At 53.5% G+C, this 57,671-nt stretch carries 56 protein-coding genes and 1 riboswitch (2 of these 57 only partly in view); of the genes, 13 read left to right on the forward strand and 43 right to left on the reverse strand.

Translation table 11 applies throughout. The annotated features are described in order from the left end of the window. Both NYE74_RS19940 and NYE74_RS19945 read right to left on the reverse strand, forming a co-directional pair. Positions 1-31: the start of an AI-2E family transporter gene (locus tag NYE74_RS19940; RefSeq protein WP_036623011.1), read on the reverse strand. 1,058 nt of this gene lie to the left of the window's left edge; the window shows 31 of its 1,089 coding nt (coding positions 1-31); it begins with the start codon at positions 29-31; its stop codon lies off the left edge, out of view. Positions 32-82: 51 nt separating this feature from the next. Then, the gene (locus tag NYE74_RS19945) at positions 83-355 is read right to left on the reverse strand and encodes a hypothetical protein (protein ID WP_341005138.1); all 273 of its coding nucleotides are present in this window, start codon (positions 353-355) and stop codon (positions 83-85) included. Positions 356-489: 134 nt separating this feature from the next. Here NYE74_RS19945 and NYE74_RS19950 point away from each other — a divergent pair, with 134 nt between their 5' ends. Both NYE74_RS19950 and NYE74_RS19955 read left to right on the forward strand, forming a co-directional pair. Beyond that, positions 490-1,839, forward strand: coding sequence for a TrkH family potassium uptake protein (locus tag NYE74_RS19950; RefSeq protein ID WP_036623013.1), 1,350 nt, complete (start codon positions 490-492; stop codon positions 1,837-1,839). 89 nt (positions 1,840-1,928) lie between these two features. Then, positions 1,929-3,161 carry an aminopeptidase gene (locus tag NYE74_RS19955; RefSeq protein ID WP_036623015.1) on the forward strand — a complete coding sequence of 411 codons (1,233 nt, stop codon included), beginning with the start codon at positions 1,929-1,931 and terminating at the stop codon, positions 3,159-3,161. Positions 3,162-3,242: 81 nt separating this feature from the next. Here the strand turns inward: NYE74_RS19955 and NYE74_RS19960 are convergent, their stop codons facing one another. Further along, positions 3,243-4,454: an MFS transporter gene (locus tag NYE74_RS19960; RefSeq protein WP_036623017.1), complete on the reverse strand. Its 1,212-nt coding sequence runs from the start codon at positions 4,452-4,454 to the stop codon at positions 3,243-3,245. A 262-nt stretch (positions 4,455-4,716) separates the two neighbouring features. Between NYE74_RS19960 and NYE74_RS19965 the strand changes: the two genes are divergently transcribed. Beyond that, complete coding sequence (locus tag NYE74_RS19965) at positions 4,717-5,295, forward strand: RNA polymerase sigma factor (protein WP_036623019.1); 579 nt, start codon at positions 4,717-4,719, stop codon at positions 5,293-5,295. A 62-nt stretch (positions 5,296-5,357) separates the two neighbouring features. On the opposite strand, the gene NYE74_RS19970 is transcribed toward NYE74_RS19965, so the two are convergent. From NYE74_RS19970 to NYE74_RS19980, 3 genes are all read right to left on the reverse strand, one after another. Further along, a complete protein-coding gene (locus tag NYE74_RS19970; RefSeq protein WP_036623021.1) occupies positions 5,358-6,677 on the reverse strand; it encodes a hemolysin family protein in 1,320 nt (439 codons plus the stop codon). A 269-nt stretch (positions 6,678-6,946) separates the two neighbouring features. Next, entirely contained in the window at positions 6,947-7,396 is a 450-nt protein-coding gene (gene gerQ, locus NYE74_RS19975) for a spore coat protein GerQ (RefSeq protein ID WP_036623022.1), read from the reverse strand. 62 nt (positions 7,397-7,458) lie between these two features. Further along, positions 7,459-7,881, reverse strand: a complete 423-nt coding sequence (locus tag NYE74_RS19980; RefSeq protein WP_341005139.1) for a cell wall hydrolase — start codon at positions 7,879-7,881, stop codon at positions 7,459-7,461. 269 nt (positions 7,882-8,150) lie between these two features. On the opposite strand from NYE74_RS19980, the gene NYE74_RS19985 reads away from it, so the two are divergent. After that, positions 8,151-9,476, forward strand: a complete 1,326-nt coding sequence (locus NYE74_RS19985) for a phytoene desaturase family protein (protein WP_341005140.1) — start codon at positions 8,151-8,153, stop codon at positions 9,474-9,476. Positions 9,477-9,604: 128 nt separating this feature from the next. Here NYE74_RS19985 and NYE74_RS19990 read toward each other — a convergent pair whose 3' ends face one another. From NYE74_RS19990 to NYE74_RS20005, 4 genes are all read right to left on the reverse strand, one after another. Continuing rightward, entirely contained in the window at positions 9,605-10,024 is a 420-nt protein-coding gene (locus NYE74_RS19990; protein ID WP_036623027.1) for a DUF2500 domain-containing protein, read from the reverse strand. Between the two features lie 202 nt (positions 10,025-10,226). After that, complete coding sequence (locus NYE74_RS19995) at positions 10,227-10,418, reverse strand: hypothetical protein (protein ID WP_036623029.1); 192 nt, start codon at positions 10,416-10,418, stop codon at positions 10,227-10,229. A 192-nt stretch (positions 10,419-10,610) separates the two neighbouring features. Further along, complete coding sequence (locus NYE74_RS20000) at positions 10,611-11,906, reverse strand: hypothetical protein (RefSeq protein WP_036623031.1); 1,296 nt, start codon at positions 11,904-11,906, stop codon at positions 10,611-10,613. Between the two features lie 75 nt (positions 11,907-11,981). Continuing rightward, positions 11,982-12,950: a polysaccharide deacetylase family protein gene (locus NYE74_RS20005; RefSeq protein WP_036623032.1), complete on the reverse strand. Its 969-nt coding sequence runs from the start codon at positions 12,948-12,950 to the stop codon at positions 11,982-11,984. 359 nt (positions 12,951-13,309) lie between these two features. Between NYE74_RS20005 and NYE74_RS20010 the strand changes: the two genes are divergently transcribed. Beyond that, positions 13,310-14,236: an L-lactate dehydrogenase gene (locus tag NYE74_RS20010; protein ID WP_115311186.1), complete on the forward strand. Its 927-nt coding sequence runs from the start codon at positions 13,310-13,312 to the stop codon at positions 14,234-14,236. Positions 14,237-14,778: 542 nt separating this feature from the next. On the opposite strand, the gene NYE74_RS20015 is transcribed toward NYE74_RS20010, so the two are convergent. Both NYE74_RS20015 and NYE74_RS20020 read right to left on the reverse strand, forming a co-directional pair. Beyond that, positions 14,779-16,029 carry an MFS transporter gene (locus NYE74_RS20015; protein WP_036623036.1) on the reverse strand — a complete coding sequence of 417 codons (1,251 nt, stop codon included), beginning with the start codon at positions 16,027-16,029 and terminating at the stop codon, positions 14,779-14,781. Positions 16,030-16,046: 17 nt separating this feature from the next. Continuing rightward, positions 16,047-16,502: a CBS domain-containing protein gene (locus NYE74_RS20020; protein ID WP_036623038.1), complete on the reverse strand. Its 456-nt coding sequence runs from the start codon at positions 16,500-16,502 to the stop codon at positions 16,047-16,049. Between the two features lie 172 nt (positions 16,503-16,674). Here NYE74_RS20020 and NYE74_RS20025 point away from each other — a divergent pair, with 172 nt between their 5' ends. The 3 genes from NYE74_RS20025 to xerS all read left to right on the forward strand — a co-directional run bounded on the left by NYE74_RS20025 (position 16,675) and on the right by xerS (position 18,959). Next, entirely contained in the window at positions 16,675-17,121 is a 447-nt protein-coding gene (locus NYE74_RS20025) for a MarR family winged helix-turn-helix transcriptional regulator (RefSeq protein WP_036623039.1), read from the forward strand. 78 nt (positions 17,122-17,199) lie between these two features. Continuing rightward, complete coding sequence (locus NYE74_RS20030; RefSeq protein WP_036623040.1) at positions 17,200-17,874, forward strand: spermine/spermidine synthase domain-containing protein; 675 nt, start codon at positions 17,200-17,202, stop codon at positions 17,872-17,874. After that, positions 17,871-18,959, forward strand: coding sequence for a tyrosine recombinase XerS (gene xerS, locus NYE74_RS20035; protein ID WP_124332135.1), 1,089 nt, complete (start codon positions 17,871-17,873; stop codon positions 18,957-18,959). Before NYE74_RS20030 ends, xerS begins: the two co-directional genes overlap by 4 nt. A gap of 71 nt (positions 18,960-19,030) precedes the next feature. On the opposite strand, the gene mobB is transcribed toward xerS, so the two are convergent. Genes mobB through NYE74_RS20060 form a run of 5 tightly spaced genes read right to left on the reverse strand, consistent with a single transcriptional unit; the run spans position 19,031 to position 22,824 of the window. Further along, positions 19,031-19,534, reverse strand: coding sequence for a molybdopterin-guanine dinucleotide biosynthesis protein B (mobB, locus tag NYE74_RS20040; RefSeq protein ID WP_036623044.1), 504 nt, complete (start codon positions 19,532-19,534; stop codon positions 19,031-19,033). A gap of 26 nt (positions 19,535-19,560) precedes the next feature. Beyond that, positions 19,561-20,832, reverse strand: coding sequence for a molybdopterin molybdotransferase MoeA (locus NYE74_RS20045; RefSeq protein WP_036623045.1), 1,272 nt, complete (start codon positions 20,830-20,832; stop codon positions 19,561-19,563). Then, positions 20,829-21,158 carry a prenylated flavin chaperone LpdD gene (gene lpdD / locus NYE74_RS20050; RefSeq protein ID WP_036623046.1) on the reverse strand — a complete coding sequence of 110 codons (330 nt, stop codon included), beginning with the start codon at positions 21,156-21,158 and terminating at the stop codon, positions 20,829-20,831. Before lpdD ends, NYE74_RS20045 begins: the two co-directional genes overlap by 4 nt. 35 nt (positions 21,159-21,193) lie before the next feature. Continuing rightward, the gene (locus tag NYE74_RS20055; protein ID WP_036623048.1) at positions 21,194-22,132 is read right to left on the reverse strand and encodes a dihydroorotate dehydrogenase; all 939 of its coding nucleotides are present in this window, start codon (positions 22,130-22,132) and stop codon (positions 21,194-21,196) included. Beyond that, positions 22,129-22,824, reverse strand: a complete 696-nt coding sequence (locus tag NYE74_RS20060) for a dihydroorotate dehydrogenase electron transfer subunit (RefSeq protein ID WP_036623050.1) — start codon at positions 22,822-22,824, stop codon at positions 22,129-22,131. The genes NYE74_RS20055 and NYE74_RS20060 overlap by 4 nt, the downstream gene beginning before the upstream one ends. Positions 22,825-22,975: 151 nt before the next feature. On the opposite strand from NYE74_RS20060, the gene NYE74_RS20065 reads away from it, so the two are divergent. Continuing rightward, positions 22,976-23,806, forward strand: coding sequence for a polysaccharide deacetylase family protein (locus NYE74_RS20065; RefSeq protein ID WP_227872758.1), 831 nt, complete (start codon positions 22,976-22,978; stop codon positions 23,804-23,806). Positions 23,807-23,885: 79 nt separating this feature from the next. Here the strand turns inward: NYE74_RS20065 and NYE74_RS20070 are convergent, their stop codons facing one another. The 7 genes from NYE74_RS20070 to NYE74_RS33355 form a co-directional block, all read right to left on the reverse strand. Then, entirely contained in the window at positions 23,886-24,581 is a 696-nt protein-coding gene (locus NYE74_RS20070; RefSeq protein WP_036623051.1) for a 3D domain-containing protein, read from the reverse strand. 5 nt (positions 24,582-24,586) lie between these two features. Continuing rightward, positions 24,587-24,762, reverse strand: a riboswitch (cyclic di-AMP (ydaO/yuaA leader). Positions 24,763-25,235: 473 nt separating this feature from the next. Then, positions 25,236-26,150 (reverse strand): transposase, encoded by a 915-nt coding sequence (locus tag NYE74_RS20075; RefSeq protein ID WP_051985447.1) that lies wholly within the window; start codon positions 26,148-26,150, stop codon positions 25,236-25,238. A gap of 583 nt (positions 26,151-26,733) precedes the next feature. Beyond that, a complete protein-coding gene (locus NYE74_RS20080) occupies positions 26,734-27,456 on the reverse strand; it encodes an amino acid ABC transporter ATP-binding protein (RefSeq protein ID WP_036623053.1) in 723 nt (240 codons plus the stop codon). After that, complete coding sequence (locus NYE74_RS20085; RefSeq protein ID WP_036623054.1) at positions 27,443-28,105, reverse strand: amino acid ABC transporter permease; 663 nt, start codon at positions 28,103-28,105, stop codon at positions 27,443-27,445. Before NYE74_RS20085 ends, NYE74_RS20080 begins: the two co-directional genes overlap by 14 nt. A 98-nt stretch (positions 28,106-28,203) precedes the next feature. After that, positions 28,204-29,058 carry a transporter substrate-binding domain-containing protein gene (locus NYE74_RS20090; protein WP_036623055.1) on the reverse strand — a complete coding sequence of 285 codons (855 nt, stop codon included), beginning with the start codon at positions 29,056-29,058 and terminating at the stop codon, positions 28,204-28,206. A 173-nt stretch (positions 29,059-29,231) separates the two neighbouring features. Beyond that, positions 29,232-30,077, reverse strand: a complete 846-nt coding sequence (gene erm, locus NYE74_RS20095; protein WP_036623056.1) for a 23S ribosomal RNA methyltransferase Erm — start codon at positions 30,075-30,077, stop codon at positions 29,232-29,234. 257 nt (positions 30,078-30,334) lie between these two features. Beyond that, positions 30,335-30,379 carry an erythromycin resistance leader peptide gene (locus NYE74_RS33355; RefSeq protein WP_115311283.1) on the reverse strand — a complete coding sequence of 15 codons (45 nt, stop codon included), beginning with the start codon at positions 30,377-30,379 and terminating at the stop codon, positions 30,335-30,337. A 188-nt stretch (positions 30,380-30,567) separates the two neighbouring features. Here NYE74_RS33355 and NYE74_RS20100 point away from each other — a divergent pair, with 188 nt between their 5' ends. Then, complete coding sequence (locus NYE74_RS20100) at positions 30,568-32,313, forward strand: alpha-glycosidase (RefSeq protein WP_115311187.1); 1,746 nt, start codon at positions 30,568-30,570, stop codon at positions 32,311-32,313. A gap of 16 nt (positions 32,314-32,329) precedes the next feature. Here the strand turns inward: NYE74_RS20100 and glgA are convergent, their stop codons facing one another. Together glgA and glgB are read right to left on the reverse strand one after the other, a co-directional pair. After that, positions 32,330-33,766, reverse strand: a complete 1,437-nt coding sequence (glgA, locus tag NYE74_RS20105; RefSeq protein ID WP_213510367.1) for a glycogen synthase GlgA — start codon at positions 33,764-33,766, stop codon at positions 32,330-32,332. After that, on the reverse strand, positions 33,763-35,685 hold the full coding sequence (gene glgB / locus NYE74_RS20110) for a 1,4-alpha-glucan branching protein GlgB (protein WP_341005141.1): 1,923 nt from the start codon (positions 35,683-35,685) through the stop codon (positions 33,763-33,765). The genes glgA and glgB overlap by 4 nt, the downstream gene beginning before the upstream one ends. 182 nt (positions 35,686-35,867) lie before the next feature. Here glgB and NYE74_RS20115 point away from each other — a divergent pair, with 182 nt between their 5' ends. Then, the gene (locus NYE74_RS20115; protein WP_213510365.1) at positions 35,868-37,085 is read left to right on the forward strand and encodes a glucose-1-phosphate adenylyltransferase; all 1,218 of its coding nucleotides are present in this window, start codon (positions 35,868-35,870) and stop codon (positions 37,083-37,085) included. A gap of 95 nt (positions 37,086-37,180) precedes the next feature. Here the strand turns inward: NYE74_RS20115 and NYE74_RS20120 are convergent, their stop codons facing one another. The 5 genes from NYE74_RS20120 to NYE74_RS20140 are packed head-to-tail and all read right to left on the reverse strand — an operon-like array spanning position 37,181 to position 41,987. Then, complete coding sequence (locus NYE74_RS20120; protein WP_051985448.1) at positions 37,181-37,726, reverse strand: GNAT family N-acetyltransferase; 546 nt, start codon at positions 37,724-37,726, stop codon at positions 37,181-37,183. A gap of 20 nt (positions 37,727-37,746) precedes the next feature. Next, positions 37,747-39,252, reverse strand: coding sequence for a sensor histidine kinase (locus NYE74_RS20125; RefSeq protein WP_051985449.1), 1,506 nt, complete (start codon positions 39,250-39,252; stop codon positions 37,747-37,749). Beyond that, on the reverse strand, positions 39,249-39,947 hold the full coding sequence (locus NYE74_RS20130; RefSeq protein WP_036623064.1) for a response regulator transcription factor: 699 nt from the start codon (positions 39,945-39,947) through the stop codon (positions 39,249-39,251). Before NYE74_RS20130 ends, NYE74_RS20125 begins: the two co-directional genes overlap by 4 nt. Positions 39,948-39,979: 32 nt before the next feature. Next, positions 39,980-41,236, reverse strand: a complete 1,257-nt coding sequence (locus NYE74_RS20135) for a hypothetical protein (protein ID WP_227872759.1) — start codon at positions 41,234-41,236, stop codon at positions 39,980-39,982. Between the two features lie 16 nt (positions 41,237-41,252). Beyond that, positions 41,253-41,987: a phosphonate ABC transporter ATP-binding protein gene (locus NYE74_RS20140; protein WP_036623067.1), complete on the reverse strand. Its 735-nt coding sequence runs from the start codon at positions 41,985-41,987 to the stop codon at positions 41,253-41,255. Positions 41,988-42,282: 295 nt separating this feature from the next. Between NYE74_RS20140 and NYE74_RS20145 the strand changes: the two genes are divergently transcribed. Together NYE74_RS20145 and NYE74_RS20150 are read left to right on the forward strand one after the other, a co-directional pair. Beyond that, complete coding sequence (locus tag NYE74_RS20145; RefSeq protein WP_036623070.1) at positions 42,283-43,200, forward strand: ArsR family transcriptional regulator; 918 nt, start codon at positions 42,283-42,285, stop codon at positions 43,198-43,200. 49 nt (positions 43,201-43,249) lie between these two features. Next, positions 43,250-44,020, forward strand: a complete 771-nt coding sequence (locus NYE74_RS20150) for an HAD family hydrolase (RefSeq protein ID WP_036623071.1) — start codon at positions 43,250-43,252, stop codon at positions 44,018-44,020. Positions 44,021-44,321: 301 nt separating this feature from the next. Here the strand turns inward: NYE74_RS20150 and NYE74_RS20155 are convergent, their stop codons facing one another. The 12 genes from NYE74_RS20155 to NYE74_RS20210 all read right to left on the reverse strand — a co-directional run. Continuing rightward, entirely contained in the window at positions 44,322-44,825 is a 504-nt protein-coding gene (locus tag NYE74_RS20155) for a DUF4358 domain-containing protein (RefSeq protein ID WP_249732568.1), read from the reverse strand. Next, complete coding sequence (locus NYE74_RS20160) at positions 44,822-45,940, reverse strand: DHHW family protein (protein ID WP_341005142.1); 1,119 nt, start codon at positions 45,938-45,940, stop codon at positions 44,822-44,824. Before NYE74_RS20160 ends, NYE74_RS20155 begins: the two co-directional genes overlap by 4 nt. Before the next feature lie 45 nt (positions 45,941-45,985). Further along, positions 45,986-47,392 (reverse strand): MBOAT family O-acyltransferase, encoded by a 1,407-nt coding sequence (locus tag NYE74_RS20165; RefSeq protein ID WP_341005143.1) that lies wholly within the window; start codon positions 47,390-47,392, stop codon positions 45,986-45,988. A gap of 54 nt (positions 47,393-47,446) precedes the next feature. Next, positions 47,447-48,127, reverse strand: coding sequence for a GDSL-type esterase/lipase family protein (locus tag NYE74_RS20170; RefSeq protein ID WP_036623075.1), 681 nt, complete (start codon positions 48,125-48,127; stop codon positions 47,447-47,449). Positions 48,128-48,245: 118 nt separating this feature from the next. Further along, a complete protein-coding gene (locus NYE74_RS20175) occupies positions 48,246-50,075 on the reverse strand; it encodes a sensor histidine kinase (protein WP_124332143.1) in 1,830 nt (609 codons plus the stop codon). Further along, on the reverse strand, positions 50,069-50,749 hold the full coding sequence (locus tag NYE74_RS20180; RefSeq protein WP_036623079.1) for a response regulator transcription factor: 681 nt from the start codon (positions 50,747-50,749) through the stop codon (positions 50,069-50,071). Before NYE74_RS20180 ends, NYE74_RS20175 begins: the two co-directional genes overlap by 7 nt. Before the next feature lie 4 nt (positions 50,750-50,753). Beyond that, on the reverse strand, positions 50,754-51,071 hold the full coding sequence (locus tag NYE74_RS33360) for a helix-turn-helix transcriptional regulator (protein WP_051985450.1): 318 nt from the start codon (positions 51,069-51,071) through the stop codon (positions 50,754-50,756). Between the two features lie 408 nt (positions 51,072-51,479). Further along, positions 51,480-53,771, reverse strand: a complete 2,292-nt coding sequence (locus NYE74_RS20190) for a type IA DNA topoisomerase (RefSeq protein ID WP_341005144.1) — start codon at positions 53,769-53,771, stop codon at positions 51,480-51,482. A 451-nt stretch (positions 53,772-54,222) separates the two neighbouring features. After that, entirely contained in the window at positions 54,223-55,710 is a 1,488-nt protein-coding gene (locus NYE74_RS20195) for a glutamate synthase subunit beta (protein WP_036623082.1), read from the reverse strand. Between the two features lie 184 nt (positions 55,711-55,894). Then, complete coding sequence (locus tag NYE74_RS20200; RefSeq protein ID WP_036623084.1) at positions 55,895-56,386, reverse strand: dihydrofolate reductase; 492 nt, start codon at positions 56,384-56,386, stop codon at positions 55,895-55,897. A gap of 19 nt (positions 56,387-56,405) precedes the next feature. Then, entirely contained in the window at positions 56,406-57,200 is a 795-nt protein-coding gene (gene thyA / locus NYE74_RS20205; RefSeq protein WP_036623085.1) for a thymidylate synthase, read from the reverse strand. 114 nt (positions 57,201-57,314) lie between these two features. Beyond that, positions 57,315-57,671: the end of an alkaline phosphatase family protein gene (locus NYE74_RS20210; RefSeq protein WP_341005145.1), read on the reverse strand. It continues 1,275 nt past the right edge of the window; 357 of the gene's 1,632 nt are visible here — the last part of the coding sequence; its start codon lies off the right edge, out of view — the gene reads right to left on this strand; it ends in the stop codon at positions 57,315-57,317.

Below are 57,671 nucleotides of genomic sequence, written 5' to 3' on the forward strand. Positions count from 1 at the left end.
GCGAAGTGCGATAAAAAGGATGTTGCATCATAGAAGTTGTCCCCTCCTCTCTTGTGGGAAGATCGTGCGTACACGGCCAATCTCATTCCTCCGCCAACGTATCCCATGCGGCATCGAGAAGCGAATCAAACCATTCGTCATCCTCTTCGATTCTTGTGTCTACAGCCATGAACTGCTCTTCAATGCCGGGTTCGCTCGCATAATGCAGGCTGTAATCCCAATCTCCCCCGTCCTTGCTGTAAAAGGCGATTTCATATCCCGCTTTATGGGAGCTTACTTGAAAGACGGTTTTGCCGATGTAGGATCCGTCCTCCTGTTTCTTCATTTGGGCTTCCACAATCGTTAATTCTTCCATCATTTGTACTCCTTTACCCGGATTCGCATTTTTTGTCTTGTGTAATGCCTGTACAACCTTACTGCAATATCGTACCATGTTTTATGGCAAGATCAATATCGGTATTCGGTACAACAAGAGTAAAGGTGGATTCCATGTCTAAACGCAAAAAAAACATGCTGTCTCCCGCAAAAGTGCTGACCTTCGGATTTGCGCTCACGATCACGATCGGCGCTTTTCTCCTTTCGCTGGGACCGGCTTCGGCCGGAGGCAAAAAACTGGGGCTGACGGACGCCTTTTTTACGGCGACCTCGGCCACCTGTGTAACCGGACTGGCCGTTGTGGATACGGGAACGCAGTTTTCGCTGTTCGGTCAAATCGTGATCCTGCTGCTGGTCCAGATCGGAGGTTTAGGTTTTACGACCATCGGCACGCTGATCTCGCTCGCTTTTAATCGCCGCATTTCCTTGCGCGACCGTCTCGTTCTGCAGGAAACGCTGAACTACAATGCGATCGGAGGACTGCTGCAGTTAATCATTAAAATTTGCGTCTATACCTTCAGCATCGAGTTCGTCGGCGCGCTGCTCCTGGCCGCGAGATTTTTTCGGGACATGCCTTTGGGCCAGGCCCTCTACTTTGGCGTGTTTCACAGTGTGTCGATCTTTAACAACGCCGGGTTTGATTTGTTCGGAAAAATCCACGGCCCGTTCAGCGGGCTGGCGGAATACGCCGGCGATCCGTTTGTCAATATCGTCGTTATGGCGCTCATTGTTCTTGGCGGAATCGGCTTTATCGTCATTTCCGACTTGGTCAGCTACCGCCGTACGCGCCGGCTGACCCTGCATTCCAAGGTCGTGCTGACCATGACTCTGATCCTGACGGTGGTCGGGGCGCTGACTATGCTCGCCATCGAATCCTCCAATCCGCATACGCTGCAGCCGATGAGCTGGACGAACCGGACCATGGCCGCCTTTTTTCATTCCGTCAGTGCGAGATCCGGGGGGCTCAGCACCGTCAGCGTGTCGGATATGGAGCAGTCCAGCCAATTTTTGCTTATTCTGCTGATGTTCATCGGCGCGGCGCCGGGTTCTACGGGCGGCGGAATCAAGGTGACGGTATTCGCCATTTTGCTGGGAGCCATTTACGCCATGATTCGCGGCAAGGAAGATATCGTCTTTTTCCGCGAGCGTTTATCCAAAGAATCGATCATCAAAGCGATCACCCAAACCTGGCTGGCCATGTTTCTCGTCGTTTTTGTGGGGATGGCGCTCTCCGCGCTGGAAGACCATGCCTTTTTGCCGCTGCTGTTCGAGGCGACGTCCGCATTTGCGACCGCCGGCTTAAGCCTGGACTTAACCCCCGAGCTCAGAAACATCAGCAAATGGATTCTTTGCGCCGTTATGTTCCTGGGACGGATCGGGCCGCTTACGCTCGCATATGCGTTCACGTCGAAATCGAAAAAAGAGCTGCTGCGTTACCCCGAAGGGAAAATAATTATCGGCTAAAGCGGCCTGGGACCCGGTTTATTACTAAAATCTTGAAGAATGATGTATGATAAAACAATAACCAAATTGTAAAAAACGGAGGCTAATCCATGTCAGATTTTCAAACAAAATTGGAAAAATACGCTGAGCTGGCCGTAAAGGTCGGCGTAAACATTCAACAAGGCCAAACTTTGATCATCAACTGTGCGATCGATTCCGCCGAGCTGGTGCGGCTGATCGTGAAGAAAGCCTATGAAACCGGGGCCCGGTTCGTCAAAGTCAACTGGAGTGACGACACGGTTACCCGCCTGAGATACGATATGGCTGCTGAGGAATCTTTCCTGGACGAACCGAAATGGTATGCGGGAGAGATGCTCGAGTACGTGGAAAACGGCGCTGCCGTCCTGCATGTCATGTCCTCGGACCCCGATTTGCTCAGCGGCGTGTCCACACAGCGGTTAACCAATCACCAGAAAACTTACGGCAAGGCGATGAGCAAATATCGGGAAATGCAAATGTCCGATAAATTCAGCTGGTCGATCGTTGCCGTCCCTTCCAAGGCCTGGGCGGCCAAAGTGTTCCCGGATCTTCCCGCGGAGCAGCAGATCGACGCGCTTTGGGAAGCCATTTTCCGCACCGTCCGTCTGGACCGTCTTGATCCGATCGCGGCCTGGGAAGAGCATATCGCCAATCTGAAGCAGAAGTCCAATTATTTAAACGCCAAAAAATATAAGAAGCTTCATTACATAGCTCCCGGGACCGATCTGACGATCGAGCTGCCGGAAGGCCATCTCTGGGTTGCCGCCGAAAGCATTAACGCCAAAGGGCATACGTTTTTGGCCAACCTGCCCACCGAGGAAGTGTTCACCGCTCCGCTGAAAACCGGCGTCAACGGAACCGTGTCCAGCACCAAGCCGTTAAGCTATCGCGGCACGATCGTGGACCGCTTTTCGCTGACGTTCGAAAACGGCCGGATCGTCGATTACAAGGCGGAAGTCGGCCAGGACGTATTGAAGCAGCTGGTCGAACTGGACGAAGGCTCCCATTATCTGGGCGAGGTGGCCTTGGTGCCGCACAGCTCCCCGATTTCTCAGTCCGGCATTCTGTTTTACAACACGCTGTTCGACGAAAATGCCTCCAATCATTTGGCGATCGGCAACGCGTATGCCTTCAATCTGGAGGGCGGAAAATCGATGTCCAAGGAAGAGCTGGAGCAGCGCGGCCTGAATTCCAGCTTGGCGCACGAAGACTTTATGGTCGGCTCGGCCGAGATGGACATTTTCGGGATTGCGGAGGACGGCAAGGAAGAACCGATTTTCGCCAAAGGCAACTGGGCTTTTTGATTGATCACCGCCAATAAGTACAAAGCAGCCGCCACCTGGAATCGGATTCCGGATGACGGCTGCTTTTTTTTGTGCGAAACGCTACCCGTTGCTTTCGGCCGATACGGCGGCGGCCAGCGCGCTGCCCCGGCTTCGCTGAATGAACACGGCGAAGATGCTCAGCAGCGCGAGCAGCATCAGAAAGCCGGCCAGCAGCCAGGACGAGGCGTAAGCACCGCCCAGATCCATCGTTTTCCCCATGATCAACGGCAGAACGGCTCCCCCTACTCCCCCGGATGCGATCAGCAGGCTTGGCGTCGACTCCTCGGCTCCGACCAGCAGCTTATTGGCAAATACGAGCGCGATCGAAAACAGCCCGGACATAAACAGACCAAACAGCAATATGAGGATATATGTAACGACCTTCCCCCCGGTCAAGGAAAACAGCGCAATCAGCGCAAAGCTGACGATGCAGCTCCAGAGCACATAACGGCTGTAGGAGATTTTTTCTGCAATGATGCCGGCGACCAGACGGCCGCAGGTCATCGCGATCCAAAACAGCGTGACGCTGAACGCCGCAGTTGGTTTATCAAGCCCCAGCTTCTCGATCAGCAGCGACGGCAGGAAGTTGACGAAGCTCATTTCGGTGCCGACGTAAAAAAAGAAAAACACGATAAATACGGCGAGCAGCAGTCCCCGGGCCCCCTGGTACTGCTTCAGCCATCCTCCCTTCTTATCCTGCCGCTTCCCTTTGGCATACAGCGCGCCGCGGAATTCGCCGAAGTTTCCCCTGCCCCAGGCAAACAGCATGATAAACGCCAAACCGGCCACGACCAGGAACGAAAACCGCCACGCCTCCGCGCGGATGAAAAATCCCGCGGCCACCGGCATCAACAGCGCGCCCAGCCCGAAAAACACCTCCAGCCGGCTCATGGCGACCGCAGTGCCTTCCGTCACCGCAACGAGAATGATCGTGCCGATCACCGCCTCGATCATCCCGAATCCAAACCCCGCCACGGCCCCGATGGCGTACATCCATTCCCAAGGCGGCAGCAGCGAATAGCAAACCTCCGCAGTGCAAAGCATCCCCGTGGCAATCAACAGTCCGTAAATTTTACCGAATTTGGCCAGCAGCAGCGGCGAAACCAGCACGCCGACCAAAAATCCGGCGAATTGAGCAAAAATAAGGCTGCCTCCCGCGCTGTAATCTTTGCCGTATTGTTCCAGCAGATTAGGCATCAAAGAGCCGACGACGACATGAGCTAGGCCGATCAGCAGGTATGACCAGCATCCCAGCCAGATTAATCTTTTCATGTTCTCTCCCTCCGTGCATTACGATGCTCTCCCCGCCCCGAACCTTACGGAGCAGGTTATATTTTTGACACACCCTTTCTATTGTAATCGATTCCCTTAGGCAGCGTCATCCGTATCACGAACAAATGACAAGTTTGTTTTATTTATGGAAAATAGTACCTAATCATTGGTTGATAGAGTAAAATGAATAGAGCATCCGAATGACTAGAGCATCCGATAGAGTTACCATAGAATCGTTTTTAGCGGAGATGAGAGGGAACGCATGCCAAACCGGTTGCAGTGCCTGCTGTCCGCCAATTATTCGGAGTTGGACGAGGACGAGCAAAAACAAGTGTACGAAGCATTTTATGAATGGGTATACGGCACCATCTATCTTATTGTCAAGGATCATCAGGCCACGGAGGACATCATCCAGGAGGCCTTCCTGAAGGTTATGCTGAAGAAGCCCGTCTTTAAGGCGGAAGCGAGCTTGCGGGCTTGGCTAAGGACAGTATCCCGCAATATGGCGATCACCTATCTGCGCAAGAACAAAAAGTATATGCAAAATTTGGAGCAGACATCCGCCATCGGCGAGTTGGCTGCCGCCTCCTGGAAAGACGGCTCCGTCGAGGACTCGGTAGAGACGAAGCTGATGGAAGAAGCGATCGTTACGTATTTGCGCCGCTTGAAGCCGGAGTACCGCATCATGGTCGAATACCGCTGGCGGCTGGGGTTAAGCTACAGGGAAATCGCCGATAAGCTGGGCGTTTGCGAAAATATCGTCCGGCAGCGGCTGTTCCGCACCCGGGAAGGCATCAAGAAAAAGCTATATAACGAATGGGAAAGAAGCCGGCATACGTAAACGGAACCAAAACGAGGCTGCCCCTTTAGGTCAAGTTGACCTAAGGGGCAGCCTTCTGTATGTTATGCGCCGGCCTCTTCCAGCGGCTGAAGCTGCTGCCGGATTAATTTGACGCGTGAAATTCTCTTGTTGTCGGTTTCTTCCACCACATAAACAAATTCGCCGTATTCCACGGTTTGGCCCACCTGCGGCGGCAAAATCTCGATCCGGGAATAAAGCCACCCGCCAATCGTATCGTAATCGTCGGAGTCGAGTTCCAGACCAAACCGGTCATTGATCGATTCGATCAGCATGAGTCCGTCCACGGAATAGACGCCCGGTTCAACCTGCTCGATTCCGGGACGTTCCTCGTCGAACTCATCTTGAATTTCGCCGACGATTTCTTCGACGATATCTTCAAGCGTCACCATGCCGGAGGTTCCCCCGTATTCGTCGATCAAGATGGCGATCTGCGTTCTTCCCCGCTGCATCCGTTTCATCAAATCGCTGATCTGGATGGATTCCGGGACCGCCATGATCGGCCGGATCAGGTCGCGCAAATTCCGGGTATTCGAGCGGATCAAATCTTTAATATGGATAAATCCGATAATATGGTCCTTATCCCGATGACATACGGGATATCGGGTTCTTGTGCCTTCCAAGGCGATTTCCAGGTTTTCCTCCAGCGAATGCTGGGTATAAAGGCAAATCATTTCGGTCCGGGGAATCATAATTTCCCGCGCCGTCGTATCGGCGAATTCAAAAATGTTGTCTACAAGCGACATCTCCGTGCTGTCGATCAAGCCGCTTTCGCTGCTTTCCTTCATCATGACCCGGATTTCTTCCTCCGTATGCACGGAGTCCTGCCCCGAAACCGGCGAAATCTTAAACAGACGCAAGAGGCCGGACGACAGATGGTTCAGAATCCAAATGAACGGATACATGATACGGTAAAACAGCAGCATCGGCCAGGCAAACCATAATGTGATGGTTTCCGCCTTGCGGACGGCGATCGTTTTCGGGGAGAGCTCTCCCAGAACGATGTGCAAGACGGCGATGAGAATAAAAGCAACCGTTAACGAGATGAGATAAACCGGCCTTTCGCCCAGACCCGTCAGTTCAAACAGCGGGCTTAGCAGCCGGGCCACAACCGGCTCGCCCAGCCACCCCAGCCCCAGCGAGCTGAGCGTGATGCCCACCTGGCACGCCGATAAGTAACCGTCCAGATGATCCAAATGCCTTTTTACGATCGCGGCTCTCCTTCGCCCTTCCTCCACCATCGCGTCAATGCGGGAGCTTCGGACCTTGACGATCGCAAATTCGGCGGACACGAAAAATCCGTTCAGCAATACCAGCAGCACCATCAGTCCTACATGCAGAAGACTCGGTAAAGGGTCACTCAATACGTTTCCTATTCCCGCCTATCCAGCGGTGAATAGGTGCACCTCCTTCGCGGTATGGAATTGTACATCATTTTGTATTTTTCATCTATATGGAGCAGCGTCAACTTCCCAATGGATTCATCTCCCTTTCAGCATATTTCGGCATAAACCATGATTACTATTAATTATATTATTATACACTACACAGTCAAACGCTTCGGTATGACACCGCTACCGGCGCGCCGGCCGCAAAAATGAAAAGAACCCCCTTTCGCGAGGGGGCCCTAATCTCATCTTGTAGGCGGCGGGGCGCCGATGGTGCCGGGATATTGATAATACAAAGGTTCATCAAACGTGGCAAAGTCAAGGTTGACCATGAGCAAAATGATCCGCCGGCCGGTGGCCGGTTCGCTGATAATGATATGGTCGCGGCCGGCGGCTTCGAGAACGCCTTTAAATATTTTGGCATTCCATTCCCGGTTGTTTTCGTATGTCATATAAAAGGTGCCGACTTTCCCCAGATTCAGGCGTAAAATATTTTCAATGTAGGATTGCTCAAACGTCGGAATGGCCGAAGGCACTACCGTGCCGCCGGGCGTCATCGGACTGCCGCTCGGCACTTGCGGCGGGACGACTGCCCCGCCTCCCATCGGAGCCGCAAAACCCGCCCCCCCGGTTTGGGCCGGAGCGGTGTTGTAGCCGGCGGGATAGGCAGCCGGCCGGTAAGACTGGGTAAACATGTATCGATTCCTCCTCAATTTACTTGCTTAGGTTTCACTTTCTTAGCCGTGCCTAAGTACGCTTAATAAACGCCCGGGCAATTTTGCGCGCTGGGGGCAAAGAAGCAATGCGATTTGAAACGCCCGGTATTCTGCTGATTGTACCAGGTCCCCGGGCAATTGCCGGCGGGCCTGAAGAACCACAGCGCATTGGACGCTGGCCGTATCCGCTCTCCGCCTATCACCCTCCGGGCTAAACGGATATCCCGATCGCGGGCCCTTTGGTAGAAGTATCCTTTTTGCGTCGCTTCAAAGCCGCCCGGGGATTGAAACACCATTTGCTTCATTAGGCGTATATTCTGAAAATCAAGGCAATTGCCCAGTATCCGGTTAACGCCTACGTTCCCAACCATCAGCATCCCTTGCTCCCCCTCGCCTTCCGCTTCCGCGCGCATAAGGCGCGCCAGCAGCTTGACGTCTTCCGAGTTTGTTTTAATGACCGCCAATCCCGTCCCTCCTTCCTCCCTACTTGACGCTATATTGTATGTGCGAATGCCTATCCGGGTGTCTAATCCCCTAAAAACAGCCTTGTCAATAGCTGCAAGCGGATTCATCTTGTGAATACGATTACAATATTGAACATTTTGTGGCTATTTCTATGGACGCGCTTACACGAATAGCATATACTGTTAAGTAAATAAATGTTTTTTATATGGTTTTGGTGATTACTTTATAAAGCGTTTTGCTTCACAACACCTTTTAGGAGGTTCCCCACATGAGAATCGCGATTATTGGCGGCGGCTTGGCCGGGTTGACGGCGGCGGCATACTTATCGGGCAACGAGGAGACGGCAGGCACGGTGTTTGAACGGAGTCCGCAGCTTGGCGGCCGGGCATTTACTTATGAGAAATCGGGATTTACGCTGAATTACGGAGCGCATGCGGTATACGGAATCGACAGACACACGCTCCATCATATGGAAGAAGAGCTGGACCTTAAATTTCAAAGCAAGCAGGTCGATAAACGCAAAGTAATGTACGCCAAGCACGGGCAGTTGACCGCCGCCCCGCTCGATTTTGTCAACATCGTCAAGACGGAGGTTTTGACGCCGATGGAGAAGGTGCGATTCGTCAGCGAGGTCGCCGCGGTCATCGGCAACATCCACCAATTGAAGCATCATCGTACGTTGGGCGACTATCTGGAGCATTCTCACGCCTCAGCTGATGTCAAAGAACTGTGGGCGCATCTGGTCTGCTCCAATTTCTTCATAACGCCGGAGGAAGCCAGGAAAGTGCCCGGCGAAGTCATCGCCGAATACTATCATAACCTGTTCCTTTCCCAGCGGCCGGTAAGCTATATTCTCGGCAGTTGGGCGACGATCACAGGCCAGTTGGTCGACAAGATCCGCGGCAACGAAAACTGGGAAATCTCCGTGAAGGAGCCGGTCGAGTCGATTGTCATGGAAGACGGAAAGTTTGTGCTGCGCACCAAAACGCGGGAGCGTTTAGAATACGATCAGGTTGTTTTTGCGATGCCGGTACAGCAGGTCGCCAAACTGCTGGAAAACTCGCCATGGTCCGCTTCGCTTGAGCCGTACAAAGATTGCACCCCTACCGAGGTGCTGGTGTATGACGTCGGCTTCTCAAAAGTCGTAGCCCGTCCATTCCATTACATTAGCGACATGGATCACAAAATATTCATCAGCGACGTTTCCGCGACCGACTTCACGGTTGCGCCGGTGCACGGCCAGCTGCTTCAGGGCATCGCCTACTTGAATGACGACTTTGCGGATGAGGAACAAAAGAAACAGTATCTGGAGCAAAAAAACGCGCAGATGGAGGCCTTGTTCGATACGTATTACCCGGATTGGCGGGATTTTGTCGAAGTCAAACGCGTTTCCAAAAAAGCGATGGTTGCCAGCGTCAAAAACATCTGCACAAACAAGCTGCTTCCCAACCGCTTGGCCGGCGTCCCGTTTTACTTCTGCGGCGACGGCTGCACAGGCAAAGGCGAACTCGCCGAACGCGCATTTTCCAGCGCGCGGACGGTAGCCCAGGCGCTTTTGGCGGATAACGTGCGAATCAAAGCTTATACCCATTAATCGGGATTTAAAAACAAAAACAGAAGCGAACGCGAGTACCTAAGTTAAAGGCGCTCCGTTTGCTTCTGTTTTTATTTAACGTATTTCCGTTCAACCTGGCGACTTCCTTTCCTCGTCTGATTTAAAGGCTAAAGCGTACTGCGGTATTTCCGGAACCCCTCCACTTCCGTCCGCTGCGTTTTCCGCACCCGTTCAAAGCTTTGGTAACGGCGGCCTTGAAACGTCAGCTTCCCTTCGTCCCCTTCCGCGCATTGGCCGTATTCCAAGCCACTGACGGCAAATTCCAGCCGATCGCCGCTCTCGACCTCAAACGTAACATAATATTTCGTGTCCGAACGGTTGACCGCTGTCTCGGTATCATGGCGGTGGGAAACCTCCGTCCGCTTCCCGACGATCACCGAATTTACGCTGAGTACGGGCTGCCTGCTGCCGGCGAAAAAGCGCCATGCCCCTCCCGCCGATGAAATTACAACAATCGCCGTGAGCACAACGAGCAGGATCGGCAGCGCGGTTTCCATCATCTCAAACATTTCCACCCATGACTGCATGGTTCGCCCTCCTTCCATAGAGGCAATGGCCTGCTTCTTTTGTCCCTCCCCTTTCTTTCCTAAGTATATGCCGCTTAATTTAAAACTTGTTATTCACCTGCAGCGTAAATTATGACACCCTTGTCCCACAAAATCATAAAAAATCTCCGGCTCTTAAATCGAACCGGAGGTTTAGTCATACTTGCCTGCTGGCGAAAATGAATCAAGCATAATATTCAAACAGCAATTGGCGGGTTTCTTCGACGCCGTCGGCTTCAGGTTCGTTATCCAAAAGCCCCTTTTCCGCCCAGCAAGCCCGGCACACATCTTCGGTCGTGCATAAATGAGCGTCTTCGCAGGTGTAGCAAAATTGGAGATAATTGCGGGTTACCGTGTCTTGCGTCGTCGTTTTCATCACTATTCACTCCTGCCATCAAATTTGGAGCACCGCTCCAGTTTGCTGCTGTTTCTCTTACAAGTTAAATATATCACAATGTCGGATTTTATTATGTGATTATTTTCACAAACTCTGTAAAATAAAAAAGCATGGCCGGGCCGCCATACTTTTTCCTATTGAATATTCGCGTTGCCCCAGGCGCGGACAGACTTACAGCACATGCCAGCTCGTCCCCCCGTCTCTGGTCTGCAGCAGCAGCGAACGTTTCTGATCTTCTTTGGCCACGAGCAGCCAGCCTACTCTGGAGGAAAAGAACTGCAGCTTCACCACTTCCGGATAATCGGCCATAATATCAACCAGTTTCGGGCTTCGCGGCAATGGCGTCCAATGATTTCCTTGATCCGAAGTATAGTAAGCGGTCGAGCCCATAATCGTCCAGCCTTCGTTGCGCGTCAAAAAGGTAGGGGTCAATTCCTCATTAAACCCGGTCTGCCAAAATAAATTGAAAGGAACCATCGTCCAGGTGGCTCCGGCATCTTGGGTAAAGTAGCCGTTAAACTTGGTGGCTTCATCGCGAGTGCAGCCGACTGGGACCCAGGCTGAACTGCCGTCTTCGAAAAGAGAGACATTGCCGATGCTAAACCGCTCGCAAGTCTTGAACTTTGACGGATCAAAAAAGCCTTTCTTTTTCGCCCAGGTTTCGCCCCCGTTCCCGGTCGTGTACAGGGCGGGTTGTCCTGCTTCAATCTCGCTGACGAGGCCTCTAAACCGATCAATGAACGCCATCGATACCGGGGTCCCCTTCCCCAGACCGGCGCTCGCCGGCCGCTCCAGCGTAAAGCTGTTCGGGTCCGGAGCTCCCATAATCGGATCAAATGTAGCTCCCCCGTCGTCCGTCGCGTATAGCACGATTTCAATACTTCCCGTTTCGCTCGTTTTGCTGGCCAATATCCAACCTGCGGACTCGTTCGAAAAATAAATCCCCTCGACCTGGTCCGCTCCCGGAAATGAAGAGACTTTCCAAGTGACGCCGCCGTCATCCGTTCTTAAGACGATCGCGTCATCCAGACCGGAGGCATTAAGTACAATCCAGCCATGCATCGGATCGATAAAAAAAATGTCTTTGCCGAAACGCGGCGTGCTTGGAAACTGCACCGAAGCGGCCGGGGAAATATTCGTCCAGGTCTGCCCGTTGTCTCGAGTAAGATAAAGTCTCAGCTCGCTTTGAGTACGCCCCCAGGCCAACCCGGTAGTCGTGCTTAGCAACTGAAAATCGGTTAGTCGCGTTTGAATTTGATATTGGTTGTTCTTATCCTCCGAGGGCACGGCGGCTTCCGCTCTCAGACTCTCGGAGGAAGAGGGATTAATGACGGTGAGCGTCTGCCCTTTTTCTTCCGGCGGCTCCGGCTGCGCCTGATTCGCTTCCGGCGGCCGCTCGGACGTACAAGCCGTCAGCAGTAGACAAACGGATAGCGAAACCGCGATAACATTACGCCATAATTTCAAAAAGACAACCTCACTTTCAACCACATGCTGATAACTATTATATCATAAACGTGGCCGAAGCCTTCAGGGGCCGGATTACAGCCGCTTATCTTTGGCAAAATTTACGCTGACATGGTGATTGGGCTTGTAAACGGCAAAGGCGTACCCTTTTTTCTGCAAATATTCGATAACCTCCGGAAGGATTTCCACGGTTTGCGCCTTTTCGTGCATTAAAATCACTTCGGTATCCCGGTGCACCTGGCGCTTGACCTCCTTCAAAATACGCTTGGGGTTGCCCGAATACCGCCAATCCTGGGAATCGACCGTCCAATCCCACATTTTAAAGCCCGCGTCGGCGATTTCGCCGCGGAATTGCTCGCCGATCTCCGGTTTGCTGCCGTACGGCGCCCGGATGAGCGTTGGCGAAACTCCGGTGATCTTAGCCATCAGCTTTTGTTCCTGCTTGAATTCTTTGATGAAGTTATCCGAATTTCCGCTCTCATAAATTTTTTTCTTGTTGTGGCTCATACTGTGCAGTCCGACATAGTTGCCGGCTTCAACCGCATCCTTCACGGTTTGCTCATGGCCGGATAGCTGATTTCCGATCATAAAGAAGGTGCCGTGAATTTGATATCTGGCTAAAATGTCCATGATTTCCTGTGTATGTTTGCTAGGGCCATCGTCGAAAGTCAAATAGATCACCTTCGGCTGCTTAACGGCGGACTGTTTTACAGGCTCAGAGTTCGCAGCTTTTGAGTCGGTTGGAGTGGCGGCAGGCGGAGTTGTTTCAGCCGGTGTCGACGGCTCCGGTTTTGTCGACGGCTGGACGACAGTGCCTTCATTTTTGCCGGCCAGATTAGCGGACACGACAGCCGTTGTGGAGTGTTTGACGATTGAGCTTGCCGTATGCTGCTTCAAATACGAATATACGGCAAATCCCGACAAGGTTAATGATACGACGGAAAGCGCCACGGCGGTAACCGCAACCCCTTTTGCTTTCCGCTTGGACTTCGCGCGTGCGGTGCGGGTGGAATGCTTCTGTGTGCTTCTGTTGATGTACGACATATGAATAATTCCTCTCTCATTTCATTATTACTAGCATAATACAAAATGAGAAATTCGTCCTTACAGAATCGTTAATCCAAGGTTACAAAGTCATTACAGATTTTATAAATTAATGTCATTAGTTAACACAATAATTATTACGTTAATTTTTGTTCAGCAAATGCATAGAAACAGATCAACTTTCAATAATCCTGCAGATTTTTCTTCAAATTTAAGATATTTCATGTACAATGAGGATGGATACATACGGTTTAGGGCGATATGTCGCAATTTTTCGATTGTTGGAAGGAAAGGTTAAGTAGCCTGGCTTCGGTGCAATCTATCCTAAACGGGAATCTACATTTTAAGGAGATGATTTGATGAAAACCCAACTGCGCTCCAGCCGGGTCGTGATTATCGGTACCGGTGCCGTGGGGGCGACGACGGCGTACACGCTGCTGTTAAGAGAACGGATTTCCGAGCTCGTCCTGATCGATGCGAATAAGGAAAAAGCGCTTGGCGAAGCGCTCGACATGAATCACGGCCTGCCGTTTACCGGCGGGGTCAAGTTATGGGCAGGCGACTACAGCGATTGCGCGGACGCCGATATTATCGTCATTGCCGCCGGGGCTTCCCAGCGTCCCGGCGAAACCCGGATCGACCTGCTTAAGCGCAATGCCGGCATTTTTGACAGCATTATTCAAAACATCGTGAAGTACAACAATCATGGCATTATTCTGGTAGCTACCAACCCGGTCGATATCCTCGCTTACGTAACCTTGAAGAAGAGCGGATTTCCGTCGAACCGTGTCATCGGCTCCGGTACGCTGCTCGACAGCGCCCGTTTCCGCTATTTGATCGGACAGAACAAAAAAATCAACCCGCGCAGCATTCACGCGCATATCATCGGGGAGCACGGCGATTCCGAGGTGCCGCTGTGGAGCTTGGCGAACGTGGCCGGCATCGGCCTGGAGTTCAACGAACAAGAGCGCGAGGAGATATTTAACAGCACCAAAAACGCCGCTTATGAAATCATTAACGCCAAAGGAGCCACCTCCTACGCGATCGCGCTGGCTTTGGACCGGATTATCGTGTCGATTTTGCAAAACGAAGGTTCCGTGCTGAACGTCTCCACCCTGCTGACCGATTACAACGGAGTTTCGGACGTCTATCTCGGCGCACCGAGCATCGTGGATCGCACCGGTGTACGCCAAGTGCTCGATTTGCAGCTAGGCGACGCGGAATTGACGCAGTTCCAAGCTTCGGCCAACAAGCTGAAATCGGAAATCGCCAAGCTGGAGCTGTAATTACGGTAACTCCGCACCAACAGTAAAAAACGCCCAGACGCTGAAATGAACACAGCGGGCTGGGCTTTTATTTTGCATTACATTTGTTTAAAGTAACTTCCCTCCTTCTGCCGCGTTTTATTAACTGAGACGGTAATCATGAAGGAGATGGTTCTATTGACACAATCAAAGCTTATTCTGAACACAATTCTTACTACAGCCCTGCTCGCTTCGGGTCTTGGACTTCCGACGCTTCTTTAGACGCTGTCCAGGCAGCCCCAACGACAGCCGCTTCCACCAAAAACAATGCGGCGGAAAGCGTCTCCGTCCCGCTGCTTTCGCCGAAATGGCAGGCCCAAACGGATAAACGATTATTGGCGGTAGCACTGCCGAAGGAACTGCAATAATGGACTGATCACTGATTATAAGCAAACAAAAGCCCCGCTAGAGGGCGGCGTGATAAACCGTAAGGTCTAATCGCTGCCCGCAAGCGGGCCTCAGTACAGTTAATCTAGTGAAGTAAATTAATTCATGCCATTAATCTCAAGGTGCTAATACGGCGGTTAATGCGCCGATTCCACCTGGTCGACGTGCTGCACATGTTTGCGGTTTAATGCAATGAACACGACCGCCAGCATGACGAACCCGGCTCCGACGATGAACGGCACGTGCGGGTTGTACCATTCGGCGAGCTTCCCGGCCAAAAACGGAGCAACCGCGCCTCCCAAAAAGCGGAGAAAGCTGTAGGAGGCGGACGCGGTGGACCGCTCTATCGGCGCTGCGTTCATGACCGCCGTCGTGATCAGCGTATTGTTGTTGCCGAGCAGCGCTCCGGCAAAAATAACGGCGGCGATGATCACCCAAGGTGAATTCGTCCAAATGCCCATCGCCAGCAGCACTAAAGAGAACAGGAACAGCATCGCGCACATCGATTTGAGGGTGCCGAATTTTTCCTGCAGTTTCGGCGCGGTGCCGACCGAAGTGATGGCCAGCAAAATCCCCCAAGCCAGGAAGACGTAACCCAGCCCGTGCTCATCGAGTCCCATGACAAACGGAGCGTAAGCCATCAGCGTGAAAAAGCCAAAGTTGTAAAAGCAAGCGGTCAGCCCCAATACGACCAGGGGGCGGTGTTTCATCGCCTTAAACGGGGCCAGGATCGAGGTGCGGGAGCGTGTGACCTCCCCTTTGTTCTCCTTGGGCATCAGCAAAATGAGTCCAATGAATGCGATGACCATCAGCGAGGCGACGCCGAGAAACGGGCCTCTCCAGGAAATGGCGCCAAGCCAGCCCCCGAGCAGCGGTCCGACTGAAATGCCCAGACCAACCGCCGCTTCATATAGGATGACCGCTTTGCCCGTGCCGCTGCTTGACAGCGTAACGATAGCCGATAACGCGGTGGCCACGAACAAAGCGTTGCCGAGGCCCCAGCCGCCGCGCAGCCCGATGATCGTCCACACGTCGCCGGCCATGCCCCCAAGCGCCGAAAAGACGGCGATGACGACGATGCCGGCCAGTAGCGTCCATTTGATGCCGATGCGGGACGAAATCGCCCCCGTAATCAGCATGGCCACCGCCATGACGGCGTTATAGCTCGTAAACAGTAGGGTAACCTGGCTGGGCGTAGCGTTCAGGCTTGCGGAAATCGCCGGAAGGATCGGATCGACGAGACCAAGACCCATAAAGGCGATGATCGAGGCAAAAAAAACAGCCCATACGGACTTAGGTTGTTTCAGCAAGCTTGGTTCCCCAAGCTCCAAATGGCTTGATGTACCGCTTAGCGGCGCGGTTTTGGCCGATGATGTAGATGATGACATATAATCTTCCTTTCGTCTTACATTAAAGATTTGAAGGAATGCCGGATGACATCCCCGCGGCTGATGATGCCCACGAGCACCCCATTACGCTCGACGGGAAGCTTTTTGATTTGCTTTTTCCCCAATATCGCCGCAATGTTCTCAATTTCTTCATCCCATGAAACTTTAATGACTTTCTTTTTGCCGATTTCCATCACGTTGAGATCCAGCAATCTTCGCGCTCTTTCCTCGTAAGCTTCCTGATCCCCTTTGAAGACGGCCACATAATAGATCGAGTCAACGACAACGTCGCGATGTTTGCCGATGTAGCGCATGATGTCCCCGTCGCTGATATATGAAACGATTTCGTTTCGTTCGTTCACGACGGGCAGCCCGCTGATCCGATGCTCGATGAACCTTTCAATCACCGAACGGACCGTATCGCTTTCCTTCACTTTGTAGACCTGCTTGATCATCATTTCATGCGCTTGCATGCCAATCCCCCTAATCCATATAATTGTATTATACAACTACTTGTTGTTTTGTCAAGGTTACGGGCGGGCTTCCGCCTCCCTCCCAAGTCTTGCCCCGCCTGGTTTCATTTCAAATTCTCTAGTCGATATGTTACGATAAAATTATATTAAAAAGCTGTGAGGTATTCATGATATGGATCAAACTTCCCTGGAAACCATCGAGTTGGAAATCGCCATCTTATACCGCCGGATGACCTTCGTGACCGCGGCGAAAAAAAACGGCAACCTCGATCGTTCCGCCTATTTGCTGCTGCATCACATCCGCTCCTTCGGCTCCATCGGCGTCAAGGCGTTGGCCGACGAATTTCAGCTGGATATCTCCACCGTTAGCCGGCAGACCGCCGCCCTGGAGCAGAAAGGCTACGTCAAGCGCACGCCCGATCCCGAAGACCGCCGGGCCTATTTTTTGGAAATCACGGAGCTTGGAACCACGGAATATCTTGCTTACAAGCTGGGCCGGTTAAACCGGATCAGCGAACTGCTCAAAGACTGGTCCGACGAGGATGCCCGGCACTTCGGGCGGTATTTGGAAAGATTCAACCAAGCCCTGCTCGATCATTCCAAATCGAATGAGAGCTAAAGAGTCCAATCGAACCACAGCAAACGCAAAAACTGTACATAATTATTGTTATGTTAACTAAATGGGAGGTAGTTATTGATGAACGATACCCATCATCCCGCCGAAATCATCGAACGCGCCTCTACTCCGCGCGGGGAAATCCAACTGCAACGGCGCGGCGAATTTTATGAAATCATCAGCAACGGCACGTTTCTGATGGCCACCTATAACGGAGAATCGGAACGTCTGCTGGTGCGCCGCGCCCTGGAGCAAGCGAAGGCTCCCGGCAAAGTGCTGATCGGCGGTTTGGGCGTCGGCTTTTCGCTGCAGGAAGCGCTCTCGGACCCGCGGGTACGGGAGGTTACGGTCGTCGAAATCGAGACGAAGGTAATCGAATGGAACCGCACCGTCCTGGCCCCCGTTTCCGATTATGCCTTACGTCATCCGAAAACCAGGCTGGTGCACGCCGATCTGATCGCCTGGATTCGGGAGACCGACGAAACGTTTGACCTGATTTGCCTCGATATCGATAACGGCCCGGACTGGAAAGTGTTCGACGGCAACGCGTCGCTGTACGATAACCGGGGACTGCAAGCTTTGGGCGCGCGGATCAACCCGGACGGCTGCATTACTTTTTGGAGCGCCACCCCCTCTCCGGAGTTCGCCGGGCGGCTGAACGCTTTTTTCGGGAATGTGGAAATCCGCAAAGTCCCGCAAAGCCACCGCGATCCGGATTATGTGTTTCTGGTGCGGGCTGGAGGTGCCGGCCAGTGAATGTTCAGAAAACGATCGACCGTAAAAAGCTGGACGAAAAAACGCCGCTTATGCCCTGGTTTGTACAGCAGTTTATCGATTATAAGCTGCCCGACCTGTCTCCTTCCACGCTCCTGGAATACGTTCGGGACTATGAGCAGTTTTTCGGCTGGCTGCGGGCCGAAGGGTTGACGAAGGCCGAAACCAACAAGGAAATTTCGCTGACCGATCTGGAGACGCTGCGCATGGAAGATGTGGTCGGCTACCGCTTGCACTTGACGACCCGGACCGATGGGATGAATTCGAAAATCACGGTATCGCGCAAGATGTCGTCCCTTCGCTCCCTGTTCCATTATTTAAGCCAGATCGCCGAGGATGAAAATTTTTACCCGCTGCTGAAACGCAACATTATGGCCAAGGTAGAGATCAAACGCATCCACAAGCCGAAGGATACGGCGGCCAAGCTGAAGGGGAAAATCCTTGAGGAGGACGAGCTGCTCGAATTTATCGGCTACATCGCCGAAGGCTACGGTCACGATATCGAAGGAAATAAGCAGGCGCTTTACGCTTACGAGCAAAATAAAGAACGCGACGCCTGCATCGCCAGCCTGATCCTGAATTCGGGGCTGCGGGTGTCCGAGGTCGTGAACCTGAACGTCGACGACCTGGACTTGAACAACAAGCTCGTTTATGTGTACCGCAAAGGGAACAATGACGAAACGTTCAAAACGCCGGTCTATTTCCGCGAGCAATCCAAAGACGATCTCGCTCATTATTTAACGCTGCGGCAAACGCGTTACCGCACGCCGAAACGGGAAAAAGCGCTGTTCGTCGCCGTCCCCAACGGGCAAAAGGAAGGCAAGCGGATGACAAAGCGGGCCATCCAGGCGATGATCATCAAATACGCCAAGCGGTTCGGCAAACCTTATCTGACCGTGCACAAGCTCCGCCACTCCTTTGCGACGGACTATTATTTGCAAAACGACATCTATAAAACGAAAGAGCAGCTCGGACACGCCTCGACGGAAACGACTGAGGTTTACGCCCATCTCACCGACAAAACGATGTCCGAAGCAATCGAGCGCCGGATCAGCGGCGGATCGTAAAAAATCCGTCTGCCGGCCGCCGTACGCGAAAAAGGACTCCCCCGCATTTTATGCTGAGAAGTCCTTTTTGCTTAGACTAGGACATTTTGCTTCAGAAACGACAATATCCCGTCCACATCGTTCCGCTCAAAGCAGCGAAGTCCAGGCCGCGGCGGCTTGTCCGGATCGGGGAGAGCCTCTTCCCTGTACACCGCGGCGCAAACCCCGCCGAGCTCCGTCAGCAGATGCTCGTCCTCGGCGGAGCGGATGAACACCATTTTCGGATAAGGCTCGCGCTTGAAGCCTTCAATAATAATAAGATCATACGCCTGAAAATGCCCGATCAAGTCCGCCAGCGGCGTTTCCCGCTCCTCCACGATCGCCGTGCGCCATGGCGAGACGATGGCGGCGGCGGAAGCGCCGGCCTGGCGGTGGCGGTATGTATCGGTCCCTTCCCGGTCGACCTCGAAGCCGTGGACATCATGCTTGATGACGGCAACGCGAAGATTCATGGCATGAAACATCTCCACAAGACGGGCTATTAACGTTGTTTTACCGCTGTTTTTATAGCCGACGATTTGGATGATCGGCGCCATTTCGTTAACCTCCTTGTCCAAAGCGCTCAAAGAGAAGCGCCCGGAAGCTTCAGCACGGTGACCATTTCCCCGGCTTCCCTCGCTTCGCCGGAAGGAGGAATGACAATCAGCGCATCGCTGTCCTTAATCGTGATCATCACGCCCGATTCGTCAAGCTCGGCCGGATAAGCGTAAAGCTTGCCCTCGCGCGCTTCCAGCCTCCCCCGGACGAATCGGGTAAAGTTGTTGATTTTCTTGTATGGCCGGCCTAGCTCCGCCGTCATTTCCGGCAAAAACGGCTGCAAAACGCCAAGCATCCGGCCGATCGCCGGGCGCACGAACAGCTCGAAGCCAACAAAGCAGGCGCCGGGATTACCGGATAACGCGAACAGCAGGTTCCCGTCCTTCACGGCGGCAGTCGTCACGCTGCCGGGACGCATCGTCACTTTGTTGAACAGCATTTCCACCTCGCCGCCGGACACAAGATCGGCCATAATGTCGAAATCGCCGACGGAAACGCCCCCGGTGGTGATCACCGCATCGTAATCGGCAAACGCCGCCCGCACCCGCTGGCGGGCCAGCTCCAGATCGTCGGGAATCGCCTCCAGCATAAACGGCTCCGCACCCGCGTCCTTAATCTGACTGGCCAGCATGTACGCATTGCTGTTGCGAATTCTTCCGTCCTGCAGCGGTTCGCTTATAGCCAGCAGCTCCGAACCGGTGGAAAAAACCGCGATCCGCGGCTTTCTTACGACAGGCACCCGGTCGATCCCAAACGTTGCGAGCACGGAAATTTCTCCGGCCCCCACCTTGCGCCCGGGCTCCAAAATGACCTCTCCCGCGGCAAGCTCCAGCCCGACGGGAGTAATATTCTTGCCCGGGTCGATCTCCCGAATGAGCCGGATATACGTTTTGCCGTCCTGCCGGATCGTCTCGGTCATTTCAAACATGACCACAGCGTCGGCTTCGTCCGGCACCTTCGCCCCGGTCATAATCCGCGCCGCCGTTCCCGGCGCGAGCGGTACGGAAGGCAGAGAGCCGCAGGGGATCTCGTCCACCACCTCCAGCAGAGCCGGGCGGTTCGCGCCGCAGCCCTGCGTATCCCGGCTGAGGATGGCAAAGCCGTCCATCCCCGACCGGCGAAAATGCGGATACGGATGGGGGGCTGTCACACGTTCGGCCAAAATCCGTCCTTGCGCGTCCGGCAGCGCTACGGTTTCTGCCGGCAGGCGCCGGGCATAAGGCAGAATCCGTCCCTGCGCGTCCGGAACCTGCAGCGCTTTGCGGCGAAATTTGTCTTGCTGCGAATCGGTAGTCATTTTTTAACCTCCTGCAAATAATCATCCAGTAAAGCGGAGGCTTTTTGCGAAACGGCCAAAATTTCCGCCTTGCTTAAATCATCGTAATGGATTCCCATGACCACGGTCACCGTCCGATTCAGCGCCGCGGCGGCGCGGCGGGCGAAATCCTCGCTTAGCGTGTGCTCTTTGTGGCCGGGAACGGCCGAGGTTTGCACGGTAACGCCCCCTTCCGCCGCGTAAGCGGTGGACGCCGCGCCGATATGGACCTCGCCGCCGCCGATCGTGAGCAGCAAATCGCGCCCCATCGGAATCGCCTCCAGCTTGATGTCGTCAAATGTCAACATGCCGCAGCCTCCTTTTCTCCATGTATAACCACATTTTAAAGGATTCCGCGGATTTCGTCCAAATTTCGGATGCCTTCCGAGCGCATAAACTCGGTCAGCCCGGCAACCAGTTGCTCGCCCGCGCACGGCTGCACGAAATTGTAGGTCCCCACCTGCACAACGGCCGCTCCCGCCATAATAAACTCGATGATATCCCCGGCGCTGCCGATACCGCCCATGCCCATCACCGGAATCGTAACGGCCCGGCACACCTGGTGGACCATCCTTAATGCGATCGGCTTGATCGCCGGCCCCGACAATCCGGCGTACAGGTTGTCGAAGACGCTGCGCCGCCGGTAAATGTCGATTTTCATTGCCGAAAACGTATTGACCAGCGAAACCCCGTCGGCGCCCTCCTCCTGGCACATTACGGCCATCCCGGCAATGTCTTCGGCGTTCGGCGACAGCTTGACGATCAGCGGCAGCTTCGTGGCCGCGCGCACCTCGCGGACGACGCCGCGGGCGATCTCCGTTTTGATCCCGTAGGCCATCCCGCCCTCCTTGACGTTGGGGCACGAGATGTTTAATTCGATCATGTCGACCGCCTGACGTCCCTCCCGCTTGCGCCAGGCGGCGTCCTCATCGATCAAGCGCGCGCCCTCCGCGTATTCCTCGAGCGTGTTCCCGCCCAAATTTACGATACGCGCCAAATCGAGCGTTTCCCAATACGGACATTCATCGCGGAGAAAAGCAGCGACGCCGGGATTTTCCAAGCCTACGCTGTTGAGCATTCCGGAAGGCGTTTCGGCCGCGCGCAGGCCGTCGTTTCCCGCCTTTGGACGGAGGGTCAAGCCTTTGCCGCTGATCCCTCCAAGCTTGTTGATATCGTACAGCGCACCGTACTCCCGCCCGAAACCAAACGTACCGGAGGCCATAACGACCGGATTCTTAAAGGAAACCCCGGCGATGGCACAGGACAAATCGATCCCGCTCATGCAAAAACCACCTCCTCCACCGGAAAAATGGGGCCGTCCGTACACGCCTTTTTCCGGCCGTCCCGGCATTTCACGCTGCACACCAAGCAAGCGCCGATGCCGCAGGCCATCCGGTTTTCCAAAGACACGTACACTTTGGCCCGGCTTCCCGCGCTTGCCTGCTTTTGCTGCACGGCTTGCAGCATCGAATGCGGCCCGCAGGCGATGATTGTGTCATAAGCGTCAAAATCGGCGCGGTCGAGTATCGAACCGCCCACATCAACGATAGTCCGGCCCGCGGATGCCTGGCGAAACTCTTCGACCATGTACGCTTCCCGGCTGAAGCCGAGATATACGTCAGCCTGTGGCGCCGTTTTGAGGGCAAAATAAAACGGGGCGATACCGATGCCGCCGCCGATGAATGCCGTTTTTCCCGTTAGCGAGGGAAAGCCGTTGCCGAAAGGCCCTTCCATCCGGAGCGGATCGCCAGGCTTCAGCTGAGAGATCAGGCTGGTTCCTTCCCCGGCAATCCGGTACAAAAATCCGATCCGGTCCTCCGTCAAATCGAAAATGCTGATCGGCCGCGACAGCAATGGATACCGTTCGCCGGCGCGGAGCATATAAAACTGGCCCATTTTCCCGGCAAAGCTGCCTTCCGCCGTCAATAAAAACACGTCATCGGCAACCCGCCTGTTGCTTACCACGATAGCCATCAAATCCACCTCTTCCTTACGTCTGCTTCATCAAAGGATGCAATTTTTCGGGAAGAACGTCTGTGATGTTTTTCATAATTGTGTCTTTATAAATCCCGTTAAAGATGGGCATACCAAATCATAACAGTACCCGGACGAAGGAGGAAAAATGTTGACTACCCTGTTCAGAAACTTCCTGATTTCCGTTTTCATTCTCGCAGTAATCGGGGGCAGCATGCCCGTCGTATCGGTTTCTTCCGAAACGTCCCGCGTTGCGGCTGCTGCGCTGCAGCCCGGCGACAAGGAAGCAAAAGCTCAAGCCGCCCGGGCGGACGCCAAACCGAAGCCGGCCGATTTAAGCGAGCTTCGGCGCAAATATTCCGAAACGTTCAAATTTCGCGGACCTGAGGTCAAGCAAGTGGCGCTGACGTTTGACGACGGGCCGGATCCGAGATTTACACCGCAAATTTTAAACATTTTACAGAAGGAAGGTGTGAAGGCGACCTTTTTTATTGTCGGCAACCGGGCCAAAAAATTCCCTGCCCTGGTAAAACGGATACGCCGGGAAGGCCACCTGATCGGCAATCACTCCTTTGGCCACCCGAATTTCGGAAAACGGTCGCTCAAGCAATTTCAAACGGAAATTTTGCGTACGGAAAAAATCATTCAGCAAACCGCCGGGTACCGGCCCAAGCTGATCCGTCCTCCTTACGGCGAAATCCGGGAGCCGCAAATTAAATGGGCAAAGCAAAACGGCTACACCATCGTCAACTGGAACGTGGATTCGCTGGATTGGAAAGGGCTGAACAAATCCAAGGTCGAAAACAACGTGCTCGGCGCCATAGAGCCCGGTTCGATCGTTCTTTTTCATGCCGGCGGCGGAGTAGGATCCAATTTAAACGGTACGATCCAAGCTTTGCCGGACATTATCCAAACGCTGCGGGACAAAGGTTACCAGTTTGTCGATTTGGCCGAATTGCTAAATACGGCGAAGTATAGATAAAAAAGAAAAGCGCGAGCATCAGACCCAATGGTCTAGCGCTCGCACTTTCTTTACTGGATCTACATATAAGCAAACGAATTTACTTCAACACGTACAGGGTGACATCCTGAAACCCGAACGATTCGACGGATTTGACGCTGCCGGGAATGAAGATGTCGATGCGGTTGCCTTTGATCGCGCCCCCCTGATCGCTGGCCGTGGCCACAAACGCCTGCTTCGGCAAGCCATCATGATTATATCCGGTGACCAGTACCTTCGTTCCCATCGGAATCACGTCCGGGTCGACGGCGATCGTGCCCAGCTTTAACGGGTTTCCGAAATAATCGACCGCGCCCCATTTTCCGTTTTCGTCGGCGGCCGCCGAGTATGCCGATGCTTTCACCTGAATCGTATGGGAATAATTAAACGTTTTGCCCCAGGCTTCGACGACTTTGTCCGACGGCAATACGGTCGGCCCCGACACCGCGTCGGCTTTCATCGTCTTTGCCGCGGGAGCCTGGTTCGATTCCGGCGCCGCTGCTTTCGCTTCGGGAGCCTCCATTTCCGGAATCATCAACTTCAGCCCCTCGTATATATTGCCGGGATCAATCCCCTGATTGGCGTTCATCAATTGCTCCAAGCCGACTCCGTACTTTTTGGCCAACAGATAGAAGGTATCTCCTTCTTCCGTCGTATGTACCGCATCCGCGTGCACAGGTACCGTCTGTAAAACCGCCGCCAAACTTGCGGCTACCAACGTTGTTTTTGCAATCTTCGAGAATAAGAGATTTTTCATGCTGTTCTTCCTCCTTTTATACGCCTGCGGAGTTAGTTGTCGGATTCGGGAAAAAGGATTATCCCCGGCGCCCAATGCGAGCGCTTCACCCCAAGAAAACCGGTCACGTTTCGTTTAACGTTCCGTTATTCGCTGAATCATCCCCCGCACCTGCCGAGGCAGGTTTTGGCTATCTGAATATATCACAATTTTGTAACCAATTGGACAGGAAATAGTATCCAAAACGCGCAAACCCGCATTCTGCCGCTATTATTTATTTATGGAATCATGTAAAAAAAGTAACAACTCATCATGTTGTAACGTACAAACAAGCTTCTAGCCAATCTTGAGGAAAGGGAAGGCCGGTGGGGTGGTCGGCAGATTAACATCCGCTGTCCGGACGGCTTTGCACGATTATCCCGTTTGATCAGGAAGCAGAGAAGAAGATGTGTTGTTCGGGAGAAGCAGATATGCTTGGGAAAAGCAGATATGTTCGAGATCAATAAATCTGTTCATAGATCATTAGCCAGGTTCGGGAAAAGAAGGTTTAGGAGAAGTGAAGTGAAGCAGACCTGACGGGAGAATGGGGCAAGACAACGGAAAAAAAGAAAAAACCGTGATCTTGCTGCAGTCTGAATCCGTTTGTGCAATGTCCGTAGCGTTCAATCATTTCTATCAGGCTGCAGCCGCAAGGGACTGATTCGGTTGGCGTGCGATCAGCCGGCGGTAAGGAATCGCCGGAATTGCCACACACATGCGCAGCAACTTCTGCCGCAGCGTTTCTTCCGCTCCGGGCAGTCCTCCGGACAGGCGCAGCCGGCGGCGTATGGTGTATTCGTTCAGGTACGCCTGCAGATGCTTCAGTCCCAAGGCTCCATACGTACCCTTCAGCGATTCCCACGCCTCTCTCACCACTCTCCGCAAGGGCGCATATAGCCGAAAGGCCTGAGAGAACAACTGCACCGCCGATGTACGGACATCCACATGCCCGCCAATAAACACGGTTAGATCGCGACGGTTTGCCCTCTTTTCGCCTCCCCGCTTATGCGGCACCAGGCGGATTTTGACCTGCTCCGGCTCGCCCGACTCCGTGACCGTGCATCCCGCTACGACCGCCGAGGCGTACGGATGCGAAAGCTGACACCGGGACGGATTACGCCCATACTGATCGCTGTTCACCTTCACGTCTCCGGAGAGCAGCTCCCGGGCATCGAACTCCCCCACGGCATGACGTATTTTGTGCAGCATCGACCAGGCGGTTTTGTAGGTGACCCGGATCACCTTGCTCAGCCGCAGCGCCGAGATGCCGCCCGGGAGCAGGAATAAATCCAGGGCCTCGAACCACTTGAGCAAGGGCAGATGCGTTCCTTCAAAAATCGTGCCGACCAAAGGAGATGTTTGATGCTTGCACTTTCCGCACTCGAACAAAGGGATATGCCGGGAAGACAGACGGCTGCACCGGGTGTAAGCGCAGCGCGGGCAGACGAAGCCGCTTGGCCACTTCATCGCGATCAGCGCCTCCATGCAGTCCTGCTCGCTGTTAAAACGGCTGCTGAATGGTTGAAGTTCCGTTTCCGTATTGACTTCCATATTCGCTCGCCCCCGAATCAAGAATACACGAACATAAATTCCATTTATTTCATTATACCAAACACGCGTTCTCTTATCAAGCCAAAAATCTCACCTGAACCGCCTCATTTTTTCCCCCTTTTTTTGTTTTTTTGTTCTCTCTTTTTTGGAACCCTTGCTCTAACCCCCACCCCCTGCTCCCTGCTCCTGAAAGAAGGGGATAATCGTGCAAAGGCAGGCAGCAGGCAGGAACACCAAGGCAGGAACACCAAGACACAAACGCTATAGACAGCCACCTCAGTCCGTCATCCTGGAATCAATAGAGCCAAAGTCATCATTTATTTCTTCAAGCACCGATCTCGATTTTTGAGCTAAAAAACTTCTGAAGTGGCCTTCAGCATTGATCTTTCGACTGGTCTTGAGCTGAGGTAACAGCATTTCATATATAGACGCCTTGAATAGAGAAAACGAGGTCGAGTTTACGAATTAAAAGTGAACTCCTCGAAAGCAGGATTCTGCTAAATTAAGAGGAGTTCACTTGATATCAGAAGAAAAAATATGGTGAAGTGAAATAAAAACATATGAGGATACTAGCTTAAAGGCACTACAGCACTTTGCTTAAAAAATCCTTCGTGCGCTGGTGCTGCGGCGCGCCAAACACCTGCTGCGGCGTCCCCTGCTCGAGAATCACGCCCTGATCCATGAACAGGATGCGGTCGCCGACCTCGCGGGCAAAGCCCATTTCATGGGTGACGATGACCATCGTCATCCCCCGTTCCGCCAGGCTCTTCATCACGTCCAGCACCTCGCCGACCATTTCCGGGTCAAGCGCCGAAGTAGGCTCGTCAAACAGCATGACGTGCGGCTCCATCGCCAGCGCGCGGGCGATCGCGATCCGCTGCTTCTGTCCGCCGGATAGTTGGGCAGGATACGCGTTCCGCTTATCCTCCAGTCCGACCGTCCGCAGCAGTTCAACGGCGATCTTCTCCGCTGAGCTTTTCTCCATTTTTTTCACGCGAACCGGAGCCAACGTAATGTTGTCGATCACCGTTTTGTGCGGGAACAGGTTGAAATGTTGAAACACCATGCCCATTTTCTCCCGGGTTTTGTTGATGTTGTGGCCCTTCCCGGTAATCGATTCGCCTTCAAACCGGATTTCGCCTTCCGTCGGAACCTCGAGCAGGTTCAGACAGCGCAGAAACGTACTTTTCCCCGAGCCGCTGGGGCCGATGACGACGACGACTTCGCCTTTGGAAATCTCCAGGTCGATCCCCTTCAAAATGTGCAATTGGCCGAATTTTTTATGCAAACCTTTAACGGTGATCACTGGTCTTCAACTTCCTTTCGAACACGCCCAAAATACGGGACAGCGTAAATGTCAAAATAAAGTACATGATCGCGATGATCAGGTACGGCGTCATGCCGTCGTACGTAATGGTCACGACCGATTGCGCCTGGAAAATCAGCTCGGCCGTCCCGATGATCGATACAATGGACGATTCTTTGATGATCGTGATGAATTCGTTGCCGATCGCGGGAAGCACCGATTTGATCGCTTGGGGGATGATGATATGCCGCATCGCCATTCCCTTGGTCATCCCAAGCGATCGTGCGGCCTCCCCTTGCCCGCGGTCCACGCCTTGGATGCCGGCGCGGAATATTTCCGCCAAATAAGCCGAACTGTTGATCGACAGTGTAATCGCCCCGGACTGGATCGGCGAAAAGTTGATGTCGAACATAAACGCAAACCCATAGTGAATGATCAGCAGCTGCACCATCATCGGCGTGCCGCGCAAGAATTCCACCCAGGCATGGCCGAGAAAACGCACGATCCCCCAAGGAGACATGCGCAAGAGTGCGATGATCAGCCCCAGGAAAAAGCCGCAGACCACGCTGATCGCCGCCAGCAGCAGCGTATACTGCACACCGGCGAGAAAATAACTTCGGTATTCCATAAACATCGAAATCAAATTCATAAAGCCTTCATTCCTCCTCGTTTACCTCAAACCCTTACGCAAAAAAACAGAAAATAGCGAAATGGGCTTCGCTATTTTCTGCAGGTTGCAATCCGCCATTATTTCTCAGCCAGTTCACTCGCTTCGGTGACGAACTTATCGATGCTGCCGTCGGCAATCAAGCGGTCCAGCGTGGAATTCACCTGATCCAACAGCTCCTTGTTGCCTTTCTTCACGCCGATCACGTAACCTTCGTCTTCGTTTTCCGGTGTAGCGTCGGTAATGACAATCCCTTTGACGTTCTTGACGAACGATTTCGCTACAGGGCCTTCCAGTATCGCCGCATCGACGCGGTTGGTATTAAGCTGCATGACGATATCGCTGATTTTGGCCAGCGAAGTCAGTTTGGCGTTCGGAATTTTCTTAGCCATTTCTTCCTGGATAGAACCCTGCTGCACGCCGATCTTAGCGCCCTCCAGCGATTCCATGGTGGCGAATTTGTCTTTATCCGCCTCGCGGGTGACTACCGCCTGTTCGGCTTTATAGTAAATTTTCGACATATCGATTTGCTTAGCGCGCTCCGGCGTCGGACTTAAACCCGAGATAACCAAATCTACCCGGCCGCTCGCCAGCTCGTTAAGCAGGGAGTCGAACTTCAAATCCTTAATCTCCAGCTTCGCGCCCATGTCTTTGGCGATTTCTTTGGCGATCTCGACATCGAAGCCGACGATTTCATCCTCGCCCTGCTCGTTTTTAATATGGAACTCGTACGGCGGGAAATCCGCGCTCATGCCAATCGTTAATGTTTTGTCCGTTTCGTTCGTGTCGGGTTCGGCCGCTTGTGCACCGTTTTGCGTCGTTTGACCGGCCTTGTTGCCGGCCTGACCCGCGCCGTTATTTTTTTCCTGTCCGCAGGCCGCCAACACGAAAGTCAGCATCAAGACAGCTGTTAGTAATATGCCCCATTTTTTCATTCGTCTCTCTCCTGTCCTTTTCTTCACAAATTAATAACGTGATCATTACTGGGCTAATTATAAATCAGTTTGTATATATATGCAAAGGATTTTCGTGCCATTCATCAGATTTTCACACATATCCGGCCTCCGCTCTGCCAGCGCCCCTCCAATTATAATACTTTGGTCAATTATCACCGCTTTACTCTCGGCCATTTATGGTACGGTACATATTGAACCATGGTTTGATAAACAATCCCCCATTGCTCTTCATTGAGCGTACCGACAGGTTTTTCATTTTCGATGTTCAGCTTTCTCCGCAATAGCTTCATTTGCGGCGGTGTGAAAATTCCGCGAAAAGCAAACTCAATCGGGGATTCCGGTTGCTTGAGCGCATATTCGGCAAGCCCGAGAAAAACGCTGTAGCCTTTTTGCGGTAATACAGGTGCCCGTTTTCGAGTGATCATTACCATGGCCGAGTCCACACTTGGCGGCGGAGAGAAATCATCTCTCGATATTGCTTTGACAAAACGAATATCAAACCACATTTTCCAAACTAGAACATAAGAATTTTTCATGAATTTTGCGGTGAAGCGCCTGGCCGCTCCCTTTTCCATGATGATGATGCCCCTTTGCAAACCGCTTGCAGGATTGTTCAGCAGCAGCTTCATAATGGGCGTTGTGATCGAATACGGAATATTGGAGACAACAATAAACTTTTCTTTTGGCAAACGGATTTTCATAATATCTTGATGAATCACGATGGTATTGGGCTGATTTGCCGTTTTCTCCTTGAGGATCTCGACAAATCGGGCATCATATTCTACCGCCAATACCTTTTTGGCTTGTTGATTCAGCACCGTCGTCAAAGCGCCCTTTCCGGCTCCCAGCTCTAAAACCGTGTCTTCACCTCCGACCTTTGCCCGATCCACAATTTCATAAAGCAACTTTTTATTGTGCATTAAATGCTGTCCGGAAAAATTGGGAGGCTCCCCGCGGCTTAGCTTTCTTCCACTGTACTTATGCTTTCTTTTGGTCATATGATCTCCACCTTTCGCAATAAAAAAATCACAGGCAATCCGCCTGTGATCAGAGTAAAGGGAAGAAGACCCATCCTAATTCGAATTAGAGGGTTAGCTGAAGAAAGCTGTCGCCAAATAAAAATAAAAAAGAAAGGCAAAGTGAGCTGCCTTTCTGCATAATTACATATTTCTATGCGCAAATGAGGATTATTAAAAAAGGACAGACTTATCCCGTTTACTCCGTATACACAAACGGAGCCTTTGAACGTATTAAATTAACGGTTCAAAGTTGGGAAACGAAGTCTTATCGATTGTGTCACTTTTTAATAATCCTCCTTAAAGTTTTTAAAATTACAATGCAGATTATATAAGGCCATTAAATAAAAGTCAAGTATACCGGCCCTTCTCGACCGGCTAACCTGTCACCCCCGGTTCATGCTCCGCGGAAAGTTTGGGAATAATGGGACCATGAAACCAATACTCGATGAGAAAAAGGAGGCGTCGCCCCGTGCTGCTTGAAGCGCTTTATCATGTCCCCCGGGACAAGTGGGCCTACGCCTACGACCCGGCAACGATTCATCTTCGCATCCGCACGAAACGGGATGATGTGGAGCGGGTTTTCGCCCTGACGGGCGACAAATACGACTGGAAAGGCACCTATCAGGAGCTGGCGATGGAAAAAGCGGCGCATGACCGGATGTTCGACTATTGGGAGGTGTCGGTCCGGCCAAGATTCAAGCGACTGTCGTACGCCTTTAAACTGGTAGCCGGAGCCGAAACGGTATACATGCAGGATTCGGGGATTCAAACGGAGGAGCCGACCCCTCCCGGCGAGTTGTTCGAATTCCCGTATATCCACGAGATCGAGGTGTTTAAAGTCCCGGAATGGGCCAAACAGGCGGTCTTTTATCAAATTATGCCGGAGCGGTTCGCCAACGGGGATCCGTCCAACGATCCGAAACCCGTTGAGGCCTGGGGCGGAAAGCCGACCCGGGAAAATTACTTCGGCGGCGATCTGCAGGGCGTCCTTGACCATCTCGACGATCTGGTCGACCTCGGCATCACGGCTATCTATTTCACGCCTCTGTTTGCCGCGCCCTCCAATCACAAATACGATACGATGGATTACAAAAAGGTCGACCCGCACTTCGGCGACAATGCGCTGCTGAAAAAGGTCGTCGAATGCTGCCACGAACGGGGCATCCGCGTCGTGCTTGACGCCGTGTTCAACCATTGCGGCGAGCAGTTTCCGCCGTTTCAGGACGTGCTGAAGAACGGGGCCGCTTCTCCATACGCCGACTGGTTCCATGTCAACCAGTTCCCGGCCCGCGTGGAAAACGGATTTCCTACGTACGATACGTTCGGTTTTTTTCCGAAAATGCCTAAATTCAACACCGCCAACCCCCGGCTGAAGGAATATTTGCTTGGCGTCGCCGAGTACTGGATCAAAGAGATCAAACTGGACGGCTGGCGGCTTGATGTGGCCAACGAAATCGACCATCATTTTTGGCGCGAATTCCGCCAGGTCGTCAAAAAGGCCAACCCGGACGCCTACCTGATCGGCGAGGTTTGGAGCGATTCGCTCAATTGGCTGCTTGGGGATCAATTCGATTCGGTCATGAATTATCCGTTTGCCGACAAGGTGCTGGAATTTTTTAACGGCGGGATGGACGGCTGCGCGTTTTCCGATGAAATGGGTGCCCTGATTATGCGTTATCCCCAGCAAACGAACGAAGTCGTGTTCAACATGCTGTGCAGCCACGACACCCCCCGCCTGCTGACCCGGGTCGGCGGCGACAAGCGCAAACTGAAGCTTTGCGTCGTGTTTTTGTTTACGTACATCGGGACGCCGTGCGTGTTTTACGGCGATGAGATCGGCCTGACCGGCGAGGGGGACCCGGATTGCCGCAAATGCATGGAATGGGACCGCAGCAAGCAGGACCGGGAGCTGTACGACTTCTACAAATTGATGATCGCGCTCCGCAAAAAACATATCGCGCTGCGGCAGGGACGTTTCCGTTTTCTTCATGCCGAACACGGGGATCCGTGCATCATTTATGAACGCATGGACGAGCTCATGCATTTTACGGTCTGGATGAACAATACGCCCGAACCGCGAACTTTAACCCATCCGATGCAGACAAGCGATTGGCGCGACGGCCTTACCGAAGAGCCGGTCGCGCCCGCGGGCGGGGTCATGAACGTATCGCTCGACCCCTACGGCTTCCGCATTTTGTACCGGCGTTTAAAATGAACCGGAAGAAGCAAACTCAATCATTCGCCTTTATCGTCCGGTAAATATCGGCATACCGGGCGGCCGAAGCGCTCCAGCTGTAATCCCCGGCGAACGCGTTCGCCGCGATTTGGCTCCAGCGCTTAGGATCGCGGTAAAAGCCGGCCGCTCTGCGCAGCGTGTACAGCATATCGTGCGCGTTGTAATTGCGGAACGTAAACCCGTTCCCTTCGCCGGTAAATTCGTTATAGGCCCGCACCGTATCGTTTAACCCGCCCGTTTCCCGCACGACGGGCACAGCCCCGTACCTAAGCGCGAGGAGCTGGCTGATGCCGCAGGGCTCGAACCGCGAAGGCATGAGAAACAGATCGCTGCCGGCGTACATGCGGCGCGCCAGCGCGTCGTTGAATTTGATCTGGGCGGACATTTTACCGGGATGTCTGTGAGCGGCTTCCCGGAACCAATCCTCATATCCATGATCGCCTGTGCCCAGAAGGGCGAATTGAACCTCGTCCCCTTCCAGCCATTCGTCCAAAACCCGGATGACGAGATCGAGTCCCTTCGGCTCCACAAGCCGGGTGATCATCGAAACCAGCGGGATATGCGGCGCTACATTCAGCCCGAGCTCCTGTTGAAGCACGGGCTTGTTGGCCTGCTTTTGCGAGAGGTTGTTGCGGTAGCGGGCAAACAGCTCAAGATCGGTTTCGGGATTGTAGACGCTCGTGTCAATCCCGTTCACGATGCCGGTGAGCCGGCTTCCCAGCGACCGCAGCAGACCGTCCATGCCGTAGCCGTAATGCTCCGTTTTAATCTCCTCCGCATAGGTCGGGCTGACCGTCGTCACATGATCGGCGAACACGAGCCCGGCCTTCATAAAGCTGACATTGCCGTAATATTCCACGGCGTCCGCATGCAGGTAAGACTTCGGCAGTCCAAGTAAATCGCCAAGCACTTCGGGCGGAAATATCCCCTGGTACAGCAAATTGTGAACGGTGTAAACGGTCCGGATGCCTTGATGGAACGGGCTGTCTTGATAATGCTCCCTAAGCAGCAGCGGCACCATCGCCGTGTGCCAGTCATGGCAGTGAATGACGTCGGGGACGAATCCGATCAGCGGCAAAATTTCCAGCACCGCCCGGTTCAAAAAGGCGAAGCGCTCGCCGTCGTCCCAATGGCCATAAACGCCTTCCCGGCCAAAGTAATATTCGTTGTCGATAAAATAGACCGGCACGCCTTCCCAATTCAGGGCTTCCACGCCCCCGTACTGGCGGCGCCAGCCTACGGGGACGGTTACCGCTCCGAGATGCTTCATGCGCTCCGTATACTCCCCGGGGATTTCCCGGTATTTCGGAAGCACGATCCGCACATCATGCCCGGCGGCGGTCAAAGCTTTCGGCAGCGCTCCAATGACGTCGGCCAGACCTCCCGTTTTTATAAATGGGGCCGCTTCCGCGGCGGCAAAGCAGATGTTCAACGTCTTCCCCTCCTTTTCGGTTTGGGCGAAACTTTACGCTTCCACACCGTCATGCTCAGCGGGGGAAGCGAAAGAACCAGGCTATAAGGCTGTTCATGCCAAGACAATCGTTCGCCGGCCGCCACCGGCTTAAGCGGATAACCGGAACCGCCGAAACCGGCGTCATCGCTGTTGAACACGAGCTCGTACCGCCCCGGCAGCGGAACGCCGACGCGGTACACGGGCCGCTCCGCCGGCTGAAAATTGAACAGCACAAGCAGCTGATCCTCTTTGCGTTTGCCTTTGCGCATATAACCTATGACGCTTTGCCCGGCATCATGCGGGTTAATCCATTGATACCCGTCCGGTTCGTGATCGAGCTGCCACAACGCCGGCTCCCGCAAATAAAAGCGGTTAAGGGCGGCGCTGTACCCGCGCATCAGACGGTGGGCTTCGTAATCGAGCAGAAACCAGTCGAGCTCGGCCTGATCCCGCCATTCGATGAATTGGCCGAATTCGCCGCCCATAAATATCAGTTTTTTCCCTGGAAAAGTGAACTGATACCCAAGCAGCAGGCGAAGTCCGGCAAACTTTTGTTCATATTCGCCTGGCATTTTGTCCAGCAGCGATTTTTTCCCATGCACAACCTCGTCATGCGACAAAGGCAGCGCGTAATTTTCGGAATAGGCGTACCACACCGGGAACGTCAGCAGATGATGGCGCCCGGGGCGGTCCGCAAACGGCGTCTCTATGTAATCCAGCGTATCGTTCATCCAGCCCATATTCCATTTATAGTTGAAGCCAAGCCCCCCGTCATGGGCAGGAGCCGTAACCATCGGCCAGGCGCTGGACTCTTCGGCCATCATCAGCGCGTGCGGGAAATAACGGAATACGATCGTATTCAACTGCCGCAAAAATTTGATCGCTTCCAAATTTTCCACGCCCCCGTATTCGTTTCGCGGGGCATCGCTTTTTTCGAAATCGAGCCGCAGCATGCTGGTCACCGCGTCCACCCGCAGCCCGTCGAAATGGTACATCTCCAGCCAATACAAAGCGTTCGAAATTAAAAACGACCGCACCTCCGGCTTGCCGAAATCGAAGCTGAGCGTCCCCCATCCCGTTTTTTCGGCTTTGGCGGGGTCGCCGTATTCAAACAGGGGCGTTCCGTCGAACCGCCGCAGGCCATGCGCGTCCTTGGCAAAATGCCCCGGCACCCAGTCGAGCAAAACGCCGATGCCCGCCTGGTGGCAGCGATCCACAAAATACATCAAGTCCTGCGGTTTCCCGTAACGGCTGGTCGGGGCAAAATAACCGGTCGCCTGATACCCCCAAGATAGATCGTATGGATGCTCGGCGAGCGGCATAATCTCTAAATGGGTGTATCCCATTTCCTTGACGTACGGAATCAGGAGGTCCGCCATCTCACGGTAGGTGTAAAACCGGCCCGCTTCCGCCTGCCGCCATGTTCCGAAATGGATCTCGTAAATGCTGATCGGCTTTTGGTACGGGGGCTTCCTGCTTTCCGTCCATGCTGCGTCCCCCCAGTCATATCCGTCCAGACGGGCGACGACCGAAGCGGTTTGAGGCCGGACTTCCGCGTGAAACGCGTAGGGGTCCGCCTTTAGAAACGTTGTGCCGTCCGCTGCCGCAATCGCCAATTTGTAAAATGTTCCATCATCGATTCCCGGAAAAAAACGAGTCCAAATTCCCGAATCGGGTATCTTATATAGTACATCGCGGCCTCCTCTCCATCCGTTCCAATCCGAAACGATGGAGACTTGGCATGCATTGGGAGCCCATACGGTAAAACGAACGCCGGGCCGTCCGTTCTCTTCGGTGAGGTGCGCGCCAAACGTACGGTAGCTTTGGTACAAGGTGCCCTCATGAAACAGATAAACATCGGTTTTCGAAACGGCCTGAGCCCAGGACGGTTCGGACATATCATCACCACCATTCAGCATTTTGCGGACGAAACTCAAGCAAACTCCCGATAAAGAAAAATTATGAGTTTTTTCCAAAAATTCATGTAATATTTTCTTTCTATTTCCATAATTTATTTCAACTACATTATATCCTTTAATGTATGTACTACACGGTCAAAAACATACGGGAGGGAAACGAAATGAGGAAAAAGAACTGTATTGCGATGCTGCTCGCGGGAGGGGAAGGGCGAAGATTGTCCCCGTTAACCGCCAAGCAGGCAAAACCGGCCGTGCCGTTTGGCGGGCATTACCGGATTATCGATTTTCCTCTCAGCAATTGCGTCAATTCAGGCATCGATACGATCGGGGTTTTGACTCAATACGAAGCGGCGTCGCTGCACGAGCACATCGGGGAAGGCGAACCCTGGATGCTGCCGCGGCCGGATGGCGGCGGAATATCTCTGCTTCCGTCCTCCAATGCGGGAACCTCGGAATATGCGGGAACGGCGGACGCCATATATAAGAACATCGCGTTCGTCGACGGGTATGCTCCTGAACATGTCCTCATTCTTTCGGGGGATCATATTTACCATATGGACTACCGCCAAATGCTGAATTTTCACTTAAGCCATGGGGCCAAGGCGACCATCTCCGTTATGACGGTTCCTTGGGAAGAAGCGCATCGTTTTGGCATCATGTCCAAGGACGAAAAACAGCGGATCAGCGAATTCGCCGAGAAGCCGAAGCAGCCGGCAAGCAATCTGGCTTCGATGGGCATTTATTTGTTTAACTGGGGGTATTTGAAGCGGCATCTGCTGGAGGATGCCGAAGATCCTGCTTCCAGCCATGACTTCGGGAAGGATCTGATTCCCAAAATGCTTGCCGGCTCGGATCCGCTGCATGCCTACGAGTTTCAGGGATACTGGCGGGATGTGGGGACGGTCCACAGCTTATGGGAAGCCCATATGGATTTGCTTGAGGAAAGCTCGGATTGGCAGCTTCATAAGACAAACTGGCCGATGTATACGCGGGAAATGCCGGCGGTTCCGGTTCCTCCCAAAAAACGGGTTAACCCCAACGGTTCATTAATCCACGATGGCTGCGCGCTGGAGGGTCATGCCGAACGTTCAGTCATTTTCGGAGGAACGGAAATCGGACGAAACACCCGAATTAAGGACAGCGTCATTATGCCCGGCGTAAAAATCGGGCGAAACGCGGTGATCGAGCGGGCGATTATCGGCGAGGGCGCCATCATCAAGGATGGCGCGGTCGTGAAGGGAACGGCGTCCGAAATCGCGGTGATCGGGCCGCGCGAAACGGTATTGGCAAAACCCGCCGTTCTTCCCCAGCCTTCCAGGCTGCTGCAGGAGGTCTACGAAAATACGGCCCGGCTGCGGGCGGAAGGCCTGCTGTCCTGACGGGTTTTTTATAGGCAATCTCATTAACGGAAAAAAAAGGGGCCATCCTCGCAAGTACACGAAAAGTGTGCTTGCGGGATGCCCCTTTTCAAGGATTAAGCTTGGTCGTAAATAGCCGGAGCCAACTGATACAAATTAAATTCGCGGCCATCATCCTTCCGCCCCGTACCCTGCAGGCGAAAGCCAAGCTCTTGATAAAGCCGATTCAGCTTTACGTTTTGGTTCCAGCAATCGAGACGAAGTCCGGAGCGCCCCAAAACCTTAGACCGCTTGGCGGCAAAGCTTAGGATTTCACCGCCCAGCCCCTGGCCGCGGTAAGGCAAGCGGACCGTAAGCCGGTGCAAATAACTGTATCCGGGGATGTTCAGCGCCCCCCAATAATCGGGATCCGAATCCTGCAGCGTAAACATGGCTGCCGGCTCCCCTTCCCTGGTCAACAGATATATTTCCCGTTCATCATAGTAGGAACGAATCAAGTCCGGAGTAAACTGCTCGGGGTTCCACTGCTTGACGCCGCCGGTTTGCATCCAGTTCGCCGCCTCGACGAGCATTAGCCGTACCGTTTCCAAGTCGCCCGGCTTGGCGAGCGTGACTGAGAAGTCCCCGCCGCGCGTAATTACCGTTCCTACCCTGTCAATCATTTTGTTTCCCCCCTTTTCGGTCAAGCCTGATCATCGTTTTCCGCGGCGAGCGAACGGCCCGCTTCACCGTCTGCAGACGATTCGTCTTCCGGCGCGGCGGAAGCGGTAACGTCCGATGCTTCCGCGTCTTCGGCTACGGGAAGCGTCACCGCCACGGTTGTGCCGACGCCGAGCTCGCTGTGAATCTCCATCACCCCATGATGCAGCTCCACGATCTGCTGGCTGATGGCCAGGCCCAGCCCGGTTCCGCCTCCCTGGTGGTTGACCTGGAAGAAGCGGTCCTTCACTTTGTGCAAATACTCCTCGCTGATGCCGATCCCGGTATCGACCACTTCCACCATCGCCCGGCCGTCCTCTTTTACGCTGATCACCAGGTGAATCCAGCTCTGCTCATGGGAAAATTTAATCGCATTATCGACGATATTCAGGAATACTTGCTTAAGCCGATTGCCGTCCCCGCTGACGATGACGGTCCTGTCGGTACGTTCCTCCAGCTTCAGCTGGATTTGCTTCTGTTCCGCTTTGGCCCATACGTTAAGCATCGTTTCCTGAATCAGCTCTTTTAAATTGACGTGCCCGATGACCAGCTTCATTTCATTTTGCTGCAGCTTGGAAAAATCGAGAATTTCCTCGACCAGCCCGATTAACCGGTTGGTCTCCTTGGCGATGATCCCCATTCCGAGCTTCGTTTCTTCCGGATCGAAGCCCCCGGACGTGAGCGTTTCGCTCCACCCTTTAATGCCGGTCAGCGGCGTTCTGAGCTCGTGCGAGATCGAAGATATGAACTCGTCCTTGATCTGATTGCTGCGTACGATTTCTTCCGCCATATAATTGAGCGTTGCCGCCAGTTCGCCCAGCTCGTATTTGTAGTTGCCCCTGATCCTGGCGTCGAATTTGCCCCGTGCCATTTGCGCGGATACGTCGCGAATATTGTTAATGGGCTTAACGATCGAGTTGGCGAGCCCGATGCTGAACAGCGTCACAAGCGCAAGCACGGCGGCAGCTACCCCGATGGATAAAAAGGTCAGGTTCAGCAGCTTGGAATTAACGCGCTCGAGCGATGTGACAAACCGGGCGATATACTGCGTTTGGCCTTGAATCTGCAGCGGGCGCGAGACCGCCATCACCGCTTCGCCGGTGCTCGGCTGCCGGCCGATCCATTTCCCTACGCTGCCGGCCAGCGCTTGCGGGACATCGCCCGTCTGGATCGCTTTGTCCGCCTGGAAGGCGTTGGTGCTCGCTTTGACTTCTCCGTTACGGTCCAAAATCATCAATTCGGTATTGTCCAGCTCAAAAGTGCGCAGCATCTCGGTAAAATAATCGGGATCGCGTTCGGAGTTCAGACGCACGAATTGTTGGAAAAAATCCGAGGCCCATTTGGAATGGTTGGCCATATGGTTGTAAATCGTATCGTAATAATACGATCGGATGGCTACCGTGAAAATAATTTCGACCATAAACAGCGTCACGAATACAACGATAAAGTAATGCAGAACGATTTGCCGTCCGATCCCTTTCTTGATCATTGTCCCTCGCCTTTCCACTTATAACCGTGCCCCCACACGGTCTGCAGGAAAGCCGGTTCGGACGGATTGCTTTCGATTTTTTGCCGCAGCCTGCGGATATTTACGTCCACGATTTTCGGATCGCCCATGTATTCCTTGCCCCAGACGTGGTCAAGCAGAGAATCCCGGCTCAGCGGCATATTCTCCTTCTCGAGGAAATACTGAATGAGCGAAAATTCCGTAGGCGTCAGTTCGATCAACTGCCCGTTTTTCTTAAACTGCTTGGAAATCAAATCCAGCGTAAACGGCCCCGACGTAAACATGACTTTAGCGCTGCTCTCCCGGTATACGTTAACCCGGCGCAGCAGCGAATGGATCCGCGCGATCAGCTCGGTCGGGCTGAACGGTTTGCTGACGTGATCGTCGGCTCCGACGGACAAGGCGTATACTTTGTCCTGTTCCTGCACTTTGGCGGTCAGGAAAATAATCCCGATCCGTTCGTTGGTCTCGCGGATCCGGCGGCACACCTCAAACCCGTCAATCCCCGGAACCATCACGTCGAGCAGCGCGATGTCGATATCCGGCACGCTCTGCAGCTTGCTCAGCGCTTCGTGGCCTTCCGCCGCCTCCAGCACCTCGAACCCGTTCCGCTTCAAATTGATGACGATAAAGCTGCGGATGGATTCTTCATCCTCCAAAATCAATACCTTGCTCAATGGTAAGACCTCCCTCTCTATCCGAAAACGGCTTAACGTTTGATTTCCGTCTCGCCTTTATTCACCTTCAAATCCGTATGGCTAAGGAAGCCGATCACTCTGTCGGTATCCTGCGCCAGGAACTGCCAATCCGCTTTGTTCTTCTCCCACTCGGAAAGCGTAAAGAAACGAATTTCCGCCACCACCTCGTTCGTGTCGGTTTTGACAAACCAAAGATGCTCGTTTTTATCCGATTTGGTATCGATCGTCACATTGCCGCGCCATTCCTTCGGAAAATTGAAATAAAAGCGGCCCGCCATATCCATATACTGCTGCATCACGGATTTCAGACCGTCTTTTTCATCCCATTGGTAATAGGTAAACAGCCAGGGGATTTCATCAAAAGAGATGTATTCCCAGCCCTTCGGCTTCTCGAGCATGCCGACTTCCAGCACGCCGTCGTTATTCACGTCTCCGCTCATAATCGGATAACCCTTCAGCGTCATATCCTGCGACGGAAGCAGATTCACGAACTGGCCGTCCTTCATGACGATGATGGTGGAGAAAGCCGAATGAGTCCCGACGGACGCGTCGAGAATGATCCCTTTGAGTTTTGGGGTAATATTCCCGCTGACCGCGTTGTAATAATCGCTGACCGGATCGTTCAGCTCCAGTTGGCTGAGCTGCTGAAAGGATCCGTCCGCATACTGGTAAGCCGTCACCGTGGCGAACTGCTGGCGCTTCAAGCTCACCACCGTGATATCCGGTTGACCGTCCTGATTGAGATCGTCGACCATGAAATAGTCGTACGGCAAAGCCATCATTTTTTCAACGGCTCCCTCGTGGTAGGAATATACGGTTAATCCCTTTTGCAGTCCATCGCCTCCATTGGAGAAGCCGGCGATAATCTCCAGGTTCCCGTCTCCGGTCAAATCCAGCACGTCAAACGTCTCCAATTCCTGGCCTTCACCGTCAAAGCGGGCTTTCAGCGCCCAGGTATCCTTCTCGCGCTCCAGAATCATCCCGTGAATCCGCACGGCTTCATCCGGCGTTTGGTAGAACACCACCGCCTCCTTGACCCCGTCGTTGTTCAGGTCGGGAGTGCGGATCGAGCTGCTGTTGCGCACATCCCGGGGCGAGATGATTTCTCCCCCTTTCAGCTCCGATTTGATGACGCTGATCAGGGACGCCTTATCCGAGGACAACTGCGGCGTTTGCATCAGCGATTTCGGGTCGCTGATAAAACTGCAGCCGCTTAACACCATTAGTAAAAAAAATCCAGCAATAGTGGTGCACCATCGTTTTGCCAACATCATATCACTCTTTTCATGCCAAATCGATCAGCCTTTTCTCTTCCGGCAGCAGCCTTCTTCCGGAAACGTCGATTTTAAGCTCTCCATCGCGTATGCCCCAGATACGGGTGCAGAAGCGTTCCGCCAAGTCCAGCGGCAGCGCCGCCACGACGATTTTGCCCTGCTCCTTGCAAAGGGCCTTCAGCGTGTTCAATACGCGCTCGGCCGACTTCGGATCCAGCCCGACGGCCGGTTCGTCCGCCGCGATAAACCCGGCGCCGTGCACGAGCGCCCGGCATATGGCCACGCGCTGGCGTTCGCCGCCGCTCAGCTTGCCGGCTTTCACGTGGGCTTTGTCCAGCAGGCCGAACTTCTCCAGCTCGTCCATCGCGCCCATATAATCGTCCGAACGCACCATACCGGTCAGGCGGCGAAGCAGCGGCGTTTGCCCGGCCTGTCCGATCAGGACGTTTTTAAGCGCCGTTTTTTCGGGAAACAGCGAAGGGTTTTGCTCCAGGTAAGCGCATTTGGAGCGGTACTTTTGCGAACCGCCGCCACCGCCGCTGATCACCTGGTCGCCGTCCCACGTATAATCCCCGCGGTTCCAGCGCTCCCGCAGCGCCAAGCAGCGCAGCAAAATGCTTTTGCCGCTGCCGCTGGGCCCGACCACGCCGATCATTTCCCCGCCTTCAAACTGAACGGTAATGTCGCGGAGCACTTTTTTCTTATTTCCATCCACCGATTTGTGCAAGTGGTTCACTCTGATCATGGGTCCGATTCTCCTTTTTTACGATGCCAACCGCTTTTTTTCTCTACCTTTAAGTGTATTGGAAAAGCCGGCGAAAATCCATTACAGCATGTTCATATTTGCCGATTTTTTGACCGGCGCTGCTTTCCGGATTAAAATGGAAGGCAGGGAAAAAGAAAAAATCGCCAATAATCATTGACGATGTCCTGCCGTTTTGCTGATTTGTTCATGAATCCTTAAACATTATAGTAGACAATCCCCCGTCAAACAAGCCATAATGAATTTGTATGCAAAGATTTCTGGGAGGTATCTTGTCATGGCTTATGATGTGAAGGTAGATTACTCTCTGGTCTACGAACTGCTCAGCAGCTTTATGATATATACGACGCGGAAATGGGTGAACAATCTCGATGTCGGAGCGGAATGGATCGAGGAGATTCAGAACCGCTTCAATCCGGAGGTCCGGCAACGGTTCGCGGAAGCCGCCGGCTACCCCTTTTCCGATTACGACGTGTTGTACGTTTGGGTTCTGGAACGCGGAAAGGCGGATGACGTTCTTTCCTTTTTGAACGAAACGGCCGAAGCCGAAGCAAACGCGCTATGGCAGAAAACAAAATCCTATATTCCCGATGTGACTTGTGAGGCAATCGTTAGAATTCGCGACAATTACATCCCTTTGTTAAAAACGTGGCACCAGGTTTATTTCCGCGACGTAGAGCCGCAACTGCTCCCTCTTCTGGAAGAAGACGCGGCGGAGAAAAACGCGCTCCTGAAAAAAATGGACACCGACGCGCTGATCGAATACGCTTCCGGCGGTCTCGTGCTGGAGCCGCAAAGACCGGTCTCCCAAGTGGTTCTCACGCCGTCCACCCATTTCCGGCCGATCAATACATACGTCTTCTACCGCGATGTCCTGTTCATTCAATATCCGCTGGACATCCCGGAAGTCGACGAGGACGAGCCGCCGGTCGTGTTAAAGCGGTTGACCCGGGCGCTCGCCAAGCCGGAGCGGCTGCGGCTTCTCCGCTATGTGGCGGACGAACCGAAATCGATCTACGAAATGCTGCATGACTTAAACGAAAGCAAAGAGGATTTGATGCATGACCTCATGCGGCTTCGGGTGGCCGGGCTGCTGCGCATCCACTTGGTCGACCAGGATATCGAAAAATTCAGCATCCGCCCGGACGGCGCCGCCGAGCTGCAAATTTTCCTGGAGTCTTATATCCGTTTGTAATGCAGGCGGCAACAGAGAAAGTTTTACTTGGATAAAGGAGTGACCTGCTGTGAACACGCGGACCAAGCGGCAACACCTTATTTTTGATCTCGACGATACCTTGATTCATTGCAATAAATATTTCGATTTGATCCTGGAGCAATTCGCCGAGCTACTCGTCGATTGGTTTAAAGGGAATCCGGTCACCGCCGCGGAAATCCGCGACAAACAGACCGAAATCGATGTGGCCGGCGTGCACCAAATCGGATTTTCCAGCTCCCATTTTCCGGAATCGCTCGTCGAAACGTACCGCTATTTTTGCCGTATCTACGGCCGCAAGGCGCTGCCGGAAGAAGAACAACGGCTGATGAAGCTGGGGCTCAGCGTCTACGAGCATCCGGTCGAGCCTTACCCCGGCATGGTCGAAACGCTGAATCTGCTGCGCAGCCAGGGGCATGAGCTTTTGTTGTACACCGGAGGCGAGACCGCTATCCAGCAGCGGAAAATCGAACAGATGAAGCTGGCCGAGTTCTTCGAGGACCGCATATACATCCGCCAGCACAAAAACGCGGAAGCGCTCGAGGAAATTTTACGTTCCCGTTTCTTCGACCGGACCAGCACCTGGATGATCGGGAACAGTCTGCGCACCGATGTAATGCCCGCCTTATCCGCCGGAATCAACGCCGTTTACATCAAAATCCCAAATGAATGGCTGTATAACATCGTTGAGCTGCAGCAGGAGAGCAATTCGAACATGCATACGGTGTCCTCGCTCGAGGAAGTGCCACGGATTATTTTTGATCACATCCATCAGATGAAACGGCAAAAACGGACCCTATAACAAGGTCCGTTTTGTTGTTCGGAAACGAGTCTCACCCACCGGGTCCCTGATCCCCCACCAAAATAAAGGTAATTTTAGCCCTTATTTGGGCGAATTGTGTTTTTTCGATAAAATAGAGGAACAAAATGTCCTTATTCCCCTTGGGAACCTTATAATCCCATGCTTTTTCCGCCTCCACCCCAAAGTAAAACCAAAAAAGCCCCTTATTTTTCCTATAGTCGCGGATTTTCCTAAATAATCCCCTTTTTTACCGTTATTTCTGGCAGAGCAAGGAATATCACTCTCCTGTGCCTTGTTGTCCTCAGGTGTCCGTCACCGCGTCGAAAGCCTGCTCCATTTGCTCAACCCCTGCCGAGACCGCAAACAGGATAAACGGCCCTTTCGTCTTTAGCACATGCTTTTCGAGCAGAAAATATTGTTCCGGACGATAGTTCTTAAATTTGGCGGTTTGCGCGGCAATTCTTTCCTCGATTTTCGCCATGACGCGTTCTGCTTCGCTTTCGTCCTTAAGCCGGACGATCAGCAATTCGTCCGCTTCCACGTTCGATGACGCCGTGTAGAGCACAAAATCCGCGACTTCTTCGCCGGAGATATGATACAGCTTTTGCAGCTTTTTCATATCCCTTTGCTCCATACTCTCCAAGTTAACCGATTGTTCGATTCGCTCGCCCACATCGGCCGCCGTCAGGTTCCCGGTTCCCTTTTCCCTTTCGGCGCACCCCGCCAAAATACCGGTCATGACGATAAGCGCCAGCAGAGCGACACCGAACACGAACGTTTTTGTTCTCTGCATATATTTATTCATTTTATCATCTCCGATAAGTTCTTGATGGACGGATCCGCAAAAAACGTATTGATATTATAAAGCACCAGCATGTCATCAATCTCCCGTTCCCGTATTAGCGCAAGCAAATCGCCGTCATAATACCGCAGGTCCACAACATAAATCTCGCTGAAATGCCCCGTCAAAAAAGGAATCAAGCTGTTGGCATACGAGTCCTTCACGACCAGCAGCTTTTTTCCCGCCGGATGAGCCGGCGACGTGATTTTTACCAGCGCATGGTTGCCGTTCAAAAAGACTGCATATTTGTCCTTCTTGTTTAAGTTCTCCAGCGCATACAGAGAATTGGTAGTCTGCTCTTCGTCGACATATTCAACTGTTTCGTTCTCTTTCTCCTTTGGCAGCCAAAGAGCGATTTGATCCGGCCGTAAATGCCTGAAGCCGCTCTGCGAATACAGCGATCCGTAGAAATTATCCGCGGCCTGCCGGATCTCGAAATCTTTCGCTTCTTGGGGGGGCATCCCCATTTGCCTGCATAACTCCCGGTATGCGTAAAAAGCGCCCAAGGTCGTCCAGTGGTGGTCCGTCTTGTAGTAAAGATACTCATGGCGTTTGGCGTACAGCGCCGGGTAGACGTCGACAAAGCGCATGAAGCGGCCGAGCGCATTCCGCATTTTGTCCAAAAAGGCAAGCTCGCTGCCGGCCGGAGCGAATGCCGGAAGCTTGTCCTCGTTCAGTGTTACGGAGGTAGGTGCCAGCATTACGTAGGTTTGCAGGCCCGGTGCCGCGGAAATAAACGTACGGATCGCCTCCGCGTTCTCCTCCACCTCCCCTTCCGCCGGCGGAGAGAACTGCTGAATCAGGTAACCGTCTTTGCCCAGGTAAACCCCGCCATTTTCCTTTTGCCCCATCGCCCGAGCCGTATCGGATTTCGCGCCAACCCAGAAATCCCGGAAAGGAAACTGGTCGGACACGTATTTCTCGTAATTGGCCATAAACTTCCCCGAAGCCAAATGCTGAAGCGAGAGATTGGGCCTTGGCTCGAGCATCCGGTTTTCCGCTGCGGAGAATTCGCGGTCCGGCGTTAGAATCTCCAAGGCCGGCAAGGCGCATATAAATGCCAGCAGCAGAACAGCCATGGCTTCTTTATACCATTTCAGGTTTCGCCGCCTCCCTTCCTGACACTAAAAACGAAAATATAAAAACGGATTATAGGTTTCACTGACCAAATACGCCGTGGATAAAAACAACAGCAGCAGGTGCGTACCCAAAGCCGCGGCGCTGCCCCAATGGCCCCGTTTTCTCCGGAAACGCAGCAGCAGCCGGCGGGGAAACGGCGTCGCGCATAACATGAGCAGGATCAGCCAGCCGGAATAGGCGGACAGATCGTAAAGCGCCTGCCGATCGGCAAGGCCATGCGCGCCGAACCCGAACATCGTCCCGAGAAAATGGGCGGCGGCCCCCAGGTTCTCATATTCGAAAAACACCCAGCCGATGATAACGGCCGCCAGCGTATAGGCATGCCCGGCAAAACGCGGGAGCCGGTGCAGCCCTTTTAGCAAAAACAGCTTTTCGAATGTAACCAGGCAGCCGAAATAAAGACCCCAGACGATAAAATTCCAGCTCGCTCCATGCCACAATCCGGTTAAAAACCACACCGCAAGCAGGTTGCACAGCTGTTTGGGCAGGCCTTGCCGGTTGCCGCCGAGCGGAATGTAGACATACTCCCGAAACCAGGAGCCAAGGGAGATATGCCATCTGCGCCAAAATTCCGTGATGCTCCGGGATATATACGGATAATTGAAGTTTTTCATAAATTCAAACCCGAACATTTTGCCGAGACCGCGGGCCATATCGGAATATCCGCTGAAATCGAAGTAAATTTGCAGGGCAAACGCCGCAATCCCGAGCCAGGCGGAAAGCACGCTCAGCTCCCCCGGCGGCGCCGCTTTGACATTCGCCCACAGCAGGCCGATATTGTTGGCCAGCAGCACTTTTTTGGCGAGACCGCGGATAAACAACTCCGCTCCCGCGCCAAACCGGCCAAGCGTCATGCGGCGGGAAACTAATTGCCGGGCGATGTCGCCGTATTTGACGATCGGACCGGCCACAAGCTGCGGGAACATCGCCACGTAAGCGCCAAAAGCGATCGGACTGCGCTGCGCAGGCACTTTGCCGCGATAGACGTCGATGACATAAGACATCGTTTGGAACGTATAGAAGGAGATGCCCACCGGCAGCGGAAGATCGGCCGCAGGCAAGCCTAAATGCAACAACCGTTTCAAGTTGTCGATGGCAAATCCGGCGTATTTGAAAAAGCACAACAGCCCTAAATTGCCTGCAATGGAGCCGATAAAGATCGCCCGGGCGAGCGCTTTGCGCTCCCGGTACTTCTCGATCAGCAAGCCATTGGCATAGTCGAACACGGTCGAAAAGATCATGATGAAAATATATAACGGCTCCCCCCAAGCGTAAAATACCAGGCTTGCCCCGAGCAGGACACCGTTTCGAAACCGTTGGGGCGACAAATAGTAGATAAGTATCGTAGCCGGCAAAAAATAAAACAGGAAGATCAGACTGCTAAATACCAACACTCATCCCCCCTGCCTCGCTGGATCGGCGGGGACGGAAGTACATGGCCGCCGTCACTCCACTCGGCCCTTCAAAGCGTCCAGCATCAGCGTATAGAACCCCTGCCTAAAGTGAATGCCGTCCGTATCGTACAGCTCCGGATGATCCGCGAGAATCGGGGTCAAATCGACAAACGCGGCTTGCTCCTTGGCGGCCATCTCTTTCAGTTTCTCATTAAAATCGGAGATGTTTTGGTAGCGGGGCTCTTTCTCCCGCGCCTCATCCGTAACGGGAGTTACCGACAAAACCGTAATGTCGGCCTGCGGAAGCTTATTTTTGATCGCTTCGATCAAGGCGGTGTAATGCTTAACCGCGTATTCCTGCGGGTTATCCGTCGGCCAGAGGATGTCATCCGAACCCAACTGGATAAAAATATGCTCGGGATTTCTCCGCATCAGTTCGTCGAGATCCTCCATCGCGAATTCCGCTGTTTTTCCCGCACCGGCCAGTACGTTCTCTTCATCCAGCACATCATGATACGACAAGCCTTCCGTGATGGAATCCCCCAGAAATACGCTGCTTTGAAACCGCGAAGCGAGCGTGGCTTGCGCTGCATCCGCGGAAATCTCCACTTGCGCCTGTCCGGCTGAAACCGGATTGCCGGAAGCCGGGTGTGGCTCTCCTTCTTGTTGTCCGCACGCCGCAAGCGATATTAAAGCGATCCCGGCCAACAAAATACAGAGCGTCTTTCTCATTTTCGTTCACATTCCTCTCAGGTTGTTTTTCTTTCGCACCTTGATAGGATAGTTGAGAGAAATGCAGACCGGGTGCAGATCAAATCAATATAAGTTAAAAAAGCGCAGAACCGAAGCTCTACGCTTGTTTGCGCAAATAAAAGTAAAATAAAACCCCATCCGCCGTATTCGCCACGCCAAAGGGCAGACCGTGCAGCTCCAATATTTTTTTGGCGATCGCCAGGCCCAGCCCAGTTCCGCCGGTCGAAGGATTTCGGGAAGGCTCCCCGCGGTAAAAGCGATCCCACACCTTTTCCAACTGCGCCTCCGGGATATGAACACCGCGGTTCTCCACGCTCACCTTTACGGAATCCGCCTCTTCGGCAGCCGTGACGAGGATGGATTCCCCTACCGGCGTATAACGAATCGCGTTGGTCAGGAAATTGACCAAAACCTGCTCAATGCGGTGCCGGTTGGCCACGACTTCGGCCTGCGCCATTCGAGTCGACAGCCGCAGCCGCTTGTCCGCGAGCTCCGGGGCCAGTTTACCGCAAACCCGCTCGATCGCATGGCCGATTTCAAACGGTTCTTGCTGCATTTTGTACGTGCCCGACTCGTATTTCGCCAGCTCCAGCATATCCGCGATTGATAAGATCATGCCGTTTACTTCTTCTTCCATCGCCGCAAAATAATAGTCCCGCTTATGGCCGGCCACCCCGTCCTTGAGTACGGCCAAACAGCTTTGGATGACGCTCAGCGGAGTTTTCAGCTCATGCGACACTCCGGCGATAAACTCCTTCCGCGTGTGCTCCAATTGCTTTTCCTTCTCAATGTCCCGCTCCAGCTGCAGAATATGAGAATTTAACCGCTCGGACAGCTCGTTGATGCTGGCGGACAGTTGTCCCACTTCATCCTTGCCGCTCACCGGCAGCTTCTCGGAGAAATCGAGGCGGGCGATTTTTTGCGTGGTCCGGTTGATGCGCAGCAAAGGCCGGGCAATCCGGGTGGAAAAGTATAGCGAGGCCAGCACCGCGAGCAGCAATGCGGCGATTACAATATAAACGTAATAATTTTGCATCACCGCTGCGGCTTCGCTGACGGGTTGAAGCGACGTCAGCGCGAAGATATAAGAGGACTTGCCTTCCCGATCCTGGATACGCTCCACGAACAACTTATAGTTCACATCGTTTTCCGCAAAATTCATCACCTCGCCGTTTCCGTCAACGGCGAAATCACCGTACAGCAGGTCCGCCTGAAAAGCTTTGACCCGCTCCAGAAACAAACGGTTCGTATAACGGGAGACGCCGGCTCCTTCCGGCAGCGCAAGTTTCGTGATCGTCCCCTGGACCAGCGCCGAAGGATATTTTTCATGATATTGCACCGGGCTCTCAAAGCGCGGGACAACCTCGTATTCCTTATTGGCCAGCAGCGTATTTTCCAGACGGTTTTCCTCTCTTAAGCCGGAAACGCCCCTGGCCATCCGCTGCGGAATCAGGCGCCCCTTCATCATAAGACCCTCGATCGCGATCGGCTGGCCTTCCTGGACCCAGGTACCGCCGAAAGCGTACAGCGGATTGTCGGCGCTAAAATCGTCCACATTCGCCACAGTGTAAAGCGGAATCGTCAGCGTTTGGCCGTCAAGGTCAGGGAAACCTTCAGCCTGTTCCAGCCGGACCTCCATCTCAAAATCGGCGGAGTACTGCAGATACCCCATTTCGTCCAACGCCGCGATCCAGATGTTATGCTCCCGGTAAAATTTCTGCTCCAGTTCGGCCGCGGCGTTTGGTTTCCCGCCCGTTTTCAGGTAGTCCTGCTTGAACGTTTGAACGGCGGCCTTGACGTCCGACACTTTTTGATGCATATAAAATTGTTTGAAAAACACGGTTTGCGCGGCGAAAATCATTGCAACGAGAAATAGGCAAAGCGCCGTCGTCAGCAAAAACAGCTTGAGGACGATTCCTTTTAACATGGCCGATCCTCAAATTTGTACCCGGCGCGTACCACGGTCACGATGCATTGGGCCTTGTCGCCCAATTTCGCCCGCAAATTGCGCATATGGCTGTTGATCGTCCGTTCATCGCCGGGAAAATCGTATCCCCATATTTTCGCCATCAATTGCTCCCGAGTCACGATCGTCCCTTTGTTTTTCGTGAGGTACGCTAAAATTTCGAATTCCGTGTACGTTAGACTGCAGTCTGCCCCGTCAATCGTTACTGAGCGGGAAGGCAGGTGCAGCGCGATCCCGGCCCCACCCAAAGTGTCCTTTTCTTGCCCGGGCATATGGCGAGGTTCCAGAAAACGTTTGGCCCGGGCCAGCAAAACAGGCGGGCTGCACGGCTTGACGACGTAATCGTCCGCGCCCAGCTCGAAGCCGAGCAAGGTATCGTCCTCGTCCGAACGGGCCGTCAGCATGATGACCGGAACGTCCGACACCTTGCGGACCCGCCGGCACACCGCCCAGCCGTCCAATTCAGGCAGCATGATGTCGAGAATGATCAATTGGACTTTATGCTGTCCGAACAATGCCAGCGCCTCTTTCCCGTCACCCGCCTCCAATACCTTGTATCCTTCATTAAGGAAGTAATCTTTGATAATTTCCCGTAAAAGAAGCTTATCTTCGACAATCAGAATTGTTTTTGACATGGTTCTACCTCTCGTTATGTATTGTGCTTTTGGATTTGCGGTATTCCTTGGGTGTTTTTCTATAATGCTTTTTGAAGGACTGAATGAAATGATTGGCATGGTTGAAACCCACTCTACGGGCTATTTCTGAAATCGTACAGTCCGTATCAACCAATAATTCGGTGCTTTTTTTGATGCGATATTTAATTAAATAGTCATAAGGAGTCGTATGCAGTGTTTTCTTGAAACTGCGGTTGCACTCAGAGACACTCAGATGCGCGGCTTCGGCAATTTCCGGTAAAGTGATGCTGTCGGCGTAGTTCTGATGGATATAACTGATCATTAATTGAATTCTTTCTTGCTGTTGTTTGAATATTTAGGCGATTCCTCGGAAGAAAGCGTAATATTGGATATCATCGTGAACCAGAACTGCACGGTTTTCATGGAAACCTTATATTCCCACCCCCAGGATTTTTTTGTTCAAACATTTTCTTTATATCCCAGAGCATCCCTATCATTTCAAGTTGCCATTTCACGTCTGGCTTGATTACTAGAGACAAAAATAAAGAATTGGTAAAGGGAAGAACATAATTCTTTTCCATAGTACTGTTCGCAAAAAATCCTAACTTTTTCCCAATTCATTGGAGGATTGTTCAGCATGTCGGGAATGGGGATGTATTTCTGGGCAAAATCCAGAATAAACCGGCCCAACCGCAAGGGTGCGATTAGACCGAAAGATAGAAGTCAGGATTTAGTTGGATGATGCTTCTGACGGCTCGGCGTGCAGAAGCTCAAGCTTTCCGGTTGAACGGTCGGCCAGGGCGATCCGCCCCTTAATCTCTCCGCCTGCCCGCTTAAAGGTTAACAGCTGGGTCTGGCCTTTGGTCAGAAGCGCATTTAGCATGGAAGCGGAAATTTTCTTTCCGGCAAACTCTTTCCAAATGACGAAGCCGCAGCCCTGCTTGTAATGCGTGCAGCCGTAGCCTTTGCGGCCTTCGATGATCTGGCCGCCGCAGCCTTCCCGCGGGCAAGGGGCGAGCGCCTGCAGCCCCGGGCCAGCCGCTGGCTTGGCTGCGGAGCCTGGCGAAGCCGCCGCGCTGGCCGAGCCGGCCGCTCCTTTGGCGGGACGGCCCGTCGGGCCGGCTTTCGCGGTTTTTCCGCGCCCGCGTCCCGCTGGTTTGTCTCCGTCCGCCGTGCCGAACAAGGCAGCGTCCGCTTTTTGCTGCGTCCGCACCTTTTCGATGATCGACACCGTAAACCGCCGCACATTGTCCATGAACTTGTCCGGAGTCGCTTCCCCGCGGGAAATTTGGTACAGCCGTCTCTCCCATTGGCCGGTCATTTCCGGAGAAGTCAGCAGCTCGACGCCGGCGCGGCGGATCAGCTCCACGGCCGTCCGGCCTTTTTGCGTGACGGTGATCCTTTTGCCTTGCATCGTGATGTAGCCGACTTTTTTGAGCCGCTCAATCGTCGCCGCCCGCGTGGCCGGCGTGCCGAGCCCGGCATCCTTCATCGCTTCGCGCAGCTCCTCGTTTTCAAGCTGCTTTCCCGCACTTTCCATCGCTTTAAGCAGCGTCCCCTCGGTATAATGCTTCGGCGGCTGGGTCGCTTTCTCTTTGGCCTGGGCCTCCGTACATTGGACCGGCTGGTTCCGGTCGATTTGAAACGGCTCGCTGACCAGTTCCTCGGCTTCTTCCTCTTCGTCCTTTTTCTTGCCGCGTCCGCCCGGTTTAGAGGCCTCGTCGCCGGGGAGGCACACTTTCCAACCCAGGGAAAGCAGCTCTTTTACGTTCGTTTTGAACGTCTCTCCCTCCACCTCGGTCAACACGGTATGCTGCTTGTACTCGGCCGGCGGATAAAAATGCGCAAGGAACCGGCGGACGACGAGGTCGTATACGTTTTGCTCCTCTTTGCTTAAATTGCCCGGCCGTTTTAGCGTGGGCAATATCGCATGGTGATCTTCCACGCGCGCTGGATTGCACACGGATTTGTTGCCCACATGCACCAGCTTCGGATTGCCGCCTTCGGCCAGCGTTTGATACGGCGTCGATTTAAGCATATGAAAAACTTTGTGCATCCCGTCGATATTTTGTTCCGTCACATAGTTGGAGCTTGTCCGCGGATAAGAAATGACTTTATGGCGCTCGTACAGCGCCTGCGCCAGATCGAGCGTTTTTTTGGCGGAATAGCCGTATTTGGCGTTGGCTTCCCGCTGCAGCAGCGTCAGATCGTACAGCTTGTACGGATATTCTTTCGTTTCTTTGACTTCGTATTCGGCGATGCGTCCGGCTTTTCCCCGCACTTTATCGGCGATGGCCTTCGCTTTATCCGCGTCGGTCAGCCGCTCCCCTTGCCAAGTTCCGGCGTACTTGCGGGTGTCCTGCGCAAATTCCGCCTTGATTTCATAATACGTCAGGGAATCGAAATTTTCAATCTCTTTCTGCCGGTCATAGATGAGCGCCAGCACCGGAGTTTGTACCCGGCCGACGGACAGCAGCTCCCGATGCTTGGTTGTGAACGCTCGCGTAGCGTTCATGCCGATCAGCCAATCGGCCTCACTGCGCGCCCTGGCGGCGAGCGTCAAATTTTCAAACTCCGCGGCCTCATGCAGCTCCGCGAAGCCCTTGGCGATGCTTTCGCTGGTCAAATCGGAGATCCACAGCCGTTTGACCGGCTGGGACAAACGGAGCTGCTGCTGGATCAAAGCGAAAATATACTGCCCCTCGCGCGCGGCGTCGCACGCGTTGACGATTTGGCCGCAGCGTTTGGCCAGCTCGCCGATCGTCTTCAATTGATCTTTCGTTCTTGGGTTCGGCACGATTTTAAACCGTTCCGGCATGATCGGCAAATCGCCGAAATTCCATCGTTTATACTTGTCGTCATAGGCGTCTGGTTCGGCAAGTTCGAGCAGATGGCCGATCGCCCACGTGATGATGTACCGTTCCCCTTCCAGATAGGATCGATTGTTTTTCGCTTTCGGTTCGATAATGGCGGCGATCGTCCGCCCCATATCCGGTTTCTCGGCAATCACGAGCGTTTTCATGCTTGAACGTCCCTCTTTCTCTGTCTTTCCGTCTCTTTTTCTACAGGTGTCCCTACCTTGACTTTTGCCCATTCAACCATAAATCATAAGCGAAGCGTGCGGTGGGATGATTCCCTCCGGTATCGGGAGTTAACGGCATTTTATGACGTTACTTTACTGTTTTGGCCACATCCGCATAAAATAGAGGAATTTAATGTCCTTATTTCTTCGGCCGCATCTTTAAAAAGCCTTTATTTCCGATTAGCTTCAAAAATAACGCCATAAAATTCCCTTAAGCCGTTAAAAAGGGCGATTTCTCCACTGATAGCGACACTTTTTACCGTTATTTCAGCGCGCACCACACAAGAAACGGGCAGCACCTAAAAAAGAGCCGCGCTTCGCGCAGCTCTTGTAAGCTTTTACTATTATATCACAACTTTTGAGGTTAATAGAATGACGTTTTAAACGAATGCTACACCAATACGGTCGAGCCCATCAGATATTTATCGACCTCGCGGGCGGCCGCCCGGCCTTCGTTGATCGCCCAGACGACCAGGCTTTGTCCGCGGCGCATGTCTCCGGCGGCAAACACCTTATCCACGCTCGTCTTGAATTGGCCGTATTTCGCCTTCACATTTGTGCGGCGGTCTTTTTCCAGCCCCAGCTCATCTATAATCGTCGATTCCGGACCGTCGAAGCCGATGGCGATCAGCGCCAATTGCGCCGGGAATACCCGTTCCGTCCCCGGAATCGGCTCATAGATTTTACGGCCGGTTTCGTCAACGGTACGGCGGATTTGCACCGTGTGCAGCTCCTTCAAGCTGCCGTTCTCATCGCCGACGAACCGCGTCGTCATGATCGAGAACTCGCGCGGGTCGCTGCCGAATATCGCCTTGGCTTCCTCCTGCGCATAATCAAGGGTATATACATTTGGAAACTGCGGCCAAGGGTTGTTGATCGGATCGCGTTCCAGCGGCGCTTTGGCGTGCGTGCCGAACTGGGTGATGCTGCGGCAGCCGTGGCGCAGCGCCGTGGCGACGCAGTCGGAACCCGTGTCCCCGCCGCCGATCACGATAACGTCCTTGTCTTTGGCGGACAAATACTGTCCGTCCTGCAGCCCCGAATCCAGATAGCTCTTGATCGTGCCGTTCAAAAACGGCATCGCGTAATGCACACCGTTCAAATCGCTGCCTTCGATGTTGAATTCGCGCGGTTTCGTAGCGCCGCCGCACAGTACGACCGCGTCGTATTCGTCGACAAGCTGCTTCGCCTTGATGTCTTTGCCGATCTCCGTGTTGGTGACGAATTTCACGCCTTCCGCAGCCAGCAAATCAACGCGGCGCTGCACGACCGCCTTGTCGAGCTTCATCGTCGGAATGCCGTACATCAGCAGACCGCCGATGCGGTCCGAACGTTCATATACGGTCACATCATGGCCCGCTTTGTTGAGCTGCGCGGCGCAGGCCAGTCCGGCCGGGCCGGAACCGACGACGGCGACTCTGCGGCCTGTCCGCTTCTCCGGAGGTTCGGGAACGACCCAGCCTTCCTCAAAACCTTTGTCGATAATCGCCTGCTCGATCGTTTTGATCGTGACGGGCTGTCCGATCAGGCCGACGGTGCAGGAGCCTTCGCAAGGCGCGGGGCAAATACGGCCCGTAAATTCCGGAAAATTGTTCGTTTTGTGCAAACGCTCCAGCGCTTCCTTCCACAAACCGCGATAAACGAGGTTATTCCATTCCGGGATCAAATTATGCACCGGGCATCCCGAAGTGCCGCCGGCCATGTCGATGCCCGTATGGCAATATGGCGTGCCGCAGTCCATGCAGCGGGCGCCTTGCGTCTGCAGCTCTTCCTCGGACATATGTTTATGGAATTCTTCCCAGTCCCGAACCCGTTCGGACGGGCTGCGATCCCCCGGAAGCTCGCGTTTGAACTCCATGAATCCTGTTGGTGTAGACATCTATACGTTCCCCCATCCGTGTTCTTGTCTAGTGATGCTATGACTTGAAAAAGCCCGCTATTCACAGCCTGAAACTGATCAATGCGGACTTTTTAACTCTCCGTGTCAGTGTATCTTGATGTTAGCACCCGGGGGAAACGATATTAATGGATTAATCATATGATAATTTGCATTATTCTTCACATCACTTGCGGCGTTCGTAAGTCAAAAAACGGTAATCATAAGGATTCTTGTCATCACGAATCCCCTGCTCCTCATGCACTAAATCAAAATCCTCCCAGTTTAGGGAGGGGAAAAACACATCCCCTTCGATGTCCTCGTCGATGCGTGTCACGAGCAGCTTGTCGGCGACAGGCAAGAAGAACCGGAATACGCCTGCGCCGCCGATCACCATCAGCTCTTCGCCTTCCTTTTCGTAACGCAGCGCCTCTTCGAGGGTATGCACGATATCGGCTCCCTCGGCCCGGTAGGACGTATCCTGCGTCAGCACGACGCTATGGCGGCCCGGCAGCGGTTTGCTCCCCATCGATTCCCAGGTTTTCCGGCCCATAATCATCGTTTTGCCCATCGTCTGCGCTTTGAAAAATTTCAGGTCCGCCGGCAATCGCCAAGGCAGCTGATTGTTGCGGCCGATCACTCCATTTTGGGCCATCGCCCAGATCAGCGTTATACTCATACGTATCCTGCCTCCCTGTCTATATGGCCACCGGTGCCTTGATCGCCGGATGATGCTGGTAGCCGACGAATTCGAAATCTTCGTAAACATAGTCGAAAATCGAGTCCGGCTTGCGTTTGATCACCAGCTTCGGCAGCGGGAACGGCTCACGCTCCAGTTGAGTTTTGACCTGCTCCAGATGGTTGCTGTAAATGTGCACGTCCCCGCCGGACCAGATGAACTCGCCTACTTCCAAACCGCATTGCTGGGCCACCATATGCGTCAGCAGCGAATAGCTGGCAATGTTGAAAGGCAGCCCGAGGAACGTGTCCACGGAGCGCATCGTCAGCATGCAGGACAGCTTTCCGTTCGCCACGTAAAACTGGAACACAAAATGGCATGGCGGCAGCTTCATCCGATCGACCTCTGCCACATTCCAGGCACTCACCAAATGGCGCCGCGAATCCGGGTTTTTCTTGATCGCCTCGATCACAGCGGCAATTTGGTCGATCTTCCGCCCGTCCGGCGTTTCCCAGGAACGCCATTGCGAGCCGTACACCGGCCCAAGATCGCCGTTCTCGTCGGCCCACTCGTCCCAAATGCTGACACCGTTCTCTTTCAAATATGCGATATTCGTGTCGCCCTTTAAAAACCACAGCAGCTCATGGACAACCGATTTCAAATGGATGCGTTTTGTCGTCACCAGCGGAAACCCTTCGCTTAAATCAAAGCGCAGCTGTCTGCCGAAAACGGAGAGAGTCCCTACCCCGGTCCGGTCCTCCTTTGGCGTGCCGTTCTTCAATACATCCTCCAACAAGTCCAGATATTTTTTCATCTATAACACACCCCGTAACCATTGATTTGATCTTCCCTATTATAGCAGACTTCGCCGCTCAGGAAAGCATATCGTTGACGAGGTGCGGCAGGCTTTACAGCTTGCGGGCTTCCCTTAACGCTGGCGGCTGCGTTCTCTTTGACCCGACAGTTCCACCAAAAAGGACTTCAAATCAATGATCCGCAAATGCTCCGGCTGTTTGTCCGTCCCGCAAATGATCAACGGCACCAGCGAGGCCGCTTGATCAAGTCCGCCGTGAGCTCCGCCGCCGGGATGCGTCGGCGAGCCGGCTTCCGTCAGCTCATACCCCGGTTTTGCGGTAACGACCAGAAAACGGCCTTCGTGAGAGTTTAGCGCGCCCTGCAGCCGCTTTAGCGCATCGGGATATTTTCCATAGGTAAGCCGGGATTTCCCTGAGCCTAAGTCCATCCGTTTCAGATCGAGGATATCCTCGTCGCCCTCCACTATCCA

Origin of the sequence: Paenibacillus sp. FSL P4-0127, from assembly GCF_038007325.1 — a bacterium.
GTDB lineage: Bacteria > Bacillota > Bacilli > Paenibacillales > Paenibacillaceae > Fontibacillus > Fontibacillus macerans.

Bases quoted from the DNA above. Each gene is read 5' to 3' on its own strand.
- NYE74_RS19945 (WP_341005138.1), bottom strand. From the start codon at position 355: ATGGAAGAATTAACGATTGTGGAAGCCCAAATGAAGAAACAGGAGGAC.
- NYE74_RS19950 (WP_036623013.1), top strand. From the start codon at position 490: ATGTCTAAACGCAAAAAAAACATGCTGTCTCCCGCAAAAGTGCTGACC.
- NYE74_RS19955 (WP_036623015.1), top strand. From the start codon at position 1,929: ATGTCAGATTTTCAAACAAAATTGGAAAAATACGCTGAGCTGGCCGTA.
- NYE74_RS19960 (WP_036623017.1), bottom strand. From the start codon at position 4,454: ATGAAAAGATTAATCTGGCTGGGATGCTGGTCATACCTGCTGATCGGC.
- NYE74_RS19965 (WP_036623019.1), top strand. From the start codon at position 4,717: ATGCCAAACCGGTTGCAGTGCCTGCTGTCCGCCAATTATTCGGAGTTG.
- gerQ (WP_036623022.1), bottom strand. From the start codon at position 7,396: ATGTTTACCCAGTCTTACCGGCCGGCTGCCTATCCCGCCGGCTACAAC.
- NYE74_RS19985 (WP_341005140.1), top strand. From the start codon at position 8,151: ATGAGAATCGCGATTATTGGCGGCGGCTTGGCCGGGTTGACGGCGGCG.
- NYE74_RS19990 (WP_036623027.1), bottom strand. From the start codon at position 10,024: ATGCAGTCATGGGTGGAAATGTTTGAGATGATGGAAACCGCGCTGCCG.
- NYE74_RS19995 (WP_036623029.1), bottom strand. From the start codon at position 10,418: ATGAAAACGACGACGCAAGACACGGTAACCCGCAATTATCTCCAATTT.
- NYE74_RS20005 (WP_036623032.1), bottom strand. From the start codon at position 12,950: ATGTCGTACATCAACAGAAGCACACAGAAGCATTCCACCCGCACCGCA.
- NYE74_RS20010 (WP_115311186.1), top strand. From the start codon at position 13,310: ATGAAAACCCAACTGCGCTCCAGCCGGGTCGTGATTATCGGTACCGGT.
- NYE74_RS20015 (WP_036623036.1), bottom strand. From the start codon at position 16,029: ATGTCATCATCTACATCATCGGCCAAAACCGCGCCGCTAAGCGGTACA.
- NYE74_RS20020 (WP_036623038.1), bottom strand. From the start codon at position 16,502: ATGCAAGCGCATGAAATGATGATCAAGCAGGTCTACAAAGTGAAGGAA.
- NYE74_RS20025 (WP_036623039.1), top strand. From the start codon at position 16,675: ATGGATCAAACTTCCCTGGAAACCATCGAGTTGGAAATCGCCATCTTA.
- NYE74_RS20030 (WP_036623040.1), top strand. From the start codon at position 17,200: ATGAACGATACCCATCATCCCGCCGAAATCATCGAACGCGCCTCTACT.
- mobB (WP_036623044.1), bottom strand. From the start codon at position 19,534: ATGGCGCCGATCATCCAAATCGTCGGCTATAAAAACAGCGGTAAAACA.
- NYE74_RS20045 (WP_036623045.1), bottom strand. From the start codon at position 20,832: ATGACTACCGATTCGCAGCAAGACAAATTTCGCCGCAAAGCGCTGCAG.
- lpdD (WP_036623046.1), bottom strand. From the start codon at position 21,158: ATGTTGACATTTGACGACATCAAGCTGGAGGCGATTCCGATGGGGCGC.
- NYE74_RS20055 (WP_036623048.1), bottom strand. From the start codon at position 22,132: ATGAGCGGGATCGATTTGTCCTGTGCCATCGCCGGGGTTTCCTTTAAG.
- NYE74_RS20060 (WP_036623050.1), bottom strand. From the start codon at position 22,824: ATGGCTATCGTGGTAAGCAACAGGCGGGTTGCCGATGACGTGTTTTTA.
- NYE74_RS20070 (WP_036623051.1), bottom strand. From the start codon at position 24,581: ATGAAAAATCTCTTATTCTCGAAGATTGCAAAAACAACGTTGGTAGCC.
- NYE74_RS20075 (WP_051985447.1), bottom strand. From the start codon at position 26,150: ATGGAAGTCAATACGGAAACGGAACTTCAACCATTCAGCAGCCGTTTT.
- NYE74_RS20085 (WP_036623054.1), bottom strand. From the start codon at position 28,105: ATGAATTTGATTTCGATGTTTATGGAATACCGAAGTTATTTTCTCGCC.
- NYE74_RS20090 (WP_036623055.1), bottom strand. From the start codon at position 29,058: ATGAAAAAATGGGGCATATTACTAACAGCTGTCTTGATGCTGACTTTC.
- erm (WP_036623056.1), bottom strand. From the start codon at position 30,077: ATGACCAAAAGAAAGCATAAGTACAGTGGAAGAAAGCTAAGCCGCGGG.
- glgB (WP_341005141.1), bottom strand. From the start codon at position 35,685: ATGTCCGAACCGTCCTGGGCTCAGGCCGTTTCGAAAACCGATGTTTAT.
- NYE74_RS20115 (WP_213510365.1), top strand. From the start codon at position 35,868: ATGAGGAAAAAGAACTGTATTGCGATGCTGCTCGCGGGAGGGGAAGGG.
- NYE74_RS20120 (WP_051985448.1), bottom strand. From the start codon at position 37,726: ATGATTGACAGGGTAGGAACGGTAATTACGCGCGGCGGGGACTTCTCA.
- NYE74_RS20125 (WP_051985449.1), bottom strand. From the start codon at position 39,252: ATGATCAAGAAAGGGATCGGACGGCAAATCGTTCTGCATTACTTTATC.
- NYE74_RS20140 (WP_036623067.1), bottom strand. From the start codon at position 41,987: ATGATCAGAGTGAACCACTTGCACAAATCGGTGGATGGAAATAAGAAA.
- NYE74_RS20145 (WP_036623070.1), top strand. From the start codon at position 42,283: ATGGCTTATGATGTGAAGGTAGATTACTCTCTGGTCTACGAACTGCTC.
- NYE74_RS20155 (WP_249732568.1), bottom strand. From the start codon at position 44,825: ATGAATAAATATATGCAGAGAACAAAAACGTTCGTGTTCGGTGTCGCT.
- NYE74_RS20160 (WP_341005142.1), bottom strand. From the start codon at position 45,940: ATGGCTGTTCTGCTGCTGGCATTTATATGCGCCTTGCCGGCCTTGGAG.
- NYE74_RS20170 (WP_036623075.1), bottom strand. From the start codon at position 48,127: ATGAGAAAGACGCTCTGTATTTTGTTGGCCGGGATCGCTTTAATATCG.
- NYE74_RS20175 (WP_124332143.1), bottom strand. From the start codon at position 50,075: ATGTTAAAAGGAATCGTCCTCAAGCTGTTTTTGCTGACGACGGCGCTT.
- NYE74_RS20180 (WP_036623079.1), bottom strand. From the start codon at position 50,749: ATGTCAAAAACAATTCTGATTGTCGAAGATAAGCTTCTTTTACGGGAA.
- NYE74_RS33360 (WP_051985450.1), bottom strand. From the start codon at position 51,071: ATGATCAGTTATATCCATCAGAACTACGCCGACAGCATCACTTTACCG.
- NYE74_RS20190 (WP_341005144.1), bottom strand. From the start codon at position 53,771: ATGAAAACGCTCGTGATTGCCGAGAAACCGGATATGGGGCGGACGATC.
- NYE74_RS20195 (WP_036623082.1), bottom strand. From the start codon at position 55,710: ATGTCTACACCAACAGGATTCATGGAGTTCAAACGCGAGCTTCCGGGG.
- NYE74_RS20200 (WP_036623084.1), bottom strand. From the start codon at position 56,386: ATGAGTATAACGCTGATCTGGGCGATGGCCCAAAATGGAGTGATCGGC.
- thyA (WP_036623085.1), bottom strand. From the start codon at position 57,200: ATGAAAAAATATCTGGACTTGTTGGAGGATGTATTGAAGAACGGCACG.